General features: G+C 73.2%; 53 protein-coding genes and 2 pseudogenes (2 of these 55 only partly in view). 25 read left to right on the top strand and 30 right to left on the bottom strand.

Annotation, left to right across the window (positions count from 1 at the left end):
• The 3 genes from ureG to AB0F11_RS15360 all read left to right on the top strand — a co-directional run.
• Nucleotides 1–7 carry the 3' end of an urease accessory protein UreG gene (gene ureG / locus AB0F11_RS15350; protein ID WP_361907191.1) on the top strand. It extends 689 nt beyond the left edge of the window, so only the last 7 of its 696 coding nucleotides appear in the window; the start codon falls outside the window, past its left edge; the stop codon is at nucleotides 5–7.
• Nucleotides 8–129: 122 nt separating this feature from the next.
• Nucleotides 130–909: an urease accessory protein UreD gene (locus AB0F11_RS15355; protein WP_362173002.1), complete on the top strand. Its 780-nt coding sequence runs from the start codon at nucleotides 130–132 to the stop codon at nucleotides 907–909.
• Nucleotides 910–1,103: 194 nt separating this feature from the next.
• Nucleotides 1,104–2,771, top strand: coding sequence for an alpha/beta hydrolase (locus tag AB0F11_RS15360; protein ID WP_362172789.1), 1,668 nt, complete (start codon nucleotides 1,104–1,106; stop codon nucleotides 2,769–2,771).
• A gap of 49 nt (nucleotides 2,772–2,820) precedes the next feature.
• Here AB0F11_RS15360 and AB0F11_RS15365 read toward each other — a convergent pair whose 3' ends face one another.
• From AB0F11_RS15365 to AB0F11_RS15390, 6 genes are all read right to left on the bottom strand, one after another.
• Nucleotides 2,821–3,531, bottom strand: a complete 711-nt coding sequence (locus AB0F11_RS15365; protein ID WP_362172792.1) for a lysophospholipid acyltransferase family protein — start codon at nucleotides 3,529–3,531, stop codon at nucleotides 2,821–2,823.
• A gap of 116 nt (nucleotides 3,532–3,647) precedes the next feature.
• Nucleotides 3,648–3,806 (bottom strand): hypothetical protein, encoded by a 159-nt coding sequence (locus tag AB0F11_RS15370; RefSeq protein WP_362172795.1) that lies wholly within the window; start codon nucleotides 3,804–3,806, stop codon nucleotides 3,648–3,650.
• Nucleotides 3,807–3,838: 32 nt separating this feature from the next.
• Nucleotides 3,839–4,801 (bottom strand): cytochrome c oxidase assembly protein, encoded by a 963-nt coding sequence (locus AB0F11_RS15375; protein ID WP_362172798.1) that lies wholly within the window; start codon nucleotides 4,799–4,801, stop codon nucleotides 3,839–3,841.
• A gap of 90 nt (nucleotides 4,802–4,891) precedes the next feature.
• Entirely contained in the window at nucleotides 4,892–5,917 is a 1,026-nt protein-coding gene (locus tag AB0F11_RS15380) for a 6-phosphofructokinase (protein WP_362172801.1), read from the bottom strand.
• A gap of 225 nt (nucleotides 5,918–6,142) precedes the next feature.
• A complete protein-coding gene (locus tag AB0F11_RS15385) occupies nucleotides 6,143–6,871 on the bottom strand; it encodes a glutamine amidotransferase (RefSeq protein ID WP_361907180.1) in 729 nt (242 codons plus the stop codon).
• Nucleotides 6,872–6,897: 26 nt separating this feature from the next.
• Nucleotides 6,898–8,136: a MurT ligase domain-containing protein gene (locus AB0F11_RS15390; RefSeq protein ID WP_362172805.1), complete on the bottom strand. Its 1,239-nt coding sequence runs from the start codon at nucleotides 8,134–8,136 to the stop codon at nucleotides 6,898–6,900.
• A gap of 122 nt (nucleotides 8,137–8,258) precedes the next feature.
• Here AB0F11_RS15390 and def point away from each other — a divergent pair, with 122 nt between their 5' ends.
• Entirely contained in the window at nucleotides 8,259–8,822 is a 564-nt protein-coding gene (gene def, locus AB0F11_RS15395) for a peptide deformylase (RefSeq protein ID WP_362172807.1), read from the top strand.
• A gap of 17 nt (nucleotides 8,823–8,839) precedes the next feature.
• On the opposite strand, the gene AB0F11_RS15400 is transcribed toward def, so the two are convergent.
• Nucleotides 8,840–9,484 (bottom strand): TetR family transcriptional regulator, encoded by a 645-nt coding sequence (locus AB0F11_RS15400; protein WP_361907175.1) that lies wholly within the window; start codon nucleotides 9,482–9,484, stop codon nucleotides 8,840–8,842.
• 189 nt (nucleotides 9,485–9,673) lie between these two features.
• Here AB0F11_RS15400 and AB0F11_RS15405 point away from each other — a divergent pair, with 189 nt between their 5' ends.
• On the top strand, nucleotides 9,674–10,903 hold the full coding sequence (locus tag AB0F11_RS15405; RefSeq protein WP_362172810.1) for an acyl-CoA dehydrogenase family protein: 1,230 nt from the start codon (nucleotides 9,674–9,676) through the stop codon (nucleotides 10,901–10,903).
• An 84-nt stretch (nucleotides 10,904–10,987) separates the two neighbouring features.
• On the opposite strand, the gene AB0F11_RS15410 is transcribed toward AB0F11_RS15405, so the two are convergent.
• Entirely contained in the window at nucleotides 10,988–11,725 is a 738-nt protein-coding gene (locus tag AB0F11_RS15410) for a hypothetical protein (RefSeq protein ID WP_362172813.1), read from the bottom strand.
• Nucleotides 11,726–12,159: 434 nt separating this feature from the next.
• Here AB0F11_RS15410 and AB0F11_RS15415 point away from each other — a divergent pair, with 434 nt between their 5' ends.
• On the top strand, nucleotides 12,160–12,345 hold the full coding sequence (locus AB0F11_RS15415) for a DUF5999 family protein (protein WP_053790202.1): 186 nt from the start codon (nucleotides 12,160–12,162) through the stop codon (nucleotides 12,343–12,345).
• A gap of 158 nt (nucleotides 12,346–12,503) precedes the next feature.
• Here the strand turns inward: AB0F11_RS15415 and AB0F11_RS15420 are convergent, their stop codons facing one another.
• Both AB0F11_RS15420 and AB0F11_RS15425 read right to left on the bottom strand, forming a co-directional pair.
• The gene (locus AB0F11_RS15420) at nucleotides 12,504–14,621 is read right to left on the bottom strand and encodes an NB-ARC domain-containing protein (RefSeq protein WP_362172817.1); all 2,118 of its coding nucleotides are present in this window, start codon (nucleotides 14,619–14,621) and stop codon (nucleotides 12,504–12,506) included.
• Between the two features lie 85 nt (nucleotides 14,622–14,706).
• Nucleotides 14,707–15,669, bottom strand: coding sequence for a fibronectin type III domain-containing protein (locus AB0F11_RS15425; RefSeq protein ID WP_362172820.1), 963 nt, complete (start codon nucleotides 15,667–15,669; stop codon nucleotides 14,707–14,709).
• Nucleotides 15,670–15,884: 215 nt separating this feature from the next.
• On the opposite strand from AB0F11_RS15425, the gene AB0F11_RS15430 reads away from it, so the two are divergent.
• From AB0F11_RS15430 to AB0F11_RS15440, 3 genes and pseudogenes are all read left to right on the top strand, one after another.
• Nucleotides 15,885–16,079 (top strand): hypothetical protein, encoded by a 195-nt coding sequence (locus tag AB0F11_RS15430; protein ID WP_362172823.1) that lies wholly within the window; start codon nucleotides 15,885–15,887, stop codon nucleotides 16,077–16,079.
• 167 nt (nucleotides 16,080–16,246) lie between these two features.
• Nucleotides 16,247–17,527 carry a transposase gene (locus tag AB0F11_RS15435; protein WP_362172825.1) on the top strand — a complete coding sequence of 427 codons (1,281 nt, stop codon included), beginning with the start codon at nucleotides 16,247–16,249 and terminating at the stop codon, nucleotides 17,525–17,527.
• Between the two features lie 36 nt (nucleotides 17,528–17,563).
• Nucleotides 17,564–17,764, top strand: a pseudogene (locus tag AB0F11_RS15440) (hypothetical protein); the annotation flags it as partial.
• 19 nt (nucleotides 17,765–17,783) lie between these two features.
• Here the strand turns inward: AB0F11_RS15440 and AB0F11_RS15445 are convergent.
• Nucleotides 17,784–18,452 (bottom strand): DUF6445 family protein, encoded by a 669-nt coding sequence (locus AB0F11_RS15445; RefSeq protein ID WP_362172828.1) that lies wholly within the window; start codon nucleotides 18,450–18,452, stop codon nucleotides 17,784–17,786.
• 163 nt (nucleotides 18,453–18,615) lie between these two features.
• On the opposite strand from AB0F11_RS15445, the gene AB0F11_RS15450 reads away from it, so the two are divergent.
• On the top strand, nucleotides 18,616–19,293 hold the full coding sequence (locus AB0F11_RS15450) for a DUF2278 family protein (RefSeq protein ID WP_362172831.1): 678 nt from the start codon (nucleotides 18,616–18,618) through the stop codon (nucleotides 19,291–19,293).
• Here AB0F11_RS15450 and AB0F11_RS15455 read toward each other — a convergent pair.
• The gene (locus AB0F11_RS15455) at nucleotides 19,290–19,700 is read right to left on the bottom strand and encodes an LPXTG cell wall anchor domain-containing protein (protein WP_362172834.1); all 411 of its coding nucleotides are present in this window, start codon (nucleotides 19,698–19,700) and stop codon (nucleotides 19,290–19,292) included. The two genes, AB0F11_RS15450 and AB0F11_RS15455, sit on opposite strands and share 4 nt — an antisense overlap.
• Before the next feature lie 175 nt (nucleotides 19,701–19,875).
• Between AB0F11_RS15455 and AB0F11_RS15460 the strand changes: the two genes are divergently transcribed.
• From AB0F11_RS15460 to AB0F11_RS15470, 3 genes are read left to right on the top strand one after another with little or no spacing between them, the layout of a single operon-like run.
• Nucleotides 19,876–21,126: a sensor histidine kinase gene (locus tag AB0F11_RS15460; RefSeq protein ID WP_362172837.1), complete on the top strand. Its 1,251-nt coding sequence runs from the start codon at nucleotides 19,876–19,878 to the stop codon at nucleotides 21,124–21,126.
• Nucleotides 21,114–21,767: a response regulator transcription factor gene (locus tag AB0F11_RS15465; RefSeq protein ID WP_362172840.1), complete on the top strand. Its 654-nt coding sequence runs from the start codon at nucleotides 21,114–21,116 to the stop codon at nucleotides 21,765–21,767. The genes AB0F11_RS15460 and AB0F11_RS15465 overlap by 13 nt, the downstream gene beginning before the upstream one ends.
• Nucleotides 21,764–22,570, top strand: coding sequence for a hypothetical protein (locus tag AB0F11_RS15470; protein ID WP_362172843.1), 807 nt, complete (start codon nucleotides 21,764–21,766; stop codon nucleotides 22,568–22,570). Before AB0F11_RS15465 ends, AB0F11_RS15470 begins: the two co-directional genes overlap by 4 nt.
• A gap of 49 nt (nucleotides 22,571–22,619) precedes the next feature.
• On the opposite strand, the gene AB0F11_RS15475 is transcribed toward AB0F11_RS15470, so the two are convergent.
• Nucleotides 22,620–23,444, bottom strand: coding sequence for a hypothetical protein (locus AB0F11_RS15475; protein WP_362172846.1), 825 nt, complete (start codon nucleotides 23,442–23,444; stop codon nucleotides 22,620–22,622).
• Nucleotides 23,444–24,733 (bottom strand): VWA domain-containing protein, encoded by a 1,290-nt coding sequence (locus tag AB0F11_RS15480; protein WP_362172849.1) that lies wholly within the window; start codon nucleotides 24,731–24,733, stop codon nucleotides 23,444–23,446. The genes AB0F11_RS15475 and AB0F11_RS15480 overlap by 1 nt, the downstream gene beginning before the upstream one ends.
• Before the next feature lie 187 nt (nucleotides 24,734–24,920).
• Here AB0F11_RS15480 and AB0F11_RS15485 point away from each other — a divergent pair, with 187 nt between their 5' ends.
• A complete protein-coding gene (locus AB0F11_RS15485; RefSeq protein WP_362172851.1) occupies nucleotides 24,921–25,199 on the top strand; it encodes a hypothetical protein in 279 nt (92 codons plus the stop codon).
• A gap of 105 nt (nucleotides 25,200–25,304) precedes the next feature.
• On the opposite strand, the gene AB0F11_RS15490 is transcribed toward AB0F11_RS15485, so the two are convergent.
• Nucleotides 25,305–28,799, bottom strand: a complete 3,495-nt coding sequence (locus tag AB0F11_RS15490) for a M28 family peptidase (RefSeq protein ID WP_362173005.1) — start codon at nucleotides 28,797–28,799, stop codon at nucleotides 25,305–25,307.
• Between the two features lie 158 nt (nucleotides 28,800–28,957).
• On the opposite strand from AB0F11_RS15490, the gene AB0F11_RS15495 reads away from it, so the two are divergent.
• On the top strand, nucleotides 28,958–29,917 hold the full coding sequence (locus AB0F11_RS15495) for a LysR family transcriptional regulator (RefSeq protein WP_362172854.1): 960 nt from the start codon (nucleotides 28,958–28,960) through the stop codon (nucleotides 29,915–29,917).
• Between the two features lie 233 nt (nucleotides 29,918–30,150).
• Entirely contained in the window at nucleotides 30,151–30,783 is a 633-nt protein-coding gene (locus AB0F11_RS15500) for an NAD(P)H-dependent oxidoreductase (protein WP_362173008.1), read from the top strand.
• 42 nt (nucleotides 30,784–30,825) lie between these two features.
• On the opposite strand, the gene AB0F11_RS15505 is transcribed toward AB0F11_RS15500, so the two are convergent.
• Both AB0F11_RS15505 and AB0F11_RS15510 read right to left on the bottom strand, forming a co-directional pair.
• Nucleotides 30,826–31,434, bottom strand: a complete 609-nt coding sequence (locus AB0F11_RS15505) for a TetR family transcriptional regulator (RefSeq protein ID WP_362172857.1) — start codon at nucleotides 31,432–31,434, stop codon at nucleotides 30,826–30,828.
• A gap of 101 nt (nucleotides 31,435–31,535) precedes the next feature.
• Nucleotides 31,536–33,647, bottom strand: coding sequence for a discoidin domain-containing protein (locus AB0F11_RS15510; protein ID WP_362172860.1), 2,112 nt, complete (start codon nucleotides 33,645–33,647; stop codon nucleotides 31,536–31,538).
• A gap of 430 nt (nucleotides 33,648–34,077) precedes the next feature.
• Between AB0F11_RS15510 and AB0F11_RS15515 the strand changes: the two genes are divergently transcribed.
• Complete coding sequence (locus tag AB0F11_RS15515; RefSeq protein ID WP_362172862.1) at nucleotides 34,078–34,692, top strand: HPP family protein; 615 nt, start codon at nucleotides 34,078–34,080, stop codon at nucleotides 34,690–34,692.
• Here AB0F11_RS15515 and AB0F11_RS15520 read toward each other — a convergent pair.
• Nucleotides 34,680–35,918, bottom strand: a complete 1,239-nt coding sequence (locus AB0F11_RS15520) for an aromatic amino acid transaminase (RefSeq protein WP_362172865.1) — start codon at nucleotides 35,916–35,918, stop codon at nucleotides 34,680–34,682. The two genes, AB0F11_RS15515 and AB0F11_RS15520, sit on opposite strands and share 13 nt — an antisense overlap.
• A 64-nt stretch (nucleotides 35,919–35,982) precedes the next feature.
• Complete coding sequence (locus AB0F11_RS15525; protein ID WP_362172868.1) at nucleotides 35,983–36,945, bottom strand: DMT family transporter; 963 nt, start codon at nucleotides 36,943–36,945, stop codon at nucleotides 35,983–35,985.
• A gap of 151 nt (nucleotides 36,946–37,096) precedes the next feature.
• On the opposite strand from AB0F11_RS15525, the gene AB0F11_RS15530 reads away from it, so the two are divergent.
• Nucleotides 37,097–37,555 (top strand): Lrp/AsnC family transcriptional regulator, encoded by a 459-nt coding sequence (locus tag AB0F11_RS15530; RefSeq protein WP_360633737.1) that lies wholly within the window; start codon nucleotides 37,097–37,099, stop codon nucleotides 37,553–37,555.
• Here AB0F11_RS15530 and AB0F11_RS15535 read toward each other — a convergent pair.
• Both AB0F11_RS15535 and AB0F11_RS15540 read right to left on the bottom strand, forming a co-directional pair.
• Nucleotides 37,521–38,228, bottom strand: coding sequence for a hypothetical protein (locus AB0F11_RS15535; protein ID WP_362172871.1), 708 nt, complete (start codon nucleotides 38,226–38,228; stop codon nucleotides 37,521–37,523). The genes AB0F11_RS15530 and AB0F11_RS15535 overlap by 35 nt on opposite strands.
• Complete coding sequence (locus AB0F11_RS15540; RefSeq protein WP_362172874.1) at nucleotides 38,225–39,511, bottom strand: hypothetical protein; 1,287 nt, start codon at nucleotides 39,509–39,511, stop codon at nucleotides 38,225–38,227. The genes AB0F11_RS15535 and AB0F11_RS15540 overlap by 4 nt, the downstream gene beginning before the upstream one ends.
• A gap of 335 nt (nucleotides 39,512–39,846) precedes the next feature.
• On the opposite strand from AB0F11_RS15540, the gene AB0F11_RS15545 reads away from it, so the two are divergent.
• Together AB0F11_RS15545 and AB0F11_RS15550 are read left to right on the top strand one after the other, a co-directional pair.
• Entirely contained in the window at nucleotides 39,847–41,292 is a 1,446-nt protein-coding gene (locus AB0F11_RS15545) for a glyceraldehyde-3-phosphate dehydrogenase (RefSeq protein WP_362172877.1), read from the top strand.
• Nucleotides 41,293–41,421: 129 nt separating this feature from the next.
• Complete coding sequence (locus tag AB0F11_RS15550) at nucleotides 41,422–42,087, top strand: MSMEG_1061 family FMN-dependent PPOX-type flavoprotein (RefSeq protein ID WP_362172880.1); 666 nt, start codon at nucleotides 41,422–41,424, stop codon at nucleotides 42,085–42,087.
• A 69-nt stretch (nucleotides 42,088–42,156) separates the two neighbouring features.
• On the opposite strand, the gene AB0F11_RS15555 is transcribed toward AB0F11_RS15550, so the two are convergent.
• From AB0F11_RS15555 to AB0F11_RS15575, 5 genes are all read right to left on the bottom strand, one after another.
• Complete coding sequence (locus AB0F11_RS15555) at nucleotides 42,157–43,461, bottom strand: MFS transporter (RefSeq protein WP_362172882.1); 1,305 nt, start codon at nucleotides 43,459–43,461, stop codon at nucleotides 42,157–42,159.
• Nucleotides 43,458–44,564: a PLP-dependent cysteine synthase family protein gene (locus AB0F11_RS15560; protein ID WP_362172885.1), complete on the bottom strand. Its 1,107-nt coding sequence runs from the start codon at nucleotides 44,562–44,564 to the stop codon at nucleotides 43,458–43,460. The genes AB0F11_RS15555 and AB0F11_RS15560 overlap by 4 nt, the downstream gene beginning before the upstream one ends.
• Before the next feature lie 708 nt (nucleotides 44,565–45,272).
• Nucleotides 45,273–45,701, bottom strand: coding sequence for a hypothetical protein (locus AB0F11_RS15565; protein WP_362172888.1), 429 nt, complete (start codon nucleotides 45,699–45,701; stop codon nucleotides 45,273–45,275).
• 131 nt (nucleotides 45,702–45,832) lie between these two features.
• The gene (locus tag AB0F11_RS15570; protein WP_362172891.1) at nucleotides 45,833–46,519 is read right to left on the bottom strand and encodes a DUF2993 domain-containing protein; all 687 of its coding nucleotides are present in this window, start codon (nucleotides 46,517–46,519) and stop codon (nucleotides 45,833–45,835) included.
• 8 nt (nucleotides 46,520–46,527) lie between these two features.
• Complete coding sequence (locus tag AB0F11_RS15575; RefSeq protein WP_362172894.1) at nucleotides 46,528–48,780, bottom strand: MMPL family transporter; 2,253 nt, start codon at nucleotides 48,778–48,780, stop codon at nucleotides 46,528–46,530.
• Nucleotides 48,781–48,881: 101 nt separating this feature from the next.
• On the opposite strand from AB0F11_RS15575, the gene AB0F11_RS15580 reads away from it, so the two are divergent.
• Nucleotides 48,882–49,544, top strand: a complete 663-nt coding sequence (locus AB0F11_RS15580) for a TetR/AcrR family transcriptional regulator (protein WP_362172897.1) — start codon at nucleotides 48,882–48,884, stop codon at nucleotides 49,542–49,544.
• Between the two features lie 141 nt (nucleotides 49,545–49,685).
• Entirely contained in the window at nucleotides 49,686–50,141 is a 456-nt protein-coding gene (locus AB0F11_RS15585) for a GNAT family N-acetyltransferase (RefSeq protein WP_361907100.1), read from the top strand.
• A 226-nt stretch (nucleotides 50,142–50,367) separates the two neighbouring features.
• Here AB0F11_RS15585 and AB0F11_RS15590 read toward each other — a convergent pair whose 3' ends face one another.
• Nucleotides 50,368–50,619 (bottom strand): EF-hand domain-containing protein, encoded by a 252-nt coding sequence (locus tag AB0F11_RS15590; protein WP_362172900.1) that lies wholly within the window; start codon nucleotides 50,617–50,619, stop codon nucleotides 50,368–50,370.
• A 171-nt stretch (nucleotides 50,620–50,790) separates the two neighbouring features.
• The gene (locus AB0F11_RS15595) at nucleotides 50,791–52,257 is read right to left on the bottom strand and encodes an amino acid permease (protein WP_362172902.1); all 1,467 of its coding nucleotides are present in this window, start codon (nucleotides 52,255–52,257) and stop codon (nucleotides 50,791–50,793) included.
• 88 nt (nucleotides 52,258–52,345) lie between these two features.
• Between AB0F11_RS15595 and AB0F11_RS15600 the strand changes: the two genes are divergently transcribed.
• Entirely contained in the window at nucleotides 52,346–52,480 is a 135-nt protein-coding gene (locus AB0F11_RS15600) for a hypothetical protein (protein WP_362172904.1), read from the top strand.
• Nucleotides 52,481–52,887: 407 nt separating this feature from the next.
• Entirely contained in the window at nucleotides 52,888–53,649 is a 762-nt protein-coding gene (locus AB0F11_RS15605) for a DJ-1/PfpI family protein (RefSeq protein ID WP_362173011.1), read from the top strand.
• 27 nt (nucleotides 53,650–53,676) lie between these two features.
• On the opposite strand, the pseudogene AB0F11_RS15610 reads toward AB0F11_RS15605, so the two are convergent.
• Nucleotides 53,677–54,676 (bottom strand): annotated as a pseudogene (locus AB0F11_RS15610) (substrate-binding domain-containing protein).
• On the opposite strand from AB0F11_RS15610, the gene AB0F11_RS15615 reads away from it, so the two are divergent.
• Entirely contained in the window at nucleotides 54,564–54,824 is a 261-nt protein-coding gene (locus AB0F11_RS15615; RefSeq protein WP_362173023.1) for a hypothetical protein, read from the top strand. The pseudogene AB0F11_RS15610 and the gene AB0F11_RS15615 overlap by 113 nt on opposite strands.
• A gap of 18 nt (nucleotides 54,825–54,842) precedes the next feature.
• Here AB0F11_RS15615 and AB0F11_RS15620 read toward each other — a convergent pair whose 3' ends face one another.
• Nucleotides 54,843–55,466: the 3' portion of an ABC transporter permease gene (locus AB0F11_RS15620; protein ID WP_362173014.1), read on the bottom strand. 438 nt of this gene lie beyond the right edge of the window; 624 of the gene's 1,062 nt are visible here — the last part of the coding sequence; the start codon falls outside the window, past its right edge; the stop codon is at nucleotides 54,843–54,845.

The following is a 55,466-nucleotide window of genomic DNA, read 5'->3' on the forward strand; positions in this document are numbered from 1 at the left end:
ACGGTGACCGCCCCACCCGCCACCGCCCCGCCGGCCGAGGCCGCGTCCGCCACCGCACTCGCCATTGCCGCCACTGCCCCTGCCGCGCCGACTCCGCCGGCCGAGACCACGCCCGCTTCCGCCCCGACCCTGGCCGCGGCCCCGCCGCCCGCCGCGGCCGGGGTCCGGGCCACCGCCCGGATCGGGGCCGTCGCCGACGGGCGCGGCGGGACCGCCCTGCCGCTGCTCACCGGCGAAGGGCCGCTCGCGCTGCGCCGCACCCGGGGCGCCGGAGCCGAGGCCGGCGTGATGCTGGTCGGCGCGATGAGCGCCCCGCTCGGCGGGGACCACCTCACCGTCGAGGCCACCGCAGGGCCCGGGGCCCGACTCGCCCTGGCCTCGGCGGCGGCCACCCTGGCGCTGCCCGGCCGCGGCGGCGCCCCCGCGCGGTACGACGTACGCCTGAGCCTGGCCGAGGACGCGGCGGTGCGGTGGCTGCCGGAGCCGCTGGTCTCGGTCCGCGGCAGCGACCTGCGGGTGCACACCCGCGCCGAACTCGCCCCCGGAGCCCGGCTCCTGCTGCGCGAGGAGCAGGTGCTGGGCCGGACGGGCGAGGAGCCGGGCCTGCTGCGCAGCCGGCTCGCCGTCACCCTGGACGGCCGTCCGCTGCTGGACCAGGAGCTCGCCTGCGGTCCGGGCGCGCCCGGCGGCTGGGACGGCCCGGCGGGGCTCGCGGGGCACCGGGCGCTGGGTCAGCTCCTGGTCGTCCAGCCGGGGTTCGCCGGGGCACCGCCCGCCGCGGCCGTGTTGGGGGAGTTCGCCGTGGTCACCCCGCTGGCCGGTCCCGCCGTGCTGGTGACGGCACTTGCGCCGGACGCGCTGAGGCTGCGCGGTCTCCTGGATGCGGCGTGTCGCACGTACGGCTGGTGACTGCTGGGCGAACCTGGGGCGAATCAGACACCGCTCAGCGGTACACGCCTCTCCGGTTATCGGGTTGGCAAAGAAACCCGACCTTGGTCTGTTGTCAGGTGTAGGTCAGGCGAAAGGATCCCCTTGCATTCGCACGACCAACCCGACCCAACCCGGCCGTGTCCGGCCGGGCCTGATGCAGGGGGAACAACCACGTGATAAGCAAAGCAGCGCTGGGGAGCGCTGCCACTCTGATCACCGGAGCGCTGGCCGCGGGCCTGCTGCTGGCACCGCCGGCAGCGGCGGCGACCGCGTCCGGCACCGGCTCGGTTCCGGAGGCGATCGGCGCGCAGCTCGCCGCCGCCCGCGCCGCCCGGACCGGGATCGAGTGGAAGGACTGCCCCGCCGACTGGGGCTTCGCGGCCCCGATCCAGTGCGGCTGGGTCAAGGTCCCGCTCGACTACGCCAAGCCGTTCGGCAAGACCATCGACATCGCGGTCGACCGCGCCGTCAGCACCGGCACCAAGGAAGAGCGCCAGGGCGCCCTCCTGTACAACCCCGGCGGCCCCGGCGGTTCGGGCATGCGCTTCCCGCGCCGGTCCACCACCAAGTCCCCGCTGTGGGTGAACACCTCCAAGGCGTACGACTTCGTGGGCTTCGACCCGCGCGGCGTCGGCCACTCGGCGCCGATCTCCTGCATCGACCCGCAGGCGTTCGTCAAGGCCCCGAAGGCGGACCCGGTCCCGGACACCGAGGCCGACAAGAGCGCCCAGCGCAAGCTCGCCGCGGAGTACGCGGACGGCTGCAAGGAGCGCAGCGGCGAGATGCTCCCGTACATGACCACGCCGAACATCGCGCGTGACCTGGACGTCATCCGCGCCGCCCTCGGCGAGAAGAAGCTGAACTACCTCGGCGTCTCCTACGGCACCTACCTCGGCGGGGTCTACGCGACCCTGTTCCCGACCCATGTGCGCCGCATGATCGTCGACAGCGTGGTCAACCCGGCGCAGGACAACATCTGGTACGAGGCCAACCTCGAGCAGGACGTCGCCTTCCAGATGCGCTGGAACGACTGGCAGGACTGGGTCGCCAAGAACGACGCCTCCTTCCACCTCGGTGACACGCGCGCCAAGGTCGAGGCGAAGTGGCAGCAGCTGCGCGCCCAGGCCAAGGCCAAGCCGCTCGGCGGCGTCGCCGGTCCGGCCGAGCTGATCAACTTCTTCCAGGGCGCCCCGTACTACGACTCCTCATGGGTCCCGGTCGCGCAGGCGTTCAGCGCCTGGGCCGCCGGTGACGAGAAGCCGCTGGTCGACGCGATCGCCCCGGACATGTCCGACATCCAGGGCAACATCGCCTCGGAGAACAGCAACGCGGTGTACACCGCGGTCGAGTGCGCCGACGCCAAGTGGCCCACCAGCTGGACGAAGTGGGACCGGGACAACTCGGCGCTGCACCAGAAGTACCCGTTCCTGACCTGGTCGAACGCCTGGATGAACCTGCCCTGCGCGACCTGGAAGTCCAAGCAGAGCAAGCCGATCGCCGTCGGTGCCAAGTACGGCCTGCCCCCGGTGCTGATCGTCCAGTCCGAGCGTGACGCGGCCACCCCGTACAAGGGTGGTGTCGAGCTGCACCGCCGCCTCGCCGGCTCGCGCCTGATCACCGAGCAGAACGCCGGTTCGCACGGTGTCACCAGCCTGGTGAACCCCTGCATCAACACCCGCGTGGACGACTACCTGCTCCACGGCAAGGTCGACGCCAAGGACGTGGTGTGCGGTCCGCACGCCGCCCCGGTCGCCCCGGCCCCGGCCGCCGCGAAGGCGCTCGCCGACGCCCCGGCGGCGTCCGCCCTGCCCGCGCAGGAGGAGCTGCCGGCCGTCCGCTGACCCCGTCGCACGGGCAGCGGGCCGTAGGCCCCTTCGCACGGGAGAAGGCTCAGCGCGTCCTGCGCCGGGCCTTCTTCCGTGCTTCCTCCTCCTCGGCCTTGACCTCGGCCGCGTACCGGTCGACGTACTCCTGGCCGGACAGTTCCAGGACGGCATACATGATCTCGTCGGTGACCGCGCGCAGCACGGCCCGCTCGCCCTCCATGCCGGCGTAGCGGGAGAAGTCCAGCGGCCGGCCGAAGCGGATGGTGACCGGCCGGATGTTCGGGATCTTCTGTCCGGGCGGCTGGATCTCGAAGGTCCCCACCATGGCGCACGGTACGACCGGTACCCCGGCGCCGAGCGCCATCGCGGCCACCCCGACCTTGCCCTTGTACAGCCGGCCGTCGTGCGAGCGGGTGCCCTCGGGGTAGATGCCGAGCAGTTCGCCCCGTGCCAGTACGGCCAGCCCCTCGCGGATCGCGGCCCGGCCCGCGTCCCGGCCCGAGCGGTCGACGGGGATCTGCCCGGCGCTGCGGAAGAAGAAGGCGGTCAGCCGGCCCTTGAGCCCGGGCCCGGTGAAGTACTCCGCCTTGGCGAGGAAGGTGATCCGCCGCTTCAGGATCGCGGGCATCAGGAAGTGGTCGGAGAACGACAGGTGGTTGCCCGCGACGATCGCGGCGCCCTCGGCCGGGATGTTCTCCAGCCCCTCGATGCGCGGCCGGAACAGCAGCCGCAGCAGCGGCCCGAGGAACACGTACTTGAGCAAGTGGTAGAACACCAGGCCGCTCCCGTCGCCGTCCCGTTGTCACCGCCATCGTACGGACAGTCGTCGCCGGGCCCGAGAGGGCGGACACGGGGAAAATGCGGGACGCCGGGCGACCCGCGGGGGCAGTCTCAGCTGCTGCGGGAGGCCGCCATACCGGCGGTGAGGAGGCCCAGGACCACCCAGCCGAACCACAGCCAGCCGTTGCTGCCGAGGGCCACGGAGTACGTGGCGACGGCCACCAGGGCGGCGAAGGTCATCACGGCCATCGCCTTAACGGATCCGGTCATGCCCCATGGTGGCGCGCAGGAGCGGGATCGCGCTACTGGCCACGCGCGCGGAGCGAGGCGAGATAGGCGTTGTACGCCTCCAGCTCCTGGTCGCCGTCGCGCTCGGCGGCCCGGTCGGCGCGCTTCGCCGCCCGCTGCTCGGAGTGGTACCACTGGTACATCAGGGCGATCAGCACCAGCACCGAGGGGATCTCGCTGAAGGCCCAGGCGATGCCGCCGCCCCACTGCTGGTCGAGCAGCGGATCGATGCCGAGCGAGGCCGGCGGGTTCTTGTACGTGCTGATCATCGGCTCGCTGGCCATCATCAGCGCGATGCCGAAGAACGCGTGGAAGGGCATCCCGGCGAAGAGCTCCAGCATCCGCATCACGTAGCCGGGGCGGTGCGGGCCCGGGTCCACGCCCATGATCGGCCAGAAGAACACCAGGCCGACGGCGAGGAAGTGCACCATCATGCCGATGTGCCCGGCCTTGCTCTCCATGAGGAAGTCGAAGAGCGGGGTGAAGTACAGGGCGTAGAGGCTGGCGATGAACATCGGGATGGTGAACGCCGGGTGGGTGATCACCTTCATGTAGCGGCTGTGCAGCAGCATCAGCAGCAGCTCGCGCGGTCCCTTGCGGCCCCGTCCGGCGGGCGTCAGCGCGCGCAGCGCGAGCGTGACCGGGGCGCCCAGCAGCAGGAGGATCGGCGAGAGCATGCTGATGACCATGTGCTGGACCATGTGCACGCTGAACATCACCATGCCGTAGTCGTTCAGCTTGGTGCACATCACCAGGGCCACGCTCAGCACACCGGCGGCGAAGGCGACGGTCCGGCCCACGGGCCAGGCGTCGCCGCGCCGGCGCAGCCGCGCCACGCCCCACAGGTACAGCCCGAGGCCCACGAGCGAGCCGATCAGGAAGAAGGCGTCGAAGGAGAACTCCAGACCACGCCCGAGGGTGAACGGCGGCAGGTCCATGTCCATGTGCATGTCCATGCCGTGCCCGCTGTGATCCATCTGTTCTCCCTTGACCGTGGTGCCCCACCACAGTAGTGCCGCCCCCGGCCGCAGCTGCGACCGGGGGCGGCGACAGAAAGGAGGAAAGGGCTACAGAACGGTCTCCGCCTCGGCGTAGCGCGCGTCCGGGACCGTCTTGAGGGTCGAGGTGGCCTCCGCGAGCGGCACCATCTCGATGTCGGTGCCGCGCAGCGCGGTCAGCATCCCGAACTCGCCGCGGTGCGCCGCCTCCACCGCGTGCCAGCCGAAGCGGGTGGCCAGGACGCGGTCGTACGCGGTCGGGGTGCCGCCGCGCTGGACGTGCCCCAGGATGACCGGGCGGGCCTCCTTGCCCAGGCGCCGCTCCAGCTCGACGGCGAGGATGTTGCCGATGCCGGCGAAGCGCTCGTGGCCGTACTGGTCCTTGCCGCCCTGCTGGTACTCCATGGAGCCGGGGCGCGGCTTGGCGCCCTCGGCGACCACGACGATCGCGAACCGCTTGCCGGCGGAGAAGCGCTCGCCGACGATCGCCGTCAGCTCCTCGATGTCGAAGGGGCGCTCCGGCACGACGATCGCGTGCGCGCCGGCGGCCATGCCCGAGTGGAGGGCGATCCAGCCGGTGTGGCGGCCCATGACCTCCACGACCATCACGCGCTGGTGCGACTCGGCGGTGGTCTTCAGCCGGTCCAGGGCCTCGGTCGCGACCCCGACCGCGGTGTCGAAGCCGAAGGTGACGTCGGTCGAGGCGATGTCGTTGTCGATGGTCTTCGGCACGCCCACGATCGGCAGGCCGGCCTGCGAGAGCAGGTTGGCGGCCTTCAGGGTGCCCTCGCCGCCGATCGGGATGATGGCGTCCAGGCCGAGGTCCGCGACGTGCCCGCGGGCCCGCTCCACGCCGTCGCGCAGGTGTGCGGGCTGGACGCGGGAGGAGCCGAGGATGGTGCCGCCGCGGGCGAGGATGCCGGCCACCGCGTCGAGGTCGAGCTTGCGGTAGTCCGCTTCCAGGAGGCCGCGCCAGCCGTCGTGGAAGCCGATCACCTCGTCGCCGTGGTCGACGACGGCGCGGTGCACGACGGAGCGGATGACGGCGTTGAGACCGGGGCAGTCGCCACCGGAAGTGAGCACACCAATGCGCATGGCACAGAGAACCTTTGCAACGTGGGCCGACGACCGGACCACGTCGTCCGGTTGGAACTACCCGTCACCCTACAAGCGGATCGGCACCGGACTGAACCATCCTCCACGCACTGCCCGGGATCCTTGTGCGAACGCACGGCGGGCGAGAGCCGGGCGTACGCCGGAACGCACGACGGCCCGGACCCCGCAAGCGGAATCCGGGCCGAACGCCGGGTGGCGCCGGGGTTACGCGGGCTGCGTCGCCGCCGCGATGCGCTCGGCGCGCAGCGCCTCGTACCAGCGGTCGTCGACGGGCGGCAGCGCGTTCACGTCGAGGGCCAGCTTCAGCAGCAGGTCCGCGATCTGCGGGTTGCGGGCCATCACGGGGCCGTGCATGTACGTGCCGAACACCGTGTCGTTGTACGCGCCCTCGGTGCCGTCGCCGGTGCCGTTGCCGCGGCCGATGCGGGTGCGGGCGAACGGCTTGGCGGACGGGCCGAGGTGCGTGACGCCCTGGTGGTTCTCGAAGCCCGTCAGCTGCGGCAGGCCCAGCTGGGGGTCGATGTCGGCGAGCACGTCGCCGACGCACCGCTCGCCCTCGCCGCGCACGGTGACGACGTCCAGCAGGCCCAGGCCCGGCTGGCGCTCGCCCATGTCGTTGACGAACTCGTTGCCGAGGATCTGGTAGCCGGCGCAGACGGAGAAGACGATCGCCCCGTTCGAGACGGCCCGCTCCAGGCCGCCGTCGCGCAGCAGGCGCTCGGCGGCCAGCCGCTGCGGCCGGTCCTCGCCGCCGCCGATGAGGTAGATGTCACCGGAGGTCGGGATGGGCTGGTCGCTGCGCACGTCCACGCGCTGCACGTCCAGGCCGCGCTGGCGGGCCCGGCGCTCGACGACGAGGGCGTTGCCCTGGTCTCCGTACGTGCTGAGCAGGTCGGGGTAGACCCACACCAGACGCAGGCTGTTGTCGCTCATGCTCTTGTGTCCTCTGGGTATGAGTACTAGTTGCCGACGCGGCGGCGGACGTCCTGGAAGGCGGTGTAGTTGGCGATCAGCTCGATCTGGCCGGGCGGCGCCAGCTGCACGGCCTCGTCGAGGGTCTCGCAGACGCGGAAGTCCAGGCCCGCGACCTCCAGGCGGACCGCCAGGTCCAGCTTGCGGTCGCCGATCACGAAGATCGGGTGGCCGGCGAGGCGCGGGTAGTCCACGTCCCACAGCCAGGAGGTGTCGGTGCCGTCGGCGCCGCGCGCGTTCACCGAGAGGATCACCGGGGCCGGCGGCTGGTCGATCAGCGAAAACGTTTCGAGCCAGCCGGCCGGGTTCTTCGCGAGCAGCAGGCGCAGCTCGCGGCCCTGGAAGTTCACCACGTCGTAGCGGCCGGCGACCGCCTGCACCTGGTACATCCGCTCCAGCGCGACCTGCGGCGGGACGCCGAAGACGGCGGCGACGGCGGCCGAGGTGGCGGCGTTGGCCTTGTTGGCGCGGCCGGGCAGCTGGAGGCTGATCGGCCAGGCGGAGCCGTGCGGGTCCAGCACGTGGTCGCCGGAGAGCACCCAGCTCGGGGTCGGCCGGCGGAAGCCGCACTCACCGCAGAACCAGTCGTCGCCGGGGCGCTGCATCACACCGCCGCAGGAGGGGCACGACCAGGCGTCGTCCTTCCACTCCTGGCCGGCGGCGACCCACACCACGTTCTGCGAGGACGAGGCCGACCACACGATCAGCGGGTCGTCGCAGTTGGCGACGATCACGGCCTTGGAGCCCTGCAGGCCCTCGCGCCACTTCTCGGCGAGCATGCGGGTCTCGGCGGCGCGGTCCAGCTGGTCGCGGGAGAGGTTCAGCAGGGCGATCACCTTGGGGGTGACGTCCCGGGCCACGCCCGCGAGGTACTTCTCGTCCACCTCGATGACGCCGTACTTGGCGTCCGAGCCGCCCGCGAGGGCGGAGGTGATGCCGGCCGGCATGTTCGCGCCGAGCGCGTTGGAGACCACCGGGCCGCTGGCCCGCAGGGCCTCGGCGATCAGTCGGGTGGTCGTGGTCTTGCCGTTCGTCGCGGAGACGAGGACGACGTCGAGATGCTGCGCCAGCGCTCCGAGGAGATCGGGGTCGAGTTTGAGTGCGACCTTGCCGCCGATCACCGATCCGCTTCCGCGTCCCGCGGCCCGCGACACCGCCGCCGCGGCCCTGCCCGCCGTCACGGCCAGCTTGGCCCGCGGCGAAAGCGGCTCCGTGTTGCCTGCCATCGTCCCTTGTCCTCCTTGCGTCGGTCGGCCCCAGCCTATCCAGTACCGGCCGGGGCCTTGACCGCGGCGCCCCAGGTCGCCGCGGATCTCCTCATATATTCGCCCGTCGTACGCTTACCGCCATGCGACAGCGCGTCATTCCCGGCACCACCGGTCTCGTCCGCACCATGAGCCTCCTGGGCGACCCGGTGCTCCACTCGGCCTGCGCGGAGGTCACCGCGTTCGGCCCGGACCTCGACCGGCTGATCGAGGACATGTTCGCCACGATGTACGCGGCCGAGGGCGTCGGCCTCGCCGCCAACCAGATCGGTGTCGGGCAGCGGGTGTTCGTCTACGACTGCCCCGACGACGATGACGTCCGCCACGTCGGGCACATCGTCAACCCGCGCCTGGTCGAGGCGGACGGCGACGAGTACGTCGGCCCCGAGGGCTGCCTGTCGCTGCCGGGCCTGGAGGCCGGCACGGCCCGCTTCGACCGCGCCGTCGTCGAGGGCGTCACCTCGGACGGCGCACCGGTGCGGATCACGGGCACCGGGTTCTTCGCCCGCTGCCTGCAGCACGAGTGCGACCACCTGGACGGCACCGTCTACGCGGAGCGCGTCACGGGGCTGCGGGCCCGCCGGCTGCACCGGGCGATCCGCCGGACGCCCTGGGGCGCGCGCGGCGCGCACGCCCTCCAGGGCTGAACCCTTCCGTCACGGCACTAGAAGCCCGGGCCGTCCGCGCGGTCGCCCGCGGTGGCCAGGCGGCCCCACAGCAGGTCGGTCAGTCCGGCCACCAACTCCGCACGGCCGCACGGCCGCTCGGCCAGCCACCAGTCGCCCGCCGCGTGCATCATGCCGACGATCCCGTGGCCCCAGATCCGGGCGAGCTGCTCGCCGCCGGGGCCGAGGTCCACGCGCTCGCTGATCACCTCGGCCAGCTCCTCGCCGAGCCGGCGCAGCAGCGGCGCCGAGTGCTTGCCGACGTCGAAGCCGCGCTCGGCGGCGTGCGAGTCTTCGGTCGGGTGCATCAGGAAGCGGTACACCTGCGGGCGGGCCTCGATGGCCGCGAGGTAGGTGTCCAGGGTGGACTCCACCCGGCTGCGGCGCTCGGCCGGGGCGTCGAGCGCGGCCCGCAGGGAGTCGAGCAGGCCGTCGGTGTGCCGGACGGCCAAGGCCTGGTACAGGCCCGCCTTGTCGCCGAAGTGCCGGTAGAGGATCGGCTTCGTGATGCCGGCCTCCGCGGCGATGGCGTTCATGGAGGCCTTGGGGCCGTCCCTGAGCACGACGCGGTCGGCCGCTTCGAGCAGCTCCCGCCGGCGGCGCTCGGCCGTTCCCGGTTCGCCGGCCTGCTGCGTGGTCTCCATGACGTGTTCTCTCCCCGCCCTTGCGATGGTGCGTGACGCCCACGCAACGTAACACCCCGGGCACCCCGGCGAACGAATCGGCCGGTGGGGCCCCGTCCTGCTTGACAGCCTTACTCGTCGGTAACAGACTGTGGCCACCGATGGGGTTACCGCCAGTAACGCAGCTGGCGGATGCACAGGGGAGGGACGTTGGCGGAGTTCACGATGGAGCTGACCGAGGAGCAGAAGCAGGTCCGGGACTGGATCCACGGCTTCGCCGCCGATGTCATCCGGCCCGCGGCCGCCGAATGGGACGAGCGCGAGGAGACCCCCTGGCCCGTCATCCAGGAGGCTGCCAAGGTCGGCATCTACTCCCTCGACTTCTACGCGCAGCAGTTCTTCGACCCCACCGGCCTCGGCATCCCGATGGCCATGGAGGAGCTGTTCTGGGGCGACGCCGGCATCGCCCTGTCGATCGTCGGCACCGGCCTCGCCGCCATAGGCGTCCTCGCCAACGGCACCGAGGAGCAGATCGGCACCTGGATCCCGCAGATGTACGGCACGCCCGACGAGGTGAAGGTCGCCGCCTTCTGCTCCTCCGAGCCGGACGCCGGCTCCGACGTCGGCGCCATGCGCACCCGGGCCGTCTACGACGAGGCCAAGGACGAGTGGGTGCTGAACGGCACCAAGACCTGGGCGACCAACGGCGGCATCGCCAACGTCCACATCGTCGTCGCCGTCGTCGACCCCGAGCTCGGCACCAAGGGGCACGCCTCCTTCATCGTGCCGCCGAACACCCCGGGCCTGTCCCAGGGCCAGAAGTTCAAGAAGCACGGCATCCGCGCCTCCCACACCGCCGAGGTGGTCCTGGAGGACGTCCGCGTCCCCGGCTCCTGCCTGCTGGGCGGCAAGGACAAGCTGGACGAGCGGCTCGCCCGGGCCCGGGAGAAGGCGAAGGCCGGGGGCGGTGAGCGCGTGAAGAACGCCGCCATGGCCACCTTCGAGGCCTCCCGCCCGGCCGTCGGCGCGATGGCCGTCGGCACGGCCCGCGCCGCGTACGAGGTCGCCCTCGACTACGCCCGCACCCGCACCCAGTTCGGCCGGCCGATCATCGACAACCAGGGCGTCGCCTTCCAGCTCGCCGACATGCGCACCCAGATCGACGCGGCCCGGCTGCTGGTGTGGCGTGCCTCCTGGATGGCGGTGGCCGGCAAGCCGTTCACCTCGGCCGAGGGCTCCATGTCGAAGCTGTTCGCCAGCGAGGTGGCCAAGAAGGTCACCGCCCAGGCCGTCCAGATCCTCGGCGGCAACGGCTTCACCCGCGAGTACCCGGTGGAGCGCATGCACCGCGACGCGGCCATCTACACGATCTTCGAAGGGACGAGCGAGATCCAGCGGCTGGTCATCGCCCGCACCCTCTCCGGCATGCCGATCCGCTAGCCCGGGCCGGACGGCGCGCCCGCGGCACCCCCGGACGCCGGCGTCCGGGGGCTTCGGCATGCCGGCGCCGAGGGGGCCGCAGGGCTAGTGCAGCGGCGTCAGGCAGCTGTAATCCGTGCCGTCCGCGCTGTACTTCAGGTCCGTGATGTACTCCAGGCCGGCGCAGGGGGGCGCGTGCACCCGGTACTGGGCGTCCAGCGAGCCGCAGTCCACCACCAGCAGCTCCTGGTCCTTCCAGTCGCCCAGGTTGCGTACGCAGCTCCCGACGGTCAGGGCCGCGGGCTTGTCCTCCCCGGCCAGGATGCCCAGCACGATCAGGGTCGGCAGCGAGAAGGAGAGCAGGACGGTCAGCACGAGCAGGACCAGGGCCGGCGGGCGGCGCCACAGCGGCCTGCCCGGGTCGAGCGGCGGCAGGATGCTGCCCGACGGGGGAGCCAGCCGGTGGAAGGCCGCCCTCGGGCCGAGGTTCATCAGCAGCGTCACGGGCGTGATGAACAGCGACAGCGGACCCCACCAGCCCTGCCACAAGGTGTCCGAGGTCATCCGCCGGTAGGTGGCGAGCCCGCAGTTGCGGCACAGCGGCCCCTCCGCCCGCAGGAACCGCATCAGGACGAGCATCCCCTGGTGCCCGCGCACGGTCGCCGGGGCCGCGGGCACCGACCCGCAGATCCGGCACTCGTACTGGGGCACGCCGTACGGGCCCGGCAGGCCCGGCAGGCCCGGCAGGCCCGGCCCGGCGGCGTACGGGCCGTAGGGGCCGCCCTGCTGGGGGCTGTACGGCGGGTACGGGCCGGCGCCGTGCTGCGGTGGCGGAGTGGCCACGGGATCCTCCTCGCTCTCGCGCTGACCACCGGGCGGTGATCACGGAACCCTAGCCTCCGTGGACCGCCGTCCGGACCGCGGTTTCCACCCGGGGCGCCGGACGTGATCCTGGCCACTCGCGCGGCCGGCCCGAGGTGCGCTCCGGTGTCCGCGGGCGGCTGCGCACCGTGACCGGACGCGGGCGGCGGGGCCCCGCCCCCCGCGCCCTTCCAGGGCCGTCGGCAGCGGCCGGGCCGGAGCCGGCCGTACGCCTTCGGTGAACGATCCGCATACCGGGCATGAGCAGATGGTGAGCGGGCATACACACCCTGAACTGGACCGCGAATATGGGTTCCGTCCGGGGGTGGCGATCAGTAATACTCACCGCCACCGTGGATCGCGGAATCGACCGGGTGACCGCCGGCTTCCCGCGCCACACAGCGAGGAGGTGCGCCATGTGCTCCCACCAGCCCCCCTGCCCGTCCGCCGACAGCGCCGACCACGACGCCGCCCGCACCGTGGCCTTCCATCCCGAACAGGGCTGGAGCCTGCTGTGCAACGGCCTGGTGATCTTCGACGACACCGGTGAGCTGCTCCCCGACGGCCGCGTGGTGGAACCCCGCCGCCCGGCCCTGGTCTGAGCGAGGAGGCCGCATGCGCCAACAGCTGATCCGCAAGCCCGTTCCCAAGCCCGCTCCCCGAGACCTGGACCTGCGTACACCGTCGGGCAGAACCCTCCCGTACTGACGGGAGCCCGGTACAGCAGCAGTTCAGAACGTCCGCGGCCCGCCGGCTGCCGTCAGCCGGTGGGCGCAGCCGCGCCGCACAGGAAAGCGCTCTCGAAGGCCGCGTCGCCGATCGCCGCGCGGGCCTGCCGCTCGCCCCGCTCCCGCAGGGCCGTCAGCGAGGGCGAGCCCATCTGGGGCCGGCCCACCGTGCGCCACCAGGCGTGCCCCGTGCCCAGCAGCCGGGCCGCGAGTTCCCCGTCGCCCAGCGCCGCGACGGCCGCCGCCAGCAGGTCCAGGCCGAGCGCGATGCCGATGCGGTCGCCGAGCAGCCGTTTGCCCGACAGCATCGCCCGTACGTGCCGGGCCGCCTCCTCCGCGTGCCCGAGCCCGAACGCCGCGACGGCCAGGACGTAGTCCGCATAGGCCCGCAGCCACCGCTCGTCCAGGTCCGCGCACGCCTCGCGCAGCCCCCGCGCCTCCTCGGCGGCCTGCTCGAAGCGCTGCAGATCGCACAGGGCGTAGGCGGTCACCAGCCGGCACAGGAGCTGCCCGGCGCCGTCCGCCGGCCCGGTGTGCCGCGCGCGCGCCCGCGGCCCCGCCAGCTCCAGGGCCTGCGCCGGGTCCCCGGGCAGCAGCAGGGACAGCGCCCGCAGATGCACCGCCCGCACCTCCGCCTCCGGGTCGGCCACCCCCGCCGCCGCGGCGGTGCACCGGTCGCCGAGCTCCCGGACCGCGTCCATCTCCCCCTGGAGCGCCATGGTCAGCCCGAGCGCCCACAGCCCCTGCGCGTACCCCGCGCCCGCCCGCGGGGCCGTGCGCAGGGCCCGCTCCAGGAACCCCCGGCCCTCGTGCACGTGCCCGCAGGAGAACCAGAAGAACCACAGCGCCCCGGCCATCTCGAGCGCCGCCGCCGGATCGGTGCCGAGGAGGTGCTCCAGGGCCGTGCGCAGCTGAGGGTGCTCGGCGGTCATCCTGCGGTACCAGTCCACCTGGCGCGGGCCCATCCAGCCCCGGTCCGCGGCCCGCGAGAGCGCCGCGTACCAGTGGGCGTGCCGGTCGGCGACGGCGCGGACCTCGCCGAGTTCGGCCAGCCAGTCGTGGCCGTACTCGCGGATCGTGTCCAGCATCCGGTAGCGGGCGCCCGCGCCGCGCTCCTGCGTGCGGCGCACCACCGACTTGGCCACCAGGCCGCCGAGCACGCGCTCCACCCGGGCCGCCGACAGCGGGCCGCCCGAGCACACCGCGCGGGCCGCGGCCATGTCGAAGTCGCCGGTGAACACCGACAGCCGGGCCCACAGCAGCCGCTCCACCGGCTCGCACAGCTCGTGGCTCCAGCCGATGGCGGTGCGCATCGTACGGTGGCGGGGCAGCAGCGAGGCGCGGCCGTCGGCGAGCACGTCGAAGCGGGCGCCGAGGCGCTCGGCCACCTGCTCCAGGCTCCAGCGCCGCATCCGGGCGCCGGCGAGCTCCAAGGCGAGCGGAATCCCGTCGAGGCGCCGGCACACCTGCGCGGCCAGGGCGGCCCGTTCGGGGTCGTCGAAGGCGGCCGCGGTCTGCGGGGCCGCCGCGAGGGCCCGGGCGCGCAGCAGGGCGAGGGCGTCGCTGTCGGGGCCCTCGCAGGGCAGCGGGCAGAGCTCGACCACGTACTCGCAGGGGCTGTCCAGCGGCTCCCGGGAGGTGATCAGGACCGTCAGCCCGGGGGCGGACTGGAGGAGTTCGCCCACCAGGTGGCGGCAGTCGGACACCATGTGCTCGCAGGTGTCCAGGACGAGCAGGAGCTCCCTGTCCGCCATCCAGGCGCACAGCTCCTCGTCGAGCGGGCCCGCGGAGTGGTTCGCGAGCCCGACGGCGTGCGCCACGGTCATCGTCAGCAGCGCGGGGTCGCGCAAGGGCGAGAGGTCCACCCACCAGACCCCGTCGGGGCGGGCCTGTTCGGCGTCGGCGACGGCGCGCAGGGCGAGGCGGGACTTGCCGACGCCGCCCACGCCCGTGAGGGTGATCAGCCGATGTGTCCGCAACAGGCAGTGCAGTTCCGCCAGTTCGTTCTCGCGGCCGACGAACCCGGGCGCCTCGGGCGGCAGGTTGCCCGGGGCCGCCGCGCTGGCCCCGGAGTCGGACTCGGAATCGGCTTCGGCGTCGCCGTCCGCGGAATCCGCCTGTCTGTTGTTGAACGAGTACTCTCCGAACACGGATGTATTGTGCGTGATCTTCCTTCCCCGCGGTGCCGTTCCGTCCGGATCGCTGTCACGTCGTGACCCCGCGGAGCGGTCCCCATTACCCGGCCAGGACGACCCGCTGCTGCGCCGAGAACGCGCCCCAGGTGCCGTCCGGCAGGCGGGCGCGCAGCCGCAGCTCCCATACGGTGCCGGCCGGCTCGGTCACGGTGAGCCGGTGCTCCACCCGTCCGGCGGGCACCGCACCTGCACCGAATTGGATGACGGTGACGGGCCTGCCGTTGACGTGGAGTTCGTACGCGTCGGTCGGGCGGCCGGTGTCCGGGGCCGTCCAGGCCAGGGTGACCGCTCCCGGCGAGGCGGTGGCCGTGAAGCCGCCGGGGGCGGTGTCCGGGCGCTGCTCGGAGGAGGGCGGGGTGGTCACGCCCGCCGCGGGCCCGTCGGGGGAGGAGTTGTCGGCGCCGTCGCGGGCCCGGACGGTGAAGCTGTAGGCGGTGTCCGGCTGGAGGCCGGCCAGGGTGGTGGAGGTCTCGCCGGGGCCGGCCGTGTGGATGCGGATGCCGCCCTGGTAGACGTCGTACGCCGTGACGCCCGTGTCGTCGGTCGCGGCGGACCAGGAGAGGGTGACCGTACGGGGGCCGTCCGCGCGGGCCGTGGTGCGGGCGGGCGCGGTGGGGGCCGCGCGGTCCTCGGCGCGGGCGGCCGGGGTGGTGGCGGTGGCGGCGGCGCTGGGCGCGGAGGTGTTGCCCGCGGCGTCGCGGGCCCGGACGGTGAAGGTGTAGGAGGTCAGCGGGGCGAGGCCGGTGACGTCCACCATGGTCTTCTCGGCGGGGAGTTCGCGCACCAGCCGCCCGGCCTGGAAGACCTGGTAGTTGGTCACGCCGTCGGCCGCGGCGGCCGCCCGCCACATCACGTGCACCGAGGTGGCGCTCCCGGCCTGGGCGGTGAGCCCGGCGGGGGCGGCCGGGGGCGCGGTGTCCGCGGAGGTGCAGGCCGCGAGGCCGGCGGCGGCGACAGCGGCGGCGGCCAGGCGGAGGGCGAGCAGGGGGGCGGTGCGTCGCACGGGGGCCTTCCTCGGCTTCCGCTTCCTCGTAAAGGTCTAGACATGTATGGCACGTCGGCGGGCGGTCCGGCAAGACCCGTGCCGCGGCCCGCCGGAACGGTTCGTCAAGCACGGAACGCCCGTCACGCACCGTCAACACCCGTTCGGCGGACACGAGTTTCGCCCGAAGGCACCCCCTCCTGCGCCACGATGGCGCCGCGTCAAAGGAGGTAACGATGGTGATCTCGCTCTCCGCGGTCGTCCTGCTGCTCATCCTCACGGTGATCTTCATGCGCAACGGCGGCCTGAAGTTCTCGCACGCCCTGATCTGCGTCCTGCTCGGCTTCTACCTCGCGAGCAGCAGCATGGCGGCGACCATTCACGACGGCCTGTCGGCCACCGCCCAGGTCGTCGCCGGCCTCAACCCCTAGAGCCCGTCCGGCCGCGGCGTGACCGACTGTTGCGCCTTCGTGAATCATCCGGCACGTCCATGGACTCCTCTCGGTTGCCTCGCCAGAGCGCCGCCGACGTGTCGACCCTGCATGCGTCGGGGTTCGGATGCCGTCGCGGTGACCGGAATCCGCACTACGATATGCGTGTGAGTCGAGTCGCCTCGGTCAAGCGGCAGTTCGGGCACCGTGCCCGACTGGGGTTGTCGCCTGCCGAGGTGTCGGCTGCTGACGCTCAGGCGCACGCAGCCCGCACGATGTGGAACCTGCTGCATGCCTGGTGGCAGATGATGCCGAAGGACAGGCGCACGCTTGCGAACGCCGACGCCGCGATTCGCCAGAGCCGCAAGGACGTCGATTTCCTTGCCGTCCTCCCAGCGCAGGCTGCCCGGGCGGTACTGAAGGCGTACTTCCAAGCCTGGAAGAACTGCTGGGAGGGGCGGGCGGACGCACCGAACTTCAAGGGCCGCTTCCGGTCCGTCATGTCGGTGGACATCCCGCAGGGACGAGACCTGAACGTCAAGCGTGTCCATCGCCGCTGGGGCATGGTCAACCTGCCCAAGATCGGTCGAGTCCGCTTCAGGTGGACCAAGGGCCTACCTGTTGGCCGCCGGGCCGACAGCGAGAACCGGATCACCGGGGCCCGGCTCGTCAAGGACGCACTTGGCTGGCACATCGCCTTCCGGGTCATGACCCAGGAGCCCGCGCCCGATCCCCATACCGGCCCCGAGGTCGGCATCGACGTGGGCGTCATCGTGCCGCTCGCCCTATCGGACGGAACCGCGTACGAGCACGGTGCGTGGCTGACCGAGAGGGAGAAGGCCAGGCTCCTGCGCCTGGAGCAGCTCGCCGCCCGGCGCAAGCAGCACCGCAAGCCCGGCGAGCGCACCTCGCGCCGCCTGCACCGCACCTACGACGAGATTGCCGGGCTCCGAGCGAAAGCCAAGCGACGAGCAGCCGACTGGCAGCATCGGACGACGACCACCATCGCCCGCACCTACGGCACGGTCGTGGTCGAAGCCCTCACCGTCACGAACATGGTCAAGTCCGCGCGAGGAACGGTGGACGTGCCGGGGAAGAACGTCGCGCAGAAAGCCGGGCTGAACCGCTCCATCGCCGCCGAGGCGTGGGGCCGAACGGTCACGCTGCTGGCATACAGGCTGGAGCGCAACGGCGGCATCCTCGTCAAGGTCCCCGCTTCCGGAACCTCCCAGCGCTGCTCGGCCTGTGGCCTCATCACACCAGGCAGCCGGGAATCCCAAGCCGTGTTCGTGTGCAAGAACCCCGGCTGCGGCTGGTCCGGCAATGCCGATCACAACGCGGCACGGAACCTCTTGCATCTGTACCGGATCGGCCTCGTAGCGGTCCCGGCTGCTGGAAGAGCAGTCGTCAGGCGCGCTCGCCGCGTCAAGCCTCCCACCGTAAGGTAGGGCGGAATCTCCCCGTTCAAGGGGAGAGCGCTTCAAGAGAAGGAGCCGAACGCCTGGGGCATCGACGCCTGGTACCTCACCGCCGTGGACTTCCGTACCGGCGCGCGGCGCTGGCGGCAGCTGACGGGCACCGGTCCGCTGTACGACAACAACTGGGCGCCGATCACCCTCGGCCCCGACGGCACCGCGTACGTCGGCGTCTTCAACGGCATCGTCGCGGTCCGCGACGGCGGCTGAGCCCCAGGGCCCCGGGCGCTCAGGCCTGCCAGAAGAACACGGCCGTCATCCGCTTCTCCTCCAGGGTGCGGCCCCAGTACCCGGTGGCACTGTGGATCAGGTTCGCGGAGTAGAGCAGCAGCCGGTTGGCGCGGTGCGGGACCCGTACGTCCTCGACGAATGAGTCCGGCGCGACGAAACGGGTGCCCAGCGCGTCGACCAGGTTGTTGTGCGGGGCGATGACCTGGTTGCCGCCCAGGGCGCCGCCCGGCAGGCTCTGGCGGTAGAAGCTGGTCCCGCAGTCCTTGGGCACCGAAGGGTTGAGGTAGAGCACCGCCGCGTAGCGGCACAGCGTGCGCGAGTCGGTGTGCGGGCGGGCCTCGCACTCGCCCTCGCCGACGACTTGGACGCAGTTGTGGTTGAACGTTCCGCCGCCTGCGGGGCGTTCGGCCCGGAGCCTCGCCGCGCCCGTCGACTTGCGCACCAGCCGCTCCACCAGGGCCAGCTCGTCGGGCTCCAGACCGGGCATCGCCCGCAGCCCCGGCCAGCTCTCCGGCTTGTGCGGGTAGCCCTCGGCCCAGTCGTCCTTGGCCAGGCAGCGTTCCCGCACGGCGCCGGGGTCGGGCAGCACGTCGTCCAGGACCCAGTAGTCGCGCCCGCGGGTCGGCTTGCGGTAGGGGAGGACGGGAAGCGAGGGAGGCAGGGGCATGGCAGGGACCGTAGCGACCGCACCCGGCGGCGCTCACTCCCGGCGCGGTCAACGTTGCGCCAAGTGTTCGCCGTGGAGGGCGCGATGGCGCCCGGGCGGCGCCCGCCTGCCGACACGGCCCCGCTGCTCCCGGCCGGCCCCGCGGGGTGGTTGACTGGCGGCCATGCCCCTGGAGAACTACGGAGTCCTCGCCGGCACCCTGCACCGCCACTTCCGCGACCGGCCCGACGACCAGGGCCGCTGGTTCCACGTGCACCTGGAGGTCGACACGCCGGCCGGCCGCTACGAGTGCGCCGTCGACGTCGACAGCAAGAAGTCCGCGATCGGCGTGCAGTGGAAGGTGTTCACCCTGTACCCCTCGGTGCTGGAGCCCGTGGACGCGCCGGACCCCGGCTACCACGACCTCGCCCGCGCCTCCGGGTCCGGGGCGATCGACTACCTGCGCCACCCGGCCCTCGCGGACCGCCGGGGCTGCCTCTTCGTCCGCCGCCCGCCGCAGTGGCTCCGGCAGGTCCTCGACCGGTTCGACCCGCCGCGCCCCTGGACCGAGGGCAGCCACCTGGAGGCCTCGGCGGCGCTGGAGCCGATCCTCGTCCCCGGCCGGCAGGTCCTCGTCTTCGGCGAGCCCTTCGACGAGGGGCTCGGCATGCACAACATCCACCAGAACCAGGGCGACCCGGCCGGCAGCCAGTGGTGGGAGGAGAACGGCATCTGGCAGGACGGGGCCACGATGACGCGCCGCCCCGACGGCCTCTACGACGTGTTCCTGTCCCGCTTCTCCACCCAGCAGGCCCCCACCGACGAGAACGGCCACCCGCTCCAGGACGGGTCACAGCACTAGCGCTGCCGCGGCCGGCGCAGTGCCACCGCCGCACAGGCCGCCGCGAGGGGGAGCTCCGCGCACACCGCCAGGACGAGCGCCGTCGCCTGGCCGGTGCCCGGCGCCGACAGCGCCACGTCGAACCATGCGTCGACCAGCAGCAGGGCGCCTGTGGCGGCCGCCAGGGGCGCGGCCCGGGGATCGCGCCGGCGCAGCAGCAGACCCGTACCGCCCAGGCCCGCCGCCAGCAGCACGTCCAGCCCGATCCAGGCCGCCGACCAGTGCGCGACCTCGGCCGTCTGGGGCAGCGTCACCGCCAGCACCGCCATCCACGGCAGCAGCGCCAGCGCCGCGCCGGTGAGGAGCGCGGGCAGGGCGGGCAGCAGGGGCGTGCGGCGGTCACGGCAGCGGGGGGCGACGAGCGTCATCGGAGGGCTCCTTCCGGCCCGGCGGTCCGTCCCCCGGGGATGACCACCACTCTGGTCGCGCGGAGCAGCCGAATCAGTAGCGGCACTGTCCGAACCGGGGGTGGCACTGGCTACACCCCGGGGCTGGCACCAGGGTGATGGAGAGCCGCTGACCAGTGCGATTACCGTACGGGGCATGGCACTTCACGGTGCGCTGCGGCGTACCTCCCACTGGATCGTCCACCACACGCCGTGGTCGGCCTGGGCATGGCGCAACACGGCCTTCACCGTCGCCGCCGTCCCCCTGGCGCTGCCCGCCCTGGCCGCGTTCACGTACACCGTCGTCGCACCCGGCCAGGCGGTCGTCGGCCTGCTCGCGGTGCTCCTCCTCGGGCCCCTGCTCACCCTGCTCCAGCGCAGCAGGTTCCGGGCCCTGCTGGAGCTGGACGTACCGGCCGTCGCCTACACCCACCGCCCGTACGGGCCGCGCGGCCTGCTCGAACGCGCCCGCTCCGAGGCGACCTGGCGCAGCTACGGCTACCACCTGCTGGTCAGCCCGCTGGCGGCCGCCGGCGGAGCGGTGGTCGTCCTCGCCTGGGCGGGCGCGGTCGTCTGCACCACCGTGTACGGGTGGACGGCGCTGGTCCCGTTCCAGGACGACCACACCATGGGCTGGACCCGGGAGTACGACCTGCTCACCGGCCTCGGCGTGCTGCTGCTCCTGGGCACGCCCTGGCTCGCCGCCGCCCTCGCCCGGCTGGACGCCTTCGCCGCCGCCACCCTCCTCGGGCCCAACCGCGCCAAGGAGTTGGAGCGCCGCGTCGAGGACCTCGCCGAGAGCCGGGCCGGGGTCCTCGACGCCGCGGACCTCGAACGCCGCCGCATCGAGCGGGACCTGCACGACGGCGCCCAGCAGCGCCTGGTCGCCCTCGCCATGAACCTGGGCATCGCCCGGGCGACGCTCACCGACCTGCCGCCCGCGGCCAAGGCCGTGATCGACGAGGCGCACCGCGAGGCCAAGGAGGCCATCGAGGAGCTCAGCAACCTCGTGCGCGGCCTGCACCCGGCCGTCCTGGAGGACCGCGGGCTGGACGCGGCCCTGTCCGGCATCGCGGCCCGCGCGCCCCTGCCCGTCGCACTCGACGTGGACCTGCCCGAGCGGCCCGGCCCGACGGTGGAGGCCGTCGCCTACTTCGTCGTCTCCGAGGCCCTCGCCAACGTGTCCAAGCACGCCCGCGCCTCCCGCTGCCGCGTCGAGGCCCGCCGGGACGGGAACCTGCTGCGCATCACCGTCACCGACGACGGGGTCGGCGGCGCGGACCCGGCCGGGGGCACCGGTCTGACCGGACTGCGCAAGCGCGTAGGGTCGGTCGACGGAACCATCAAGATCCACAGCCCCCTCGGGGGCCCGACCGTTGTGAGTGTGGAGCTGCCGTGCGGGCTGTGATCGCAGAGGATTCGGTACTGCTGCGCATAGGACTGGTCAAGGTCCTGGAAATGGCCGGGTTCGAGGTCGCCGCCGAGACCGGGGACGCCGATGCGCTGCTCGCCGCCGTCGCGGAGCACGAGCCGACCCTTGCCCTGGTCGACGTCCGCATGCCGCCCGGGTTCACCGACGAGGGCGTGCGGGCCGCCCTGATGATCCGCCGGCAGTGGCCGGGCACCTCGGTCCTGCTGCTCTCGCAGTTCGTGGAGGAGCGCTACGCCGCCGATCTGCTGGCCAGTCAGACCGGCGGCATCGGCTACCTGCTCAAGCAGCGCGTGGCCGACGTGGAGGAGTTCATCGACGCCCTCAAGCGGGTCGCCTCCGGGGGCACCGCCCTCGACCCGCAGGTCGTGGCCCAGCTGCTGCTGCGCCGCGGCGGGGGCATCGACCCGCTGGAGCGGCTCACCCCGCGCGAGCGCGAGGTGCTCGCCCTGATGGCGGAGGGCCGCTCCAACGCGGGCATCGCCGAGGGGCTGGTGGTCAGCGAGAGTGCGGTCGCCAAGCACATCAACAACATCTTCGCCAAGCTCGACCTGCCCGTCGCCGACGGGGACCACCGGCGGGTGCTCGCCGTCCTGCGGTTCCTGGACGGTGCCTCGTGAGCGCACCCGCCCGCGGCGCCGGCCGGCCGCCGCACCGGACCGCGTGGATCGTGGCCGCCGCGCTCAGCGCCGTGTTCATCGTCGCCCCGGCCGCCTGGCAGGTGTGGGCGTACGGATCCACCCGGGGCGGCACGCTCAGCGGCGGCAGCGGCGGCCGCGCCGTGACCGCCCTGGAGATCGACGCGGGCAGCGCCGACGTGCGGATCACCCCGCGCGCCGACCAGCAGGTCGCCTACCGGGCCCAGGTGAGCTGGTCGCTGGCCGCGCCGGTGATCGAGGAGAGCTGGCTCGGCGACACGCTGAAGCTGACCCCGCACTGCCCGGGCCCGGAGGGGCTGGAGGACACCGGCCTGGGCTGCTCGGTCGACCTGGGCGTGACCGTGCCGGCCGGCATCCCGGTGAAGGTGACCGGCGGCTCCGGAACCGTGGAGGTCAGCGGTCTGGGCGGCGCCGTGGACGCGGAGGTCGGGGCCGGGCAGCTGAAGCTGACCGCGCTGCGCGGGCCGCTGCGGGCGAAGGTCGGCGCGGGCTCGCTCGAGGCCTCCGGTCTCACCTCGCCCCAGGCGGACATCCGGGCCGGGTCCGGCGCCGCCGTCGCCCGGTTCGTCGCCCCGCCGGACCGGATCACGGCCCGGGCGGGGTCCGGGCAGCTGGAGCTGCGGGTCCCCGCGGCCACCCGCTTCCGGGTCACCTCCCGCGTCGGCGCGGGCCGCTGCGACGTCGCGCCGGGCCTGAACGACCCGGCCGCGCCCGGACAGCTGGACATCGCCGCGGACGCGGGGCGCGCCGAGGCGGGCCACTGAGGGGTCGCCCGCAGGCGGCGGCCCGGCGCAGGGGCCGCCGCCCGCCGCGTCAGCCGCGGGGCGGTACGGGGGACGGGCGTCCCCGGCCGCGGGTGAGCGAGTACCCGAAGATCCCGGCGAGGGCACCGAGCACCCCGCCGGCCGCGGTCCAGACCCAGCGGTCGGACCACCGGCCGCCGGACCAGCCGCCGTCCGGCTCGCCGACCGCGGCCGGCTGCCCCTTCTTCGGCTTGTCGGCCGCCGCCTGCGCCGTGATGCCCGGCACCAGCGGCTTGGCGAGGGCGCCGTCCGAGGCGAAGGCGCCGCCCGTGTCGTGGAGGTCGGCCTGCACCTCCGCCCGTACCCGCAGGCCGAGGTCCTCCTGGGCGAGGTTCACCGCGGTCAGCCGGACGTAGTAGCTGCCGGGCAGCGGGTCGTTCGCCCAGGGCTCCGCCCCGGGGCGGACCGTCCGCAGGGTGCAGGACAGCTCGACCGCGGCGGCCTCCTTGCCCGCGGCCGCGGTCTGGGTGCCGTACGTGCACGCCTGCCGACGGCGCAGGCCGTCGTAGACGTCGAGCTGCCAGGTCGAGGCGGCGTGCCGGCTCGCCGCCTCGGGCAGCGTCACGGTCGCCTTGACGGTGGCCCGCTGGCCCGAGTCCAGCGGGAGCACCCAGTACAGGTAGTCGCCGGTGGCCGCCTCGGCCGTGGCCCGCTGGCCCGGCTTGAACGGCATGGCGGTGCGGAAGGCCGTGCCCGCCTCGGTCGGGCCGGCCGCCTTGCCGCCCGGGCTCGCGCTCGTGCTCGGCGAGGGGGTGTCAGCCGCCGCCGGGCCGACCGCGGCGAGCACGCCGCCGCAGGTCAGCGCCGCGGCCGCCAGTATGCGTACGGTACGCATCAGTTCGTCCTCCAGACCGAGATACGCCAGCGGGAGATCCAGCCCCACACCAGGCCCGCGAGAAGGCCCGCGAGCACCAGCACGCCGAGCAGCCACCAGCCGCGGCCGAGGCCGAACGCGGCCACGTCGGATGCGTCGTCGGGGCCGTCGACGACGTCGATGGTCAGCTCGACGGGCAGGCCCGGGGTGGTCTTGACCGAGGCGGGGGCGGAGAAGGAGTTGCTGACCTGGAGGCAGACGGTCTCCGCCTTCGGCTTGCCGTCCCCGTCCGTGCCCCCGCCGTCCTCGTCGTCGACCTCGGCCTTCGGGTAGCGCAGGCCGGCCGAGGTCATGTCGGTGCGCCCGTTGCCCGCCTCCGAGCCGCGGACGATCTCCCGCCCGTGCACGGTCACGGCCCGCAGCAGGACGCCGTAGTCGTTGTTGACGGCGCGGTCGGCGGCGATGCTCACCGAGGCGCGCAGCTCCTGGCCGGGCTTGACGTCCACCTGGTACCAGCGGTGCTCGCCGAAGGACTCCCGGTCGGTGTACAGGCCCGCGCCCAGCTTCGGGGCGCCCTGGCACTGCTTGGCGCCCTCGGTCGCCACCGGGGTGACCACGGGCGCCGCCGCCCGGTCCACCAGCTGCTTCACGCGGCCGGAGAGCTCGGCCGTGTGCTGCACCGAGGTGTACGTGCCGCCGGTGGCCTCGGCGATGCAGACCAGCTGGTCGCGCGTCTTGGCGTCGGGGACCAGGCCGAGGGTGTCGATGACGAGGTGGATGCCCTGGGCGGCGATGTCACGGGCCACCTCGCACGGGTCGAGCGGGGCGCAGGTGTCCTCGCCGTCCGTGATCAGGACGATCCGCCGGGTGGCGTCGCCGCCCTTGAGGTCCTCGGCCGCGCCCAGCAGCGCGGGCCCGATGGGCGTCCAGCCGGTGGGGGCCAGGGTGGCCACCGCGGTCTTGGCCTCGGTCCGGTTGAGCTTGCCGACCGGGTAGAGCTGCTTGGTGTCCTTGCATCCGAGCTGGCGGTCCTCACCCGGATAGGTGGCCCCCAGCGTCCGTATCCCGAGCTGCACCTCGTCCGGCGTCGCGTCCAGCACCTCGTTGAAGGCCTGCTTCGCCGCCGCCATGCGGGACTTGCCGTCGATGTCGGTCGCCCTCATCGAGCCGCTGACGTCCAGCACCAGCTCGACCTTGGGCGAGTCCTTCGCCACCGGTTCGCCGGCGGCTGCGCTCGCCGGGAACAGCCCGACCGCCAGCGTGGCCAACAGGCCGCACGCCCCGGCCGCCACCCATTTTCTTGTGATCATCGCCGGATCGTATTGAGGATCGTGCGGCAATCCAAAACGTTCTTCGCGAACCGGCGTTCACGGACCGCCGGCCGCGGCGGGGCCGGTCGGAGCCGGGGCGGTCGCCGGCCTGCGGTCCGCGCAGCCCGCGCTTACGCTGGAGTACGGGGAGGGGACGGTGCTGCTGCGCCCGGCCGGAGGCGACCCCATGAGACGACGCCATCACTTCCACATCGACCACGCGGGGCACTCCGTCAGTGCGACCGTCGAGACGGGCCACCGCGTCGACGTGGAGATCCTCATCGACGGCAAGGAGACCGGCCACGGCGTCACGCACGGCGACCGGCCGGTCAGCGTGCCGGTGGAGCTGCCGACCGATCCGCCGACGGCGGTCTGCGTACGCGCGACCCCCGGCCCCGGTCTCCCGCGCTGCGTCCTGGAGATCCCGGACGGCGATCCGCACGTCATGTCGCCGCGGCCGTACTGAGCCCGCGGGCGGGCGGCGGCGACCCGGAGCACGGCCGAGCGGCACGCACCCCGGCCGGGGGGGCCGGGGGCGTGCCGCTCGGGTGGGACCGGGATCAGGCGGGCGTCAGCTCACCTGGAGGGCGACGTCGTCGACGACGAAGGACGTCTGCAGGGACGCGTCCTCCACGCCCTTGAACGTCAGGGTGACGGTCTGGCCCGCGAACTTGGACACGTCGTAGCTCTTGAGGACGTAGCCCTGGTTCGCGTCCACGTTGGAGAGGGTCTCCAGCGTCTGGCCGCCGACCGAGACGGTGAACCGGTCGTAGACCACGTTCTCGCTCTCGTCGGTGTCGATGTGGAGGTAGAAGGAGAGCCGGGCGGTGGTGCAACCGGAGGGGAGGGTCAGCGACTGCGAGGCGCTGTCGGTGTGCGTGCTGCCGTAGCCGTCCAGCCAGGCCATGTACGAGCCGCCGTGCGGGACCTGCCCGGACTGGTTGGTGACGACCCCCGCGGTGGCGGTCCAGGGGCTGCTGCCGTTCTCGAAGCCGCCGTTGACGACGGCGTCACGCGGGGTGCAGCCGCCCGTGCCGCCGACGGTCAGGGTGTAGGTGGTGCTGTGGCTGGTCGTACCGGTGCCGGTGACGGTCAGGGTGTACGTGCCCGCCGCGGTGCCCGCGCCGACCTGGACCGTGAGGGTCGAGGAGCTGCCGGACTGCACGGAGGCGGGGCTGAGCGTCGCGGTCACGCCGGCCGGCGCGCCGGACACGGACAGGGCGAGGGTCTGCGCGCTGCCGCTCACGGTGGCGGTGTTCACCGTGGCGGTGACGCTGCCGCCGGGGTTGGCGGAGCCGGCCGCGGGCGAGGTGCTGATCGAGAAGTCCTGCGCCGGGGTGCCGCCGCCCACCGCCTGCTTCCAGATGGCGTAGGCCACGCCGTCGGCGCTGCGGTCCAGGACGGTGGCATTGATGTTGTTCGTGGTGTCGCAGGAGCTGTGGTAGCAGGAGTCGTACGCGGCGTTCGCGGTGCCGCCCCACTTCGCCGCCTGGGCCGAGGTCTTGCGGGCGCTGGCGCCGGCCGCGTAGCCGGAGGTGGGGATGCCGCCCTGCTGGAAGGAGTAGTCGTCACTGCGGCCCTGGCCCTCGGTGTTCTCCTCGGGGGCGAGGTTCAGCGAGGTCCAGTACGCCTTGAGCGGGGCCGCGGTGGTGGAGTTGAGGTTGTTGATGAAGTAGCCGCCGTTGGGCGAGCCGACCATGTCGAAGTTGTAGTAGCCCTTGATCGCGGCCTTCTCGGTGCTGCTGAGCCGGCCCACGTAGAATTCCGAGCCGTTCAGGCCCTGCTCCTCGTCGGTCCACCAGGCGAAGCGGACGTGCTTGGTCAGGGTGGGGTTCTTCTGCGCGAGGACGAGTGCGTTCTCCAGCAGGGTCGCCGAGCCTGAGCCGTTGTCGTTGATGCCGGGGCCCGCCGAGACGCTGTCCAGGTGGGAGCCGAACATGACGACCTGGTCGGCGGGGCCGCCCGGCCAGTCGGCGATCAGGTTGTTGGAGGGGTAGGTGCAGGAGGTGCAGCTCTGCTCGGTGACGGTGTAGCCCGCCGCCTGGAGCTTGCCCTTGATGTACGCCACGGACTGGGTGTAGCCGGCGCTGCCGGCGCGGCGGTTGCCGCCGTTCTGCGAGGCGATCGTGTTCAGCTGGGCGAGGTGCGCCTGCACGGCGGCCACGTCGATGTTCGGCGGGTCGGTGCCCGGCTGGGTGCTGCCGACGCTGAGCGCGTAGTCGACCGTGTGCGCCAGGCTCGGACCCTGGCCCTTGACGGTGACGGTGGAGGCGCCCGGAGCCGTGTTGGACGAGGCGGACAGGGTCAGCGTCGAGGACTGGCCGGACTGCACGGTCGCCGGGTTGAAGGTGGCGGTGACCCCGGACGGCAGGCCGGAAGCGGTCAGCGTGACCTGCTGGGCCTGGCCGGAGGTGGTGTTGGTGGTCACGGTGGTGGTGACCGAGCCGCCCTGCTGGACGGTGCCCGACGCGGGGTTCAGCGCCATGGAGAAGTCGTCGTTCTGGCCGCTGGGGGTGCAGGTTGGGTCGGCGGACTGGGCGGGCACGCTGATCGCGTCCCAGGCGGCCTTCGTCTTGTTGAACAGGTTGCAGGTGGTGGGGTCGAGGGACTTGGCGGAGCTGAGCGTCGCCGTCCGGTACTTCTTGTACGACATGCTGCTGGTCTTGAGCAGCATGCCGCCGTAGAAGATCTTGCCGGCGTTCTGGACGCCCACGCCGGTCACCGTGGACTGGTTGCAGGTGGGGCTGTTCGGCTTGCCGCCGCCCGGGTTGCTGCCCTCGGCAAGCAGGTAGAACCAGTGGTTCAGGGGCCCAGCGGCCGCGTGCACCTCGGTGCCGGGTATCGCGGAGCTGTAGCAGGCCGGGTCGTTGTCCACGGCCGGCGGGTTGTACATGTTCCGGATCGGGCCGCTGCCCGTCAGGTTGATCATCTCGCCGACGGTGTAGTCCGGCGTGTCGTACGGGGCCTGCTCGTTGGCGTACGCCTCGGTCAGCGCGCCGAAGATGTCACCGGTGCCCTCGCCGAGCCCGGCCTCCTGGCCGCTGGTCCCGCCGGGGGTGTTGGAGTCGATGGCGTGCCCGTACTCGTGGCCCACCACGTCGATCCCGGCGATCCACTCGTTGGCGCTGTTGTGCCCGATGGTGACCGAGCTGCCGTCCCAGTACGCATTGAGGTCGCCCAGGCCGACCTTGCCCGGGAAGCTGCGGCCGTTGCCGCTGACCCCGTTGCGGCCGAGCCACTGGGCGAGCATGTCCCACTGCTTCTGGGCCGCGAACATCAGGTCCGTGCAGCCGGTCTCCTTGGACGTGGGGTTGCCGGTGCCCCAGGAGTCCGAGGACTTCGTGAAGACGGTGCCGGAGCTGTAGTCGGCGCAGCTCAGACCCGGGCGGTTCGGGTCGCGCAGCGAGTACGAGCCGCCGGAGGCGGTGGTGTCGATGGTGATCGGGCTGGGGCCGTTCCACTTGCTGTTGCCCGTGCCGGCGACGACCTCGTCGTGGCGGTCGATCACCTTGCCGGTGCGGGCGTCGACGAAGACGTGCAGCTTGCTGGGCGCCGTCTTCGTGGCGCCGGAGAGCACGGTCTCCCAGGCCAGGTACGGCTTGTCGTCCTTGAGCCGGACCACGAGGCGGCTGTCGAGGACCTTGTCGACCTTGGCCAGCTCGGCGCGCGAGGTGGTCTCGGCCGCCTTCTTCGCGACGGCCGGGGTGGTCGCCACGTCGATCGCGGTCGAGGACGCCGACTGCACGGCGCGCACCCGGCCCGCGCCGTCCGCCAGGACGACGGCGTCGCCGCCGACGACCGGCAGGCCGCGGTAGCTGCGCTCGTAGGCGACGGAGTACAGGTCCTGCACCCAGGGGGTGACCAGGCGCCGTTCGTACTGCTGCTGTGCCGAGTTGACCAGGGTGTCGAGGCCGCTGCGGACGGCCGCGTCGGCGGCGGCGACCGCCCGGTCGGCGGACGTGGCCCGGGGAGCGGGCGGGGGCCCGCTGTGCTGCGCTGCGTGCGCGGTGCCGGCGAGGGTGCCGGCGAGGCTCGTGGCCAGCGCCATGGCTGCCACGGAGGCCATCCATCTGGTGGGCTGCAAGAGTCCACTCCGATCGTGTGTGGGGGGTGGGGCCGGCTTTCGCGCCGAGTATGAGCGTGTACATGGCGAGATTGGGACATCCCTGCATCCATAAGGTCCGCGTTATGGTGCCGTTGCGTGACGCTGCGTAAGCTGCCCGGATGCAGCTGGAGTTGAGGCATCTGCAAGCCGTCTGCCAGATCGCGGAGGCCGGCAGCCTGGGGGGCGCGGCGCGGCGGCTGGGGGTCTCCCAGCCCGCACTGTCGGCCCAGTTGCGCAGGATCGAGCGGGTCACCGGCGGCGAACTGTTCGTGCGCGGCCGCTCCGGCGTCGAGCCCACCCCGCTGGGCCAGTTCGTGCTCGCCAAGGCGCGCCGCGTGCTCAGCGAGATGGAGACGCTCGGCGCCGAGACGCGCGCCATGGCCACCGACACCCCGCTGCGGCTGGGCTGCATCCTGCTCGTGCTGATCGACGGGCTCCTCGCGCGGACGGACCTGACCCTGTCGGGCCGCGAGCTCACCGTGGACGTCGAGCACTCGGTCACCGCACTGGTACGCATGCTCGGCGCGGGCCGCTACGACGTCATCGTCTACGGCGAGGTCAACGACCACGAGGTGGCCCTGCCCCGTGGGGTCCTGGCCAAGACCCTGGTCCCCAAGGAGCCGTTCTGCATCCGCATGTCCACCCGCCACCCGCTGGCCGGGCGGGAGGTCCTCGACCTCGCGGACCTGGCCGAGGAGCAGTGGATGACCCTCGTCGAGGACGACGACGGCGGCCCCGAGGCGCTGGTGGCCGCCTGCGCCAAGGCCGGCTTCGTCCCCTCGCTGCGCTACCGGATCACCGACCGGCAGATGCGCCACGACCTGGTCGCCGCGGGCCGCGCGATCTCCCTCACCCAGCCCACGGCCCCGGCCGTGGCGGGCACGGTGATGCGTCCGCTGCTCGGCGCGCCGATCACGGGGCGGATCCGGATCGCGTGGAACCGCTCGGCGGTCTCCGCCCGGCAGGCCGAGCTGCTCTACCGCGCCGCGGCGGGCGCCTACCTGGCCAACGTGGGCAACAACCCCTTCCACAAGGCCTGGTGGGACGCCCATCCGGAAGCGCACCCGGTGCTCGACTGACCGCACGGCGCCCGCAGGCGCGGCACGACCGGCCGGGTGAAGTCCGGGCGGGAGGGGCGGCCGGTGCGGGCGCCGCGCGGGAGGGGTGCCGTACGGTCCCCGGTGTGACCGACGCGACCGCAGCCCCCGCCACCCCTGCAGCCACAGCCGCCGCCGGAGCCACCACCGCCACCGCCACAACCGCAGCGACCGAGGCGAAGCCCGACGTGACCGTGGCCGGAGGACCCGGCGCCCTGCGCGTGCTCGTCCTCGCGGGCTCCTCCCGCGAGGGCTCCGTCAACGCCCGGCTGGCCGCCCTCGTCGCGGCGCACGTCGAGCGGTCGGGGGCCGCCGTGGACCTCGCCCGGATCCGCGAGTTCGAGATGCCGACCTACGACGGCGACGCCGAGGCCGACCAGGGGCCGCCGCCGGGCGCGGCCCTGCTGCGCGAACGGCTGCTGGCGGCCCAGGCGCTGGTCATCGCCTCGCCCGAGTACAACGCCTCGGTCCCCGGGGTGCTGAAGAACGCCGTCGACTGGGTGTCCCGGTTCCGGCCGCAGCCGTTCAAGGACAAGCAGACGCTGCTGGTGTCGGCCTCGCCGTCGATGGTCGGCGGCAACCGCGGACTGTGGGCGCTGCGCGTCCCGCTCGAACACCTCGGGGCGCGCGTCTACCCGGACATGTTCAGCCTCGCCATGGCGCACGCCGCCTTCCGCGAGGACGGCGCCCTCGCGGACGAGGGGCTCGGGGAGCGGCTCGCGGCCACCGTGGACTCCTTCCTGGCGCTGGCCGAGGCCGACACCCGCTACCTGTGCCTCCAGCGCCGCTGGTACGAGTTCCTGGGCGACGAGAGCAGCGCCCCGGTCACCCAGCGCGCCGAGGACTGAGCGCCCGCGCGGCCGCCGCGCCGGCCTGCCCGCGCCGCGGTGTCAGGCGTCCGACGCCCCGGCGTGGACGAGTCCGGAGACGTGGTCGGTGACCATGTCCAGGATCTCCTTCGCCGCGCTGTCGTCGCCGAGCACCAGGAAGTTCAGGGTCAGCCCGTCCGTCATCGCGGCCAGGTACCGCGCGAGGACGGGGACCGGGACGCGGAGCTCGAAGTCCGACTCGCCGCGGACCTGCTCGACGAGCTCGGTGTACGTGGCGCAGTACAGCTCGTGCTGGCGCCGCGCCAGGTGCTCGAACCCGGGCTGGCGCAGCGCGTACTGGGTGAGCTCGTAGGTGAGCATGTGCTCGGCCGGGTGGGCGCGGACGTGGTCCCAGTACGCCTGGAAGCCCGCCCGAACCGTCTCGCGCAGGCTGGTCCGCGGCAGGATCGCCTCCCTGACCACCCGCAGGTAGTGCTCGGTGATCGTCTCGATGACCGACTCCAGCAGCGCCTGCTTGGAGTCGAAGCAGTAGTGGAAGACGCTCAGCGACACGCCCGCCTCGGCGGCGATCGAGCGGGTCGTGGTCCGGGAGACGCCGTCGCGGGCCAGCGCGCGGATCGCCGCCTCGGTCAGCTGGCGGCGCCGCTCGGCCAACGGCATCCGTGGCATGGGGGTTCCCTCTCGCTCGTACGCCGGGGCCGGCCGGATCGGGAGTGCCGATCCGGCCGGCCCCGGCCTGTGGTGTGCGGTACTTCCTCCGTGCGCGGCGGTCAGCTGCTGTAGACGCCGACCTCGTACAGGGAGTAGCCCCACTGCGTGCCGCGCCCCGTGCCGTGGATGCGGACGTAGCGGGCCGGCACGCCGGCGAACTGCACGGTGTCCAGGCCGCCGTCACCGGCGGTCGTGGACCACACCGTCTGCCAGTTCGCGTCGTCGGTGGAGACCTCGATGCGGTAGGCCCTGCCGTAGGCGCGCTCCCAGTCGAGCGTGACGCGCTTGACGAGGGAGGGGGAGCCCAGGTCCAGCCGGAGCCACTGGTCGTCGCTCCACTCGCTGGCCCAGCGGGTGCCCCGGTCGCCGTCCACGGCCCGGCCGGGCGCGTAGCTGACGAACGGGTTCCACCACTCCGTGGTGGAGGCGGCGGTGGGGGCGCCGGCGGCCAGGTTGACCCCCGCCTTGTGCTTCTCGGAGGCGCCCCAGGTGCCCAGGTAGGACTCGGCTCCCTTCATCAGGTCGTCGACCACGTCCTGGCCGCCGGTGACCCGGATGTCCTCGATCCAGTCCGGCACCAGGCCGTACTGCGCGCCGCCGTCCGTGTTGTAGTCCCAGGTGCGCTGGCCGGTGACCTGCCGGTCGAGGACCGAGCCCCCGTCCGCGCTGCGGAATGGATACTTGACGGGGTTCGGCGTGTTCGCGCCGCGCGGGGCCGGCCAGCCGCCGACGCCGTTCATGTCGGTGCCGACGCCGTACCCGACGTGGTACTTGTCGCGCAGCGCCTTGGTGCGGCGGGCCTCGGCGGTGAAGCCCTCGGAGCCGTTCATGTACTGGCCGATGAACCCGCCGAGCTTGTACAGCCGCTCGGTCCAGTCCATGTCCATCCAGCTGTGCGAGGAGATGACGCCCGGGTAGCTCTCGGACTCCATGATGTCGAGGGACCGGCTCGCGGCCTTCACGCTCATGTGGTCGAGCTCGAGCATCATCTTGCGCTTCATCATCCCGCGCAGGGCGTACTCGCCGAGGTCGGTCAGACCGCGGGAGTTGCACTGCGCGTCGCCGGCGTACCCCGGCAGCGAGACGCCCTCGGGCAGCATCTTCACGGCCCCCGGCGCGGCGGCGGCGTTCAGGCCGATGGGGTTGTCGTGCTGCGGGCCGGCGCACTGCTCGGTCTTCCAGAAGGTGCCCGTGGACAGGAACTGGCCCACGTTGATGGCCACCCCGAGCGCGCCGGAGTCGAAGCGCACGCCGCACAGGGCGTTGTCGAACTTGTGGCACAGGAACATGCTGCGCACACCCAGCCCGTACAGCTCGTCCAGGCCGCGGTCGATGTCCGCCTTGCTGCACTGCGCGACGTCGAGGATCTGCTTGCAGCCGAAGGGCTCGGAGGTCTCGACACCGAGGACGACGGCGAGCTTGCCCTGCTTGATGACCTCGCGGGCCTGCGCGGAGTCGGTGACGATGCGGAACCAGCCCTTGCCCGGGCCGCCGTACATCTTGTCGATGTAGTCCTGCATCTCGTAGGTCTTGCGCGCCTCCAGGCGGATGGCGGTCATCTCGTCGCAGCTTCGGTCCTTGAAGAAGTAGACCGAGCAGATGACCCCGTTGGTGACGAGGTCGTTGACGAGCACGCGCTGGCCGCCGCGCCAGGCCCGCTCGACCCAGGCGTAGTACGTCTGCGTGTGGGTCAGCGAGTCATGGGCGGGCCAGTCCTTGAAGGTGGGCCAGCCGGCGGGGTCGTGCTTGCCGTCGCCGCCCTTGGTGATGAAGTCGAAGACGGCGAGGGAGCCGTCGGGGTAGTGCTCGGGACAGTCCTTCAGGGCGTCGGCGATGCCGTCCTGGGAGAACGGCTTGCCGCAGATCAGGCGGCCGCCGAAGCCCTCGTTGGACATCAGGTGCACGTGGTCGTCGACGAAGCCGCGCACCTTGCCGTTCGCGTCGGTGCCCTTGAAGGGCTCGCCCGTGACGTTGATCTGGGAGTCGGGCGCGGGCCGGGCGGTGGGGACCCACCAGCCGGACTCGGCGCCGGCGGTGCCGTCGGCGGCGGCAGCGGCCGCGGCGCCTGCCGAGGCGCCGGACGCGGGGCCGAGGGCCATGGCCATCACGGTGGTGAGCAGTAACGCAAGGATCGAGAGGGGTCTGCGCCGGCTGGGCGGGCGTCGGGTCATGGGTCACACTCACGTCATCGGGAGTCGGATGGCGCGGTCGAGGACGCAGCCGGCCGTCCGTCCGAACAGTCGGCGAATTGTCATGTCCCGCGAATGTGCGACGAGAATCGCGACTGGCGCGGGGAGAGTCAAGAGTCCGGGACAACTGACCTGATGAAGAATCAGGTTCGTCGGCGGCCGCCCCGCCCCGCGGTGACCTGCGCCACCCGCGCCACCCCCGGTGCCGGCTCCCGGATGCCGGGACGGTAGGGTCGGGGGCGGACTGTGCCGGTTTGCACCCCATCGCGGCACGGGCCGGCCCGCGGGATCAAGGCCGTTGTCGATCACAGACCGCCGATCACGGGCCGCGCTGCCGCGCAGCGCCGGCCCCGCCGCCGCTGCCGACCGACCCCTGCCCCGCCCTCCGCCTGCCAGGAACGAACGCACCACCATGAGCACGCCCTCCCCGCTGCGCGCGCCCGCGCGCCCCACGCCGGCCGCCGCGACGCCGAGCGCGCCCGCGCGCCCCACGCCGGCCGCCGCGACGCCGAGCGCGCCCGCGCGCCCCACCCCGGCCGCCGCGACGCCGAGCGCGCCCGCGCGTCCCACTCCGGCCGCCGCGGCCCACAGCATCAGCGCGGCCACCGTGGTCCTGCTCGCGCTGGTGGGGATCGGCGCCGTGATCCACGAGCCGGTCCTCATACCGTCCCTCGCCGCCAGCGCCGCCCTCGTGCACAGCGCCCCCACCCTGCCGCTCGCCCAGCCCCGCAGCGTGATCGTCGGACACCTGATGGGCGCCGTCGTCGGCTACGCCGTGCTCGCCGCCGCCGGCAGCACCCCCTGGGCCGCGGCCGTCGCCGCCGGGCTCACCCTGGCCGCGAACACCGCCGCGCGCACCCCGCACTCGCCGGGCTGCGCCAGCGCCGTCATCGTCGTCCTGCAGACCCCCGCGCCCGGACGCTTCGTACCGCTGCTCCTCGGCGCGACCGTCCTGCTCGTCCTCACCGGGTACGCGGCCTCGCGCATGCGGCCCAAGGCGCCCCGCTACCCCGCCTACTGGTGGTGAGCGGGCGCCGGCTGCGCGCCGTGTGACTCCGGCCGGCCGGCGTCCTCGGCGAGGACCGCCGAGATCCCCTGCGCGAGGCACGCGATCCGCTCCGCCGGGAGGCCCGCGATGTTGATCCGGCCCGCGGTCGTGCCGTATATCGCGAACCCGCTGCGCAGCCGCAGCATCTGGCGCGGCGAGAGCGGCAGCATCGAGAACATCCCCTTCTGCCGGGCCAGGGACTCGGCCTCGGCCGGCCGGCCCAGCGCGGCCAGCTGCCGCGCCAGGCCGCTGCGGTTCGCCTCGATCCGGGTGCGCATGGCGTCCAGCTCGGTGCGCCACAGCGCCCGCAGCCCGTCGTCCTCCAGGACCGTCGCCACCACCGCGGCGCCGTGCTCGGGCGGCATGGAGTACAGCGTCCGCGCCGCGTTCTGCAGGGCCGTCTCCACGTGCTGCAGCGAGCGGCGCGAGGAACCGAGCACCACGGCGCAGCCGGTGCGGTCGCTGTAGAGCCCGAAGTTCTTCGAGCAGCTGATCGCGATCAGCATCTCGGGCACCCGCTCCGCCAGCATCCGGGTGGCCGCCAGGTCGGCCTCCAGGCCGTCGCCCAGCCCGTGGTACGCCAGGTCCACGAACGGCACCCAGCCCGCCGACGCGGCGAGCCCGGCCAGCGCCTCCCAGGTCTGCGCCGACGGGTCGACCCCGGTCGGGTTGTGGCAGCAGCCCTGCAGCAGCACCACGTCGTCGCGGCGCGCCTGCGCCAGGTCGCGCAGCAGCCCCGCCTCGTCGGCGCGGCCCTCGGCGTCGAGCCAGCCGTACGTGCGCACCGTCAGCCCCGCGGCCTCGAGGATCGGCCGGTGGTTGACGTATGCCGGGTCGCTGATCCACACCGTCGTGCCCGGGCGGGTCCGGCAGATCAGATCGGCCAGCAGCCGCAGCGCCCCGCTGCCCGCGACCGTCTGCACGGCGACGGCCCGCTCGGCCGCGCCGCCGGTGCCGAGGACCATCGACAGCATCGCCCGGTTGAAGGCCGTGTTGCCGGAGAGCCCGCGGTACTCCTTGGACGCCGAGCGCTCCGCCAGGCGCAGCTCGGCCTCGCGCACCGCCGCCATGACCGGGGTGCCGCCCGACTGGTCGCGGTAGACGCCGAGGACCAGGTTCAGGCGCTCGGGCCGGGCGTCGGCGCCGTACGCCTCGGTCAGGTCCCACAGCGGGTCGACGGGCGGCGGGAGGAGGAGCTCAAGCATCTTTCGGGAACCTCGGGCTGGGGATCGGGAGGGGGCGGTGGGAACGCGGAAGCGGGGCGGGCGGTCAGGAGGGGGCGCCGACTGCGGGTCGGGGGCGCCGGTTGGCCAGGAAGACCCCCGCGGTGATCAGCGGCACCCCGACGAGCACGGCGGCCGTCGGGGACTCGCCGAGCAGCGGCACGGCCAGCAGGACGACCAGGACCGGGCTGAGGCTTCCGTAGGCGGAGCTGCGCTCCGCGCCGAGCCGGCGGATGGCGAAGGCGTACAGCAGGCCCGCGCACAGCCCGACCCCCAGCCCCTGCACGACCAGGAACAGCAGGATGTCGGAGCCGGCGGCGGACGCCAGGCCGCTGGGCAGCATCCCGGTCAGGACCAGGAGCGCCATCACCGCGAACGAGGGCAGGCACAGCAGTCCTATCGACCCGACGGGATCGAGCTCGATCTCCTTCAGCCCGACCGTGTACAGGGCCCACAGCCCGCTCGCGACGAGCAGGATCCCGGCCCCGGCGAGCACCGAGGCGTCGAGCGGGAACATGTAGCGCCAGACGAGGGCGACGACGCCGGCCGCGATCAGGGCGAGCCCGGCCGCCTGGGTGCCGCGAGGTGCGCCGCGGCCGCCGGCGACGACGAGCGCGGCGACGAACAGCGGGACCATCCCGGGGACGATCGAGCCCACGAACGCCGCCGAGGTCAGGGAGCCGCCGTACATCGCGGCCAGGAAGAAGGGCACCCCCGCCCCGCAGGCGATCTTGAGCGCCGCGGCGGGCCGTACGGCGGCGAGGGCCCGGCGGCGCCGCCAGAGCGCCGGCGCCAGGACGACGAGCGGGACGCCGAAGCGCAGCAGCGCCGCATCGGCGGGCCGCAGGGAGGAGGCGCTCAGGGCGCGGGCGCTGAGCGCGAAGGCGGCCCAGATCAGCACGGTCACCGCCAGCGCGAGCAGGCCCTGCGCCTGCGGGGAGAGCCCGCTGCGGCCCGCGGGGCGGGCGCGTAGGGGTGCCTGCGCGGGCGCGGTCTTCGTGGCGGCCACGGTGGTTCCTCCAGCCTCAAAAGGGGCCGGATCCGGCCACGGGGCAACGCTAGAGCTTTTCCCGGGGCAGCCGATTGCCAGTTCTGCCCCTCAGGCATACGTTGGGGGCAGAATCTGCCACGGATGGCCCGGGATACCGAGGAGGAGCGCCATGGACGCAGTCGATCTGCAGATCATCCGCGAGTTGCAGGCCGACGGGCGGCTGTCCAACCAGGAGCTCGCCGACCGGGTCCGGCTCTCGCCTTCGCCCTGCCTGCGCCGGGTGCGGCGGCTGGAGGAGGCCGGCCTCATCCGCGGCTACACGGCCATGGTCGACCAGGTCGCCTACGGTCTGCCGATCACCGTGTTCGTCCGGATACGGCTGGAACGCCACACGGCGGAGGCGGTCCGGGTCTTCGAGGAGCACGTCGCCGTCATCGAGCACATCCAGGACTGCTACCTGATGGCCGGCAGCAGCGACTACCTGCTGCGGGTCGTCATCGAAAGCCTCGAGGCGTACGAGGCCCTGGTCCGCCACCGCATCCACGCCATCCCCGGCATCGCCTCGATCGAGTCGAGCTTCGCCTTCGGCAGCGTCAAGCAGTCGAGGGTCTATCCCGCCCCCAAGTGACGGGCGGGGCGTGCGGAGGCGCCGGGGCGGGCGGGTGCGCCGGAGGGGGCGGGGCGTCCGGGGGCGGCAGCAGGGGGATGGGGGCGCGCAGGCGCATCGTCGCCGGCAGGTCCAGCCGGCCCTCCCGGGTAACGACGGTGATCCCGCGGACGAGGAGCTTCGCCTCCATCTCGCAGGCCCCGGCACGCACACCGGTCAGCAGGGCGTCCCGGACGACCGCCACCAGGGCGCGGACGTGGAAGACGACGGTGAGCCCCACCTCCACGGTCGCGGCCGGGGCCCCGTCCACCAGGAGGTCCACGTGGGGGTGGTGGGTCGAGGTGATGGTGTGGGTGGCCAGCGCGACCACCTCCTCGCTGCCCGGGAGCCGGCGGGTCCGGTGGGCGGCGTCGCGGAGCGCGGAGTGCTTGGACCAGCCGTGAGCGAGCAGGGAGACGAGGTCGAGGTCGAGGAAGCCGTCGACGACGTTGGCCAGCTCGGCCTCCACGGCCCGGTCCGCCGCGTCGGTGAGGCCCCGCCCGCGGGGCAGGACGCCGGTGGCGGCGTCGTGCTCGTGCAGCCTGTCGGCGAGCGACGCGGCGGAGCGGTCGAGCTCCGGCCCGAGCAGGAAGGCCCGGACCGTGAGTGGTTCGAGGGCAGGGGCAGGGGCAGGGGCAGGGGCAGGTGTGGTCATGGTCCGTCCTCCTCGGTCACGGTCCGCTCACCGGGATCCGCATGCGGCTCCAGCCGTACCGTGCGGGTCACCGAGCCGGGGTCCTCGCGGGTGTCGACCGCGGCGGTCGCGGCCGACAGGGGCCGCAGCCGGGCGCTGACGTGCCCGCGCACCCAGCGGGGGCCGCGGGCGCGGCGGCCCAGGAACGCGACCCCGGCGGCGGCCAGCAGGCCCACCCCGAGGAGGCTCGCCCCCACGACCAGCCCGATCGGCACCATGCCGTCCGGGGGCGGCGGGAGCGGGGAGGGGGAGGTCGGGTTCGGGGTCGGCCGCGGGACCGGGGCGGGACCGGGCGCCGTCACGGTGAACACTTCGTCGTCGCCCACGCCCGCGTCGTCCGCGCACTGGGCCCGTACGGTGTGCTGCTCCTCCGCCTCGTCCGCCGAAACGGCGAACTCGGTGGCGAACGTGCCGTCGTCGTCGACGCTGACGTCTTGCATCGACCCGCCGTCCCACAACACGTCCACCTCCCGGCAGTCGAACCCGGAACCGGACACCCGGACCGTCGAGGTACCCGCCGGCCCCTCGGCGGGGTCGAGCGCCACATGGGGCGTGGAGGGGGGCGAGGGCCCCTGGCCGGCTTCGACCGTGAACGATGCCTCGGCGTGGATGGTGTCGTCATCGACGCATTGCGCCGTCACCGTGTAGTCGCCGGCGGCGGTCTCCGCCGGAACGTTGAACTGGGCGGTGAACCCGCCCTGCTCGATGCCGGCCGGGTCCGGATCCACCTCCAGCCCGGGGCTGCCGTCCCATGACAGCGCCGCCGTACCGCTGGTGCAGGAGTCGAATCCCGAACCGGTCGCCCGGACCGTCGAGTTCCCGGGCGCGCTGTCCGGTTCGAGCGCCAGGGCGGGTTCGGGAGGAGGGGTCACGGTGAACTGCGCGGTCGCCCGGATTCCCGAGCCCTTGGCCGTGCACACGGCCTTCACCTCGTACGTGTCGGGTGAGGCGTCGGGCGGAACCCCGACGTCGGTCTCGAACTCGCCGGAGTCGGGGTCGGCCTGGGCCGGGACGGGGCTGCCATCGGCGAAAGTGACGTCGATCTGTGCCGGGTACCGGCGCCCGCCGCCCGTGGCGCTCTGCCGGGAGGTCAGGCAGTCCTGGAAGCCATAGCCGTGCACGTGCACCGACGTGCCACGCGGACCCTGCGTGGGCGTGAGCTCGATGGAGGAGTCGGCCCTGGCCGGCGGGGCCACGGCCACACTGCCCCAGGCGACCGCGGTGCCCAGCAGTACCGCGGTCAACGAACGGATGGCCCATCGGGCGGCGCAAGACATGACCCTCCGTCGGTCCATTCTCCTCCGTCCCCCGGCTTCGTGCCTGTCGCACGGCTTCCCTGGTGGTCTTTCGGTGAGATGGACCACACCGTCCCGCGGGCTGCCGCCCGATCCCGTGTACGCGGGCAGCGAATCGGGAGGGGTGGGGAGGAAACAGCGGTTTACGGGCCGACTGGTGGGTGATTTGTCTGGTTTGGGGCGAGGGTGGCCTGTGGGGACGGAGTCATGTCGGGGTGCCCCTTGAGGGGTCAAAGTACGAGGGGGTTAGCATATGAGCGCCGCCTAGCTCGAAAGATACGCCTGTGACTGTCAACGAGGACTCGTTCACTAACTGGAAGAACCGCGAGGAGATCGCGGAGTCGATGATCCCGATCATCGGGAAGCTGCAGCGCGAGCGGGATGTCACGATCCTGCTGCACAGCCGCTCCCTGGTGAACAAGTCGGTGGTCAGCATCCTGAAGACCCACCGGTTCGCCCGGCAGATCGACGGCGAGGAGCTGTCGGTCACCGAGACGATGCCGTTCCTGCAGGCGCTGACCGCCCTGGACCTCGGCCCCTCCCAGATCGACATCGGCATGCTCGCCGCCACCTACAAGACCGACGACCGCGGTCTGTCGGTGGAGGAGTTCACCGCCGAGGCCGTCGCCGGTGCCACGGGTGCCAACAAGATCGAGCGCGGCGCCGGCCGCGACGTGGTCCTCTACGGCTTCGGCCGCATCGGCCGCCTCGTCGCCCGCCTGCTGATCGAGAAGGCCGGTTCCGGCAACGGGCTGCGCCTGCGCGCCATCGTCGTCCGCGGTGGCGGCGACCAGGACCTCGTCAAGCGCGCCTCGCTGCTGCGCCGCGACTCGATCCACGGGCAGTTCAACGGCACCATCACCGTGGACGAGGCGACCAGCACCATCGTCGCCAACGGCAACGCGATCAAGGTGATCTACGCCAACGACCCCTCCGAGGTCGACTACACGGCGCACGGCATCAACGACGCCATCCTCATCGACAACACCGGCAAGTGGCGCGACCGCGAGGGCCTCTCCAAGCACCTGCGCCCCGGTATCGACAAGGTCGTCCTGACCGCTCCGGGCAAGGGCGATGTCCCGAACATCGTCCACGGCGTCAACCACGACACCATCAAGCCGGACGAGCAGATCCTGTCCTGCGCCTCCTGCACCACCAACGCGATCGTCCCGCCGCTGAAGGCGATGGACGACGAGTTCGGCGTCCTGCGCGGTCACGTGGAGACCGTCCACTCGTTCACCAACGACCAGAACCTGCTGGACAACTACCACAAGGCCGACCGCCGCGGCCGCTCCGCGCCGCTCAACATGGTCATCACCGAGACCGGTGCCGCCTCCGCCGTCGCCAAGGCGCTCCCGGACCTCAAGGCGCCCATCACCGGCAGCTCGATCCGCGTCCCCGTCCCGGACGTCTCGATCGCCATCCTCAGCCTGCGCCTGGGCCGTGAGACCACCCGCGACGAGGTCCTCGACTACCTCCGCGACGTCTCGCTGAACTCGCCGCTGAAGCGCCAGATCGACTTCACCACCGCGCCCGACGCCGTCTCCATGGACTTCGTCGGCTCGCGCCACGCCTCGATCGTCGACGCCGGCGCCACCAAGGTCGACGGCGACAACGCGATCCTCTACCTCTGGTACGACAACGAGTTCGGCTACTCCTGCCAGGTCATCCGCGTCGTCCAGCACGTCTCGGGCGTCGAGTACCCGACCTACCCGGCTCCGCGGGTCTGATCCCGCAAGGCCGCACAGCGCGCACAGCGCGCAGCGCGTCCACCGCGTACGGGGCGTTCGGCCCGGGCAACAGCCCGGACCGGGCGCCCCGTTCCCGTCCGCTCCACCGGCTTCCTATAGTGGCGCGACGTGAGCACCCAGCCCCGGCCCGCCGGCCGCATATTCGACGCCCTGAACTCCACCGCCCTGCAGGACGCCGCCCAACTGCGGGCCCTGTACGAGCAGCCCAGCGAAATGGTCCGCCACAAGGAGGTGGACCGGATCCACGACGTGGCCCGGGCGTTCATCCAGAGCTCCTCGCTCGTCTTCATCGCCACCGCCGGCGCCGACGGCCGCTTGGACGTGACCCCGCGCGGCGGGCCCGCCGGATTCGTGGCGGTCCTCGACGAGTTCACCCTCGCCGTCCCCGACGCCACCGGCAACCGGCGGCTCGACAGCGCGCACAACATCGTGGAGACCGGCCGCGCCGGCCTGATCTTCCTCGTCCCCGGCCGCGGCGCCACCCTCCGGGTGAACGGCAGGGCCTGCGTCTGCGCCGACCCGCGGCTGCTGGAGCAGCTCACCCCGGTCGGCAAGCCCCCGCGCAGCGCGATCGTCGTCGAGGTGGAGGAGGCGTACCAGCACTGCCCGAAGGCCTTCCTGCGCAGCGGCGCCTGGAAGCCCGAGGAGTGGCTCGCCGAGGACGCGGTTCCCAGCTCGGCCGAGATCACCCTCTCCCACCTCGGCATGCCCGACCTGACGCTGGAGCGGATCCGGCAGGAAGAGCGCGAATCGCTCCTCCACCGCTACGAGTAGCCGACGTCGCAGCACGAGGGGGCGGGCGCCGCGCGGGCACCCGCCCCCTCGTCACGCCGGTCCGGCCCGTCAGGCGGCCGCGGCCGCAGGGCGCACCACGGCAGCGGGCCGGGCGAGGCGGCCCGTGCGGTGGAGCCAGAGGAGCGCGCCGGCGCACAGCAGCCCCAGGACCAGCAGGCACAGCCACGGCAACGCCGGCATGCCCGCCGCCCGGGCCGTGTCCAGGGCCGCGCCCGTGAGCAGGTTGCCGAGCGTGATCCCGATCCCGCAGATGGTGTTGTACAGCCCGTAGTGCGTGGCCACGAGCCGGTCGCCGGACAGCCGGACGATGGTGTCCATCTCGAAGGGGTAGGCGATCATCGTGCCGAGGGCGAGCAGCACCGCCGCCAGCGTCGGCGGCACCACGGTCGCCGGCCACCGCCACGCCCCGCCGTCCGGCAGCGGCACCACCGCCGTCAGCAGCAGCGGTACGAAGGCCGCGCCCATGGTCAGCAGCCCCAGCGTCAGGGCCCGGCCGGGGGTCGTCCGGGCCTTGCACCAGGCGGTCACCCGGGTCTGGAACAGGATCGTCCCCAGCCCCGAGGCGGCGAACAGCCCGGCCGTCGCCGCCGTGGTGAGGGTTCCCCCGCCGCCGAGGCGCCGCACCTCCAGCGGGAGCGCCAGGTAGACCTGGAAGGACAGGACGTACGAGCCGATCATCGCGGTGGAGAACAGCAGGAACGGCCGGTTGGCGAAGATGCCGCGCCACTGGGCGAGCACCTTCTCCCGCGCCCCGTCCCGCGCCGGTTCGGCCTCGTCCGCGCGGCGGGCCGGCAGGCTGCGGATCTGTACGGCGCTCAGCAGCGCGAAGATCCCGGCCGCGACGAGGCAGGTGAGGCGGAAGTCGACGCCGGTGAGCAGCATGCCGGCCAGCGGGCCGAGCAGGATGCCCGCCTGGTAGAAGACGTTGAACAGGGCGAACGCCTCCACCCGCCGCTCTCCCGCGTCCACGGCCAGGTAGGCGCGCACGGCCGGGTTGAACAGCGCCCCCGCCAGGCCCGTCGCGGCGGACGCGGCCAGCAGCGCCGGCAGCGAGTCGACCAGGCCCAGGGTGGCGAAGCCGGCCGTCCGCAGCAGGCAGCCCGCCACGATCAGCGGCTTGTAACCGAGCCGGTCGGCCAGGGTGCCGCCGACCAGGAACATGCCCTGCTGGCTGAAGTTGCGTACGCCGAGGACGAGTCCGACGGTCCAGCCGGCCAGGCCCAGCGATCCGGAGAGGTGCGCGGCGAGGTAGGGCATCAGCATGTAGAAGCCGAGGTTGATGGTGAACTGGTTCACCATCAGCAGCCGGACGCTCTTCTCGTAGGAGCGGACCTGTACGAATGTGGCCTTCACCGGTCCGCGTCCTCCCCGGTCGCGGCGTCCCCGAGCGCGAGCGGGTCGACGACGGCCGTGCACCGCGTCCAGCGCGTGACCTCCTTCTCGTCGGGCCGGCCCACGACCTCCGGCTCGGCGGCCGCGGGCCCGTCAAGGAGTCCGTGGGCGGCGCAGTAGTCGTCGTCGTACACCGTCCCGAGGTACCGCTGGGGCCCGTCGGGGAAGATCGCAGCGATCCGGGTGTCCGCCGGCCGCGTACGGGCCAGCCAGCCCGCCACCAGCGCCACCGCGCCCACGCTCCACCCGCCGGTGGCGTAGTGGGACGACGCGAGCTGCCGGCAGGCCCACACCGCCTCCGACGGAGCCACCCAGTGCACCTCGGTGAAGTGTCCGTACGCGACGTTGCGCGGGTAGATGCTCGACCCCAGGCCGCGCATGAGCCGCGGGCGGGCCGGCTGGCCGAAGATCGTCGAGCCGACGGTGTCGACCCCTACGAGCTCCAGCTGCGGGTACAGCTGCCGCAGGACCCGCGAGACGCCGGCCGAGTGCCCGCCGGTGCCGACGCTGCACACGAGGACGTCGATGTGCCCGAGCTCGGCCGCGAGTTCCAGGGCGAGCGGGGTGTAGGCGCTGGTGTTGTCCGGGTTGTTGTACTGGTCGGGGCACCAGGATCCGGGGTGCCGGGCCATCAGCTGCCGCACCCGTTCGCGGCGCGCCTCCTGCCAGCCGCCGGTGGGGTGCGGCTCGGAGACCACGTTGACCTGGGCCCCGTAGGCGGTCAGCAGTTTGGTCATGGACGCCTCCAGCCCCGGGTCGGTCACCAGGGTGACGGGGTGCCCGTACACCATGCCGGCCAGGGCGAGGCCCAGGCCCAGCGTGCCGCTGGTGGACTCGATGACCCGGGCGCCGGGCTTCAGCTCGCCGCGGGCGCGGGCCCGTTCGACCATGTGCAGGCCGGGGCGGTCCTTGATGCCGCCGGGGTTGAAGCCCTCCAACTTGGCCCAGAAGCCGTGGCCTTCGGGGGCGAACGGCTCGGAGACGCGCAGGAGGGGGGTGTTGCCCACGAGCCCGGAGAGGGCCGTGCGCAGGGGCTGGGTGGTCTGCGTGGACGGAGAGGACATTTCCTCGACTCTCATTCGTGGATGGCTGTTTCCGTGCACATCGCGCCTGTGCGCCGGCCGCGCGGAGGAGCAGGGCAGGCTCCGCGGGGCGGGTACAGGCGGCGGCTGCCGGACGGGCGGCCGCTCGAACGAGTCCTAAATGCGCCAGCAGCAGACGGTGGCCTGAGTGGTCCGGCCCTCGCGGGCCCTCACCGGAAAAGGAGAACCGCGCCGTTGTCCGCGTACGGGCAGGAGCGCACCGAACAGGCCGAGGACCGCCGCGAAGAGAACGGGTACGGAGGCGGGGCGCGGCGCGGAGGATTCCTGGACCGTCCGGGAGGGGTAATCGGGAATGCAGGATTCGTCGTGCTCGGGAGCGCCCCGGGAATCCCCCGTGAACAAGGGGTGGTGAGGGTGGGGACGGTGGTCGTGCGCGGCGGCGCTGTGCACCGCCGCCGATGACGCTGCCGGTGACGGGGGAGCGGCCTCGGTGTGGTGCAGGCAGCCGATCAGGGCCGCGGTGAAGGCGAGCAGGGTCAGGGCGGCCAGGACGAACCGCCGGGCCCGTCCCTGCGCAACGCGGTGGCGGCGCGGCCGGTGAGGTGGGTGGAACGGCACGGTTCCTCCGTGGAGCCGCTTCGGCTCGGACAGCGGTGGCCGCCGGATCACGGCCCGGCGTACACCCCGGGGAAGGGTGAACCGAACGGGCCGAGTCGGCCCGTGTGCCGCCTAGATGCGCAGCACCCCGGGAGTGGGGCAGACCGCCACGCCGTACGTCTGCGGCGCACCACGCGGCGCGGGCACCCCGCCGACGGGAGGGCACTCGACGCCGCGGTGGCCGTCGGCACGCGGGCAGTCGGCGGTCACCGCGTCGAGATCCGGCCGCCCCGGTACGCAGTGCTCCACGGGATGCGGGGAACCGTCCTCCCCGGGAGTGGACACGGCCACGGCGGCGCTCGTCCCGCCCGGGAACGCGGCGGCCGAAACCTCCACCGCCGGCGCGGCGGAGAAGTGGTGCGCCGTACCGGCGGCGACGCCCGCACCGGCACCGTGTGCGTACAGGAAACCGAAGAACAGCAAGGCCAGCCAGAACGCGGCGACCGGATTCCGGAATCCCCGAATCCGCGGCGCGCGCAAGGACGACCGGGCCGTGATCATGCCCGGATCCTAACCGCGCTGATACGGGGGACGGCCGACCCCTCCGCGAGATGGGCCGAAAGTGTTCCCCGACAGCTCCTTCCGGAGCCGAATACCGCCGCCCGCCGCCCGCCGCCCGCAGCAGTGGCCGCTCAGCCCAGGGCGACCCGTTCGCCGCGGGCGTGGGCCGTCACGCCGTCAGGTCCCACCGTGACCTCCGAGGCGCGCAGCCCCAGCGGGAGGGCGGGCAGCTCCCAGCGCCGCTCGGCGAGGGCCTGGGCGATGACCGGAGTGGCGGGGTCGACGGGGTGGCCGGCCAGGGTGGCGGCGGACGCCTGGAGCGTGACGGTGTTGTTCTCCAGGTGCGGTCGGGCCGTGATGACGACCGGTATGCCGAAGGCACGGCGTTCGATGCGCAGCCGGCCGTCTCCCGCGTCGGACACGTGCAGGGCGCGGTCGGTCCGCGCGCCGAGCGAGTCGAAGGGGACGGTGAAGCGGGCGTCGACCTCCGACGCGGAGTACCCGCCGGGGCGTTCGCAGACCTCCCGCAGGTCCACGTCCGCCCGGACGGGATGCCCGTCCGCGGTGACGGCGTCGGCGGAGACCCGGACCTCGGGGTGGGAGCCGCGTGCGGCGTCGAGGAGGAAGGGGTACCCGTCGATGCGGACCTGCGGCGCCGATCGCAGGTCGGGGTGGCGGGAGGCGATCCGGTCGGCGAGCCGGCTCTCGCCTTGGTGGCGGGCGAGGGCATCGGCCGCGGGGAGGGCGGTCGCGAGCAGCGCGGCGACGGCGATGACGGTACGGGCGCGGCGGCGCGGGCGGCGCGAAGCGGCGGGCATGCGGTTCCTCAGGGGGCGGAGACGGACTCGGTGGGGGTCGAGGTGGCAGGGGCCGTGCCGGTGGCAGGGCCCGGGGCGGCCGCCGGCACGGCCTCGCCCTCGATGTCCATGTGGGGCAGCAGCCGGTCGAGCCAGGCGGGCAGCCACCAGTTCCGGGAGCCGAGCAGCACCATGCTCGTCGGCACCAGCAGCCCGCGTACGACGGTGGCGTCCAGGGCCACGGCGGTCGCCAGGCCGATGCCGAACATCTTGACCACGGGATCGTCGGACAACAGGTAGCTCAGGAACACACAGACCATGATCAGGGCTGCGGAGGTGATGATCCGACCGGTGCCGGCCAGGCCCGTGACCACCGCGCGCCGGTTGTCCCCGTGCCGCAGGTAGGCCTCGCGCACGGAGGCCAGCAGGAAGACCTCGTAGTCCATGGACAGCCCGAACAGCACGGCGAACATCAGCAGCGGGACGTATCCGGGGATCGGCACGGGCCCGTCGAGGCCGAGCGGTCCGGCGCCCCAGCCCCACTGGAACACGGCGGTGAGCACCCCGTACGCGGCGCCGACCGAGAGGAGGTTCATGACGGCGGCCTTGGCCGCGACGACGGGCGAGCGGAACGCGAGCAGGAGCAGCAGCGCGGCGACGGCGACGACGGTGGCGATGACGGCGGGCATCCGTCCGGCGAGCCGGTCGTTGAGGTCGGCCTGGGCGGCGGCGGCTCCGCCCACGTGGGTGACCGCGCCCGTGCCGGCGGTGGCTCCGGGCAGGGTGGACTCCCTGAGGCGGTCGACGAGTTCGGCGGTGTCCGGGTCGCCGGGGCCGGTGGTGGGGGTGACCTGCCAGCGGACGGTACGGGCGTCCCCGGCGAGCTGCGGCGGGCTGACCGCGGCCACGCCCGGAGTCCGCCCGAGGGCGGTGGTGACCGCCTCGACGCGGCTGTCGGCCGGCCCCGGTGCGGGGGTGGGCAGGGAGGCGGTGACCTGGAGCGGGCCGTTGGCGCCGGGTCCGAAGGCGTCCGCCAGCCGGTCGTGGGCGAGACGGCTGTCCGTACCGCGGGCCTTGTCCCCGGCGTCGAGCTGACCGAAGGTCAACGAGGCGGCGGGCAGGGCCAGTACGGCCATCAGCGCCAGACCGCAGAGCAGGTAGCGCCAGGGCCGGTCGGCGACGTGCACGGCCAGCCGGTGCCAGCGCGCCCCGGTGGCGGTGTCGTGGTCCGAGCGGCCGCGGTCCGAGTCGTCGTCCGAGCCGGTGGCCGGCCTGCGCGGGGCCAGTCGCCGCCCGAGCAGGGAGAGCAGGGCCGGCAGCAGGGTGAGGGCGGCCAGGACGGCCACGAGCACGGCGATCCCCGGCGCGAGCGCGAGCGCGTACAGCAGAGGCAGCCCACCGAGCGCCAGCCCTGCGAGGGCGGCGGCCACGGCGCAGCCCGCGAACGCCGCGGCCTTGCCGGCGGTGGCCGTGGTGCGCGCGGCGGCCTCCTCCACCGGTGTGCCTGCCGCCAGGAGCGTACGGAAGCGGGTCAGGCAGAACAGCGTGTAGTCGATGCCCACGCCGAGGCCGATCATGGCGGCGATGGTCGCGCCCGAGGACGGCATGTCCACGAGGTGGCCGACCAGGCCGATCAGGGACAGCGAGATCACCAGGCCCACGATCCCGACCGCGAGCGGCAGGCCCGCCGCGGTGGCGCTGCGCAGACCGAGGAACAGGATGACGGCCGCCGCGGCCAGGCCGATCAGCTCGCTGTGCCCGGTGGACCCCTTGTCCGCGGCCGCGGCGAGATCGCCGCCCGGGGTCACCTCGATCCCGGCCCTGCGCGCCGGCTCGGCGGCGGCCGTCACGGCGCGGGTGACCTCCGGTGTGATGTCGCGGCCGGTGACGTCGAGCCCGAGGGAGAGGTACGCGGTATGCCCGTCCGGGCTCATTGCCGCTCGCCCGGCGGGGGAGTAGGGCGTGGTGACGGAGACGACATGGTCGACGCGGGCCATGTCCGCCGCGGCGGCCTCGACCGCCGTCCGCAGGGCCTCCGAGGTGAGCGGGGCGCCGCCGGTCGCCGTGTGCAGGACCACGGGCTGGCTGCCGGAGGCCGGTCCGGGGAAGGCCCCGGCCGCGTCCCGCGCCGCCTGGCTGTCGCTGCCGGGGATGGTCACCGCCTCGCTCGTGGCCCGGCCGTACACCAGGACCGCGGCGGCGAGCGCGAGCAGCAGCGCCAGCCAGGCGGTGAGGACCCGGCCGGGTCTACGGGCACAGCTGCGCCCCAGGGCGTGGAACATCGTGCGGCTTCTCCTCTGCTGCCTGAACAACTTGCACTCTGAGTGCAGATTTACGTTTGCACTTGAAGTGCAACAATGTCAATCGGAGAAGGGAGGCCGCGATGGAGCGCACACCGGAACGGAAGCCGGAGCGGGGTGAGGGGTCCCGGGCCGGGGCCGCGGTGGACGGGCGTGCCGGGGCCGCGGTGGACGGGCGGACCGAGCGCGGCCGGCAGACACGCGAGAAGATCGCCGACGCCCTGCTGGCCCTGCTCGACGAGGGCGTCACCGAGTTCCCGGCGGAGAAGGTGGCCGCGTACGCGGGGGTCTCGCGGCGCTCCGTCTTCCACCACTTCGCCGACATGGCCCAGCTCGTCGACACCGCGATCACCCGGCGGCTGGAGCAACTGGCGGAGCAGATCAGGCCGTTGCCGACGAGCGGGTCCCGGGCGGTGCGGGTCGCCGCGCTCGTGGAGCAGCGCGCCCGGATCCTGGAGTGGATGACTCCCACGCGGCTGGCGGTGATGCGGCTCGAGCACCCCTCGCCCCGGATCCGGCAGGCCTGGGACGAGGCCTTCGCCGAGGCGCGCCGGCGACTGGAGGCGGTGCTGGCGCAGGAGCTGGACACGCTGACGGGTCCGCGCCGTACGGATCTGCTGAACGGACTGGATGCGGTGACCACTTGGGGGGCATGGCACCACTGGCGCACCACCGGGCTCAGCCCCGAGGAGGCGCGGCGGGCCATGGAGGCCACGGTCCTGACCCTGCTCGCCTCGGTCGACTGACCCGGCCGGGCCGGGGCCGGCCGACCTGTCCACCGCGGCGCACTCCCGGACCCGGCTTGGACGCGTCGGCGGCATTGCCGGTGCGGGCCTCCGGCATGATCGGTTCCCGACCGTCAGTTCGAGCCGCGAAGGTGTGTCCCCATGTCCGACATCCAGGTCCGCGCGGTCCGCGCGGAGGACTTCCCGCAGTGGCGTGCGCTCTACCGCGGCTACGCCGACTTCTACCGGGTCGAGCAGACCGAGGAGGCCGCGGAGCGGGTGTGGTCCTGGGTGCGGGATCCGGAGCACGAGGTGAACGCCCTCGTTGCGGAGGACGCCGAGGGGCGGCTCGTCGGCCTGGCCCACTACCGGCCGTTCGCGCGGCCGCTGTCGGCGACGGTCGGCTGTTTCCTCGACGACCTGTTCGTCGCCCCCGAGAGCCGGGGGTCCGGCGCGGCCGATCTGCTGCTGGCCGGGCTGCGGGAGATCGCCGCGGAGCGGGGGTGGAGCGTGGTGCGGTGGATCACGGCCGATGACAACCACCGGGCGCGGGGGAAGTACGACCAGGTGGCCACCCGCACGATGTGGATCACGTACGACATGACCCCGACGGCCTGACCCCCCGCCTCCACCGGGGCACCGGGCCCACCGGGCACCGGGCTCCTCCCGGCCCCGCGCCTCAATCGCCGGCGAGGCTGGTGTTGCCGGCTCTCGTCTCCGGCGTCGGCGCGTTGTCTGCCGTCGAAGCGGGGCTGGAATGGCCGGCCACTCGGCTCAGGCGTCGGCGGAGCGCCACGGGACCGGTTCTGCCCGGACCGGCGGGCGAGGCGGGGGCCTGGCGGGGCTACCAGCCGAAGCGGCGGTTTGCGACTGCTGCGAATTCCTCGAAGGTCAGGACGCGGTCGCCGTTCTGGTCGGCGGCGTCGAAGAGGGCCGAGGAGTCGTCCTCGTCCCCGACGCCCCAGAAGGGGATCACGCCCTGCGCGGCCAGGGTCGGGCCCTTGGCCCGGAGGGCCTCGATGACCTCGGCGCGCGTCAGCGTGCCGTCGTGGTCGAGGTCGAGCGCGTCGAAGAGTGTGCGGGCCTTGTCGCTCATGGCATGTCCTGCTTTCGTGGGCGGCGCGCGTCACGCGTCCTGCTGAAAAGGACGCAGGGGCCTGGTCCGAGGTTGCCTCGCCCGCCACGCCGACGGGGGCGTACCGGCCGTATCGCGGTCGGTACGCCCCCGTCGGTCAGGGCAGGACAGGGCAACGCAGGGGCGCGCGGGTCAGCGGCCCGCGGGCTCCAGGTCCGGGTCCGCGTCAGCGCCGGCACCGGCCCGCGCCGCGATCTGCGGATTGCGGGACTTCAGCACCGCCCAGCCGACCGCCAGGCACACCGCCCAGCCGGCGCCCACGTACAGGGAGACGCGGCTGTCGGGGTCGATGGCGATCATCGCGGTGACCAGCAGCAGGAAGGCCACGGCGATCCAGCTGCACACGGTGCCGCCGGGGGCCGGGAAGGAGGAGGCGGGCAGCTTGCCGGCGTCCACCGCGCGGCGGTAGCGGATGTGGCTGACGAGGATCATCAGCCACGTCCAGATGCCGGCCGCGGTCGCCACCGAGGTGACGTAGCCGAAGGCCTTCTCCGGGACGACGTAGTTGAGGACCACGCCGATGCCCATGAGGGCGACGGAGAGGGTGATGGCGATCGCCGGGGTCTTGGTGGAGCTCAGCTTGCCGAGCACCTTGGGGGCCTCGGAGTTGGCGGCCAGGTCGCGCAGCATGCGCCCGGTGGAGTACATGCCGGAGTTGCAGGACGACAGGGCCGCGGTGAGGACCACGAAGTTGACGATGGCCGCACCCGCCGGGATGCCGATCTTGGCGAAGGCCGCCACGAACGGGCTGACGCCCGGCTGGAACTCGGTCCACTTCACGACCATCAGGATCACGCTGAGGGCGCCGACGTAGAAGACGATGATGCGCCACGGCAGGGTGTTGATCGCCTTGGGCAGGGTCTTCTCGGGGTTCTCGGACTCACCCGCGGTGACACCGACGAGCTCGACGGCCAGGTACGCGAACATCACGCCCTGCAGGGTCATCAGGCTGGAGCCGACGCCCATGGGGAAGATGCCGTCGAAGGCCCACAGGTTGGAGACGGCGGCGGTGTCGCCGGCCTGGCTGAACCCGAAGGTCACGACGCCGATGCCGATCACGATCATGCCGATCAGGGCGGTGACCTTGACCATCGAGAACCAGAACTCGATCTCGCCGAAGATCTTCACCGAGATGAGGTTCGCGACGTACAGGACGACCAGGAAGACCAGGGCCGTCACCCACTGAGGGATGTCCGGGAACCAGAAGTGCACGTAGATGGCTGCGGCGGTCAGCTCGGCCATGCCGGTGACCACCCACATGAGCCAGTACGTCCATCCGGTCACGAACCCGAAGAACGGACCGAGGAACTCGCGGGCGTACTCCGCGAACGAGCCCGAGACGGGCCGGTACAGGAGCAGCTCGCCGAGCGCCCGCATGATGAAGAAGACGATGACGCCGGCGAGGGCGTACATGAGGATGAGGCTGGGCCCGGCCTTCGCGATGTTCGCGCCCGCGCCCAGGAAGAGGCCGACGCCGATGGCGCCGCCGATGGCGATCATCTGGACCTGGCGGCTGCCGAGCCCGCGCTCGTAGCCCTCCTCGGGCGTGGTGCCCGTGGTGTCGTCGCCGTGGTGGTTGTCGACCTGCGTCGAGGTCATGCTGTGGTGCGCCTTTCCGCTCCATGCCGACCCGCGCCGCGCTCGGCTGCGGATCGGGTTCCGATCCCCCGGATGCTGATGGAGTTGCATGCCGGCGGTCGGCCGGCGTCAGCGCCCCTGCACGGACATGGGTGGTGTCCGGCAGGCGGTCGTGAAGATGTATCACGCCATCCGGCGCGTGACCGTGGCGCACATCACCGGCATATCGGTCATTCGCCTGTGACCAGGCCTAAAGGCCCTTGTGCGGTGACGCGATCGTTATCCGGATCTGAGCATCCTCTGAGCGAACACCGAATGACATCGAGGCAACACGTGCCGCCCCCGGTACGGCCCCGCTCGTTACGGACACGTAGCGTTATGGGCTGTGCGTGCGTGTCGGGTCTTGTGCATCTCCTCCTTTTCCGCTAGGACCCTGAACACGGCGCCCTGCGCCCGCAGTTCGTGCGCCGTCCGCTCCCGCGGCGCCCGACGGCGTCGTCACCGTCGGTGCCGGTACGGCCCGCCCCGGCAGGTCGGGCTACGCGGGAACCCGGCGGGTCGGCCGTCCGACTGTCTGTTGCGTGGCCCAAGGCGCGCCCCGGGCCGCATCCTCCTCACCCGCACCGCAACCGGCAGGAGTACCGCATGCACCTGAACCGAAGGGACGTGCTGCGCGCGTCGACCGTGCTCGGCGTCGGCGGGGCCGTCGGCGCCGCTGCCGGGCCCGCCGCAGCGGCCCCGGCACACGCGACCGCCCCGTCCGCCCCTTCCGGGGCCCGGACACCCGGCGCGCCCCTGCGCGTCCACGTCGTCATGTTCGACGGGGTCGAGGAGCTCGACTTCGCCGCACCGTACGAGGTCTTCTCCGCAGCCCGCTTCTTCACGGACCGCCCGGTCGACGTCCGCTACGTCTCCGCCCCGCACCGTCCCGCGGTCCGTGCCGCCTACGGTACGGAGGTCCGCGGCCTGCACCCGTGGGCGCCGGCGGAGGCCGACGTGCTGGTCGTGCCGGGCGGCGGCTACGCGCGCCGCACCGATCCGGGGGTGTGGGCCGAGATCGGTCGGGGCACCCTGCCGCGCGCCCTGGCCGCGGCCGCCCGGCCCGGGCTCACCATCAGCGCCCTGTGCACGGGCGTCATGCTGCTGTCCGCCGCCGGGCTCACCAAGGGACGCCCCTGCACCACGCACCACAAGGCCCGGGCCGATCTGGAACAGCAGGGCGGCGTGCTCAAGAGCGCGCGCGTGGTCGACGACGGCGACCTCGTCACCGCGGGCGGCATCACGTCGGGCCTCGAACTCGCCCTGTGGCTCGTACGCCGCGGACTCGGGCCCGAGGCGGCCACCGGCCTGGAGGGCATGCTCGAGTACGAGGCGCGCGGAACCGTGTGGACGTCCGCCGCGCCGCCCCGGTAGGCAGCCCGCCCCGCCGCCCCGCGGGGGCTACCCGTGCCAGATCTTCTCGTACGCCTCCCGGTAGCCCCGCGGGTCCCAGGACGTGGCTCCGCCGCTGTTGTCGGCCGTGACCACGTGGACGGGGGCGACGTAACCGCTGGCGGGCTGCCCGGCGAAGGCACGGTTGAACTCGTCGACGATCTGCCAGCCCTGCTGCGCGAGCGGTTCGGGGACGGTGGCGGCCTGGTACTGCCTGCTGTTGATGCGCTGGAAGGCGGACGGGTCGCCGTCGCCCGCGCCGATGTTGAACGGCGGCCCGGCGCCCGGCTTCCCGGCGGCGCGCAGGGCCGGTGCGGCATCGGCGAAGTAGAGGTCGTTGATGGCCACGGAGTGGGTCCAAGCGCCGCGGAAGCGCGACAGCAGGGAGGAGACCTCCTGCGGGGTGCGCTGGCTCGCGTCCGGGATGGGGATGTTCTCGGAGGCCAGGATCCGCATGCCGGGGCAGTCGGCCAGCTGCCGTTTGATCAGCCTGGCCCCCGGACCGGGCGATCACCCAGTCGGCACTGATCCTCGCGACGTCCTCCACCTTCGTGGTGACGTTCGTGAACAGCGGCGGGTCCGCACTCGGGCCCGGCGAGCTGACCGCGTGCCAGCCCACCACCGGGATCCCCGCCGCCCGGGCCGCGGCCACCTGCCGGGAGGTCAACCGGGGGTCGAAGCCGCCGATGACGATGCCGGAGGGCTTGAGGGCGACCGCCTGGCTGAGCGCGGCCTGCACCCCGGCCGGGGTTCCCTCGCCGTCGATCACCCGGACCTTCCAGCCGATGGCCGAGGCGGCCTGCTCGACGCCCTTGGCGACGCCGGCGACGCCCGGGTTGGTCATGGTCTGCGCGACGTAGACCAGCGTCTTGCCGGGGACCGCCGCAGGTCCGCTCGTGGGACCGGTCCACGCGGCGTCGGTGCTCTCGGCCGCCCGTACGGCCGCCTGCGCCGCCCTCAGGGCGGCCGGGCAGCCGCCGGAGGACGACGGGACGGCGCTCGCCGGCAGGCCGGTGCCCGCGGGTCCGCCCCCGCAGCCGGCGAGGGCGGCGGCTGCGGCCGCCAACAGGGCCGCGGCCGCGAGGGCGGTCGTGCGGTTCGGGTACACGGTGCTCCTGACGACGACGCTGACGGATGCCGGCGCTGGGGGACGCTGACGTGGACTGCGGTCGGTGCTACCCCGTGCCGTTCCCCGCCGGCGCGGGCGGCGGCCCCGGGGACGGCGGCCCCGCGGGCGGATGCCGGTCCGGGGCTGCCCGGGTGCGCAGCCGCCGCCGGGAGGCGTAGCCGGCCAGGCCGACCGCCAACAGCAGGGTGGCGCCGTTGAACAGCGGGGTGGCCCAGAACCGGGCGCCGAGCTGGCCGATCCCGGCGAGCCCCACGGCGAGCACGCTGACGGCCACGAGCGTGCCCAGGGCGTTGGCCCGGCCCGGCTTGATCGTGGTCGAGCCGAGCAGCGCCCCGACGAAGGCGGGCAGCAGGTAGTCCAGGCCGACGCTCGGGTTGCCGATCTGCTGCTGCGCGGCGAGCAGGACCCCGCAGACGCCGACGACCAGGCCGGAGCCGGTGAAGGCGTACACGCAGTACCGCCGGGTGGGGATGCCGAGGACGGCGGCGGCGCGGGGGTTGGAGCCGATGACGTACAGGTACCGGCCCAGCGGCAGCCGCTCCAGCACCACCCACAGGGCGACGGTGACCCCGAGGACGTAGAAGGCGGGCAGCGGCAGGCCGAGGAACCGCCCGTCGTACAGCCCGGTGAAGGCGGCCGGAAGGCCCTGCGGACCGGGGACGATGCGGCT

Origin of the sequence: Streptomyces sp. NPDC032472, from assembly GCF_040636955.1 — a bacterium.
In the GTDB taxonomy this organism is placed as follows: Bacteria; Actinomycetota; Actinomycetes; order Streptomycetales; family Streptomycetaceae; genus Streptomyces.

Bases quoted from the DNA above. Each gene is read 5' to 3' on its own strand.
- AB0F11_RS15370 (WP_362172795.1), bottom strand. From the start codon at position 3,806: ATGACCGGATCCGTTAAGGCGATGGCCGTGATGACCTTCGCCGCCCTG.
- AB0F11_RS15375 (WP_362172798.1), bottom strand. From the start codon at position 4,801: ATGGATCACAGCGGGCACGGCATGGACATGCACATGGACATGGACCTG.
- AB0F11_RS15380 (WP_362172801.1), bottom strand. From the start codon at position 5,917: ATGCGCATTGGTGTGCTCACTTCCGGTGGCGACTGCCCCGGTCTCAAC.
- AB0F11_RS15385 (WP_361907180.1), bottom strand. From the start codon at position 6,871: ATGAGCGACAACAGCCTGCGTCTGGTGTGGGTCTACCCCGACCTGCTC.
- AB0F11_RS15390 (WP_362172805.1), bottom strand. From the start codon at position 8,136: ATGGCAGGCAACACGGAGCCGCTTTCGCCGCGGGCCAAGCTGGCCGTG.
- def (WP_362172807.1), top strand. From the start codon at position 8,259: ATGCGACAGCGCGTCATTCCCGGCACCACCGGTCTCGTCCGCACCATG.
- AB0F11_RS15400 (WP_361907175.1), bottom strand. From the start codon at position 9,484: ATGGAGACCACGCAGCAGGCCGGCGAACCGGGAACGGCCGAGCGCCGC.
- AB0F11_RS15415 (WP_053790202.1), top strand. From the start codon at position 12,160: ATGTGCTCCCACCAGCCCCCCTGCCCGTCCGCCGACAGCGCCGACCAC.
- AB0F11_RS15430 (WP_362172823.1), top strand. From the start codon at position 15,885: ATGGTGATCTCGCTCTCCGCGGTCGTCCTGCTGCTCATCCTCACGGTG.
- AB0F11_RS15445 (WP_362172828.1), bottom strand. From the start codon at position 18,452: ATGCCCCTGCCTCCCTCGCTTCCCGTCCTCCCCTACCGCAAGCCGACC.
- AB0F11_RS15450 (WP_362172831.1), top strand. From the start codon at position 18,616: ATGCCCCTGGAGAACTACGGAGTCCTCGCCGGCACCCTGCACCGCCAC.
- AB0F11_RS15455 (WP_362172834.1), bottom strand. From the start codon at position 19,700: ATGACGCTCGTCGCCCCCCGCTGCCGTGACCGCCGCACGCCCCTGCTG.
- AB0F11_RS15460 (WP_362172837.1), top strand. From the start codon at position 19,876: ATGGCACTTCACGGTGCGCTGCGGCGTACCTCCCACTGGATCGTCCAC.
- AB0F11_RS15475 (WP_362172846.1), bottom strand. From the start codon at position 23,444: ATGCGTACCGTACGCATACTGGCGGCCGCGGCGCTGACCTGCGGCGGC.
- AB0F11_RS15480 (WP_362172849.1), bottom strand. From the start codon at position 24,733: ATGATCACAAGAAAATGGGTGGCGGCCGGGGCGTGCGGCCTGTTGGCC.
- AB0F11_RS15485 (WP_362172851.1), top strand. From the start codon at position 24,921: ATGAGACGACGCCATCACTTCCACATCGACCACGCGGGGCACTCCGTC.
- AB0F11_RS15490 (WP_362173005.1), bottom strand. From the start codon at position 28,799: ATGGCCTCCGTGGCAGCCATGGCGCTGGCCACGAGCCTCGCCGGCACC.
- AB0F11_RS15495 (WP_362172854.1), top strand. From the start codon at position 28,958: ATGCAGCTGGAGTTGAGGCATCTGCAAGCCGTCTGCCAGATCGCGGAG.
- AB0F11_RS15505 (WP_362172857.1), bottom strand. From the start codon at position 31,434: ATGCCACGGATGCCGTTGGCCGAGCGGCGCCGCCAGCTGACCGAGGCG.
- AB0F11_RS15510 (WP_362172860.1), bottom strand. From the start codon at position 33,647: ATGACCCGACGCCCGCCCAGCCGGCGCAGACCCCTCTCGATCCTTGCG.
- AB0F11_RS15515 (WP_362172862.1), top strand. From the start codon at position 34,078: ATGAGCACGCCCTCCCCGCTGCGCGCGCCCGCGCGCCCCACGCCGGCC.
- AB0F11_RS15520 (WP_362172865.1), bottom strand. From the start codon at position 35,918: ATGCTTGAGCTCCTCCTCCCGCCGCCCGTCGACCCGCTGTGGGACCTG.
- AB0F11_RS15530 (WP_360633737.1), top strand. From the start codon at position 37,097: ATGGACGCAGTCGATCTGCAGATCATCCGCGAGTTGCAGGCCGACGGG.
- AB0F11_RS15535 (WP_362172871.1), bottom strand. From the start codon at position 38,228: ATGACCACACCTGCCCCTGCCCCTGCCCCTGCCCCTGCCCTCGAACCA.
- AB0F11_RS15560 (WP_362172885.1), bottom strand. From the start codon at position 44,564: ATGTCCTCTCCGTCCACGCAGACCACCCAGCCCCTGCGCACGGCCCTC.
- AB0F11_RS15565 (WP_362172888.1), bottom strand. From the start codon at position 45,701: ATGATCACGGCCCGGTCGTCCTTGCGCGCGCCGCGGATTCGGGGATTC.
- AB0F11_RS15570 (WP_362172891.1), bottom strand. From the start codon at position 46,519: ATGCCCGCCGCTTCGCGCCGCCCGCGCCGCCGCGCCCGTACCGTCATC.
- AB0F11_RS15575 (WP_362172894.1), bottom strand. From the start codon at position 48,780: ATGTTCCACGCCCTGGGGCGCAGCTGTGCCCGTAGACCCGGCCGGGTC.
- AB0F11_RS15580 (WP_362172897.1), top strand. From the start codon at position 48,882: ATGGAGCGCACACCGGAACGGAAGCCGGAGCGGGGTGAGGGGTCCCGG.
- AB0F11_RS15585 (WP_361907100.1), top strand. From the start codon at position 49,686: ATGTCCGACATCCAGGTCCGCGCGGTCCGCGCGGAGGACTTCCCGCAG.
- AB0F11_RS15590 (WP_362172900.1), bottom strand. From the start codon at position 50,619: ATGAGCGACAAGGCCCGCACACTCTTCGACGCGCTCGACCTCGACCAC.
- AB0F11_RS15595 (WP_362172902.1), bottom strand. From the start codon at position 52,257: ATGACCTCGACGCAGGTCGACAACCACCACGGCGACGACACCACGGGC.
- AB0F11_RS15600 (WP_362172904.1), top strand. From the start codon at position 52,346: ATGCCGGCGGTCGGCCGGCGTCAGCGCCCCTGCACGGACATGGGTGGT.